The 54,950-nt window shown below is 57.1% G+C and carries 61 protein-coding genes and 2 tRNA genes (1 of these 63 running past the window's edge); 27 read left to right on the forward strand and 36 right to left on the reverse strand.

Annotation, left to right across the window (positions count from 1 at the left end; genetic code table 11):
- Positions 1-509 precede the first annotated feature (509 nt).
- From RUM8411_RS11085 to RUM8411_RS11100, 4 genes are all read left to right on the forward strand, one after another.
- Positions 510-1,265, forward strand: a complete 756-nt coding sequence (locus RUM8411_RS11085) for a 5-oxoprolinase subunit B family protein (protein WP_085822784.1) — start codon at positions 510-512, stop codon at positions 1,263-1,265.
- The gene (locus tag RUM8411_RS11090; protein WP_085822785.1) at positions 1,262-2,260 is read left to right on the forward strand and encodes a 5-oxoprolinase subunit C family protein; all 999 of its coding nucleotides are present in this window, start codon (positions 1,262-1,264) and stop codon (positions 2,258-2,260) included. The genes RUM8411_RS11085 and RUM8411_RS11090 overlap by 4 nt, the downstream gene beginning before the upstream one ends.
- A gap of 12 nt (positions 2,261-2,272) precedes the next feature.
- The gene (locus tag RUM8411_RS11095; RefSeq protein WP_085822786.1) at positions 2,273-3,034 is read left to right on the forward strand and encodes a LamB/YcsF family protein; all 762 of its coding nucleotides are present in this window, start codon (positions 2,273-2,275) and stop codon (positions 3,032-3,034) included.
- A gap of 151 nt (positions 3,035-3,185) precedes the next feature.
- Positions 3,186-4,433 carry a hypothetical protein gene (locus tag RUM8411_RS11100; protein WP_085822787.1) on the forward strand — a complete coding sequence of 416 codons (1,248 nt, stop codon included), beginning with the start codon at positions 3,186-3,188 and terminating at the stop codon, positions 4,431-4,433.
- Between the two features lie 68 nt (positions 4,434-4,501).
- Here the strand turns inward: RUM8411_RS11100 and RUM8411_RS11105 are convergent, their stop codons facing one another.
- Entirely contained in the window at positions 4,502-5,887 is a 1,386-nt protein-coding gene (locus RUM8411_RS11105; protein WP_085822788.1) for a D-alanyl-D-alanine carboxypeptidase family protein, read from the reverse strand.
- Positions 5,888-6,168: 281 nt separating this feature from the next.
- Complete coding sequence (locus RUM8411_RS11110; protein WP_085822789.1) at positions 6,169-6,870, reverse strand: HAD family hydrolase; 702 nt, start codon at positions 6,868-6,870, stop codon at positions 6,169-6,171.
- Between the two features lie 93 nt (positions 6,871-6,963).
- Between RUM8411_RS11110 and clpS the strand changes: the two genes are divergently transcribed.
- The 4 genes from clpS to hemF are packed head-to-tail and all read left to right on the forward strand — an operon-like array spanning position 6,964 to position 10,027.
- Entirely contained in the window at positions 6,964-7,305 is a 342-nt protein-coding gene (clpS, locus tag RUM8411_RS11115; protein WP_085822790.1) for an ATP-dependent Clp protease adapter ClpS, read from the forward strand.
- 28 nt (positions 7,306-7,333) lie between these two features.
- Positions 7,334-8,299, forward strand: coding sequence for a class I SAM-dependent methyltransferase (locus RUM8411_RS11120; RefSeq protein ID WP_085822791.1), 966 nt, complete (start codon positions 7,334-7,336; stop codon positions 8,297-8,299).
- Positions 8,300-8,336: 37 nt separating this feature from the next.
- Positions 8,337-9,137, forward strand: coding sequence for an SDR family NAD(P)-dependent oxidoreductase (locus RUM8411_RS11125; RefSeq protein WP_085822792.1), 801 nt, complete (start codon positions 8,337-8,339; stop codon positions 9,135-9,137).
- Positions 9,138-9,142: 5 nt separating this feature from the next.
- Positions 9,143-10,027, forward strand: coding sequence for an oxygen-dependent coproporphyrinogen oxidase (gene hemF, locus RUM8411_RS11130; protein WP_085822793.1), 885 nt, complete (start codon positions 9,143-9,145; stop codon positions 10,025-10,027).
- Positions 10,028-10,033: 6 nt separating this feature from the next.
- Here the strand turns inward: hemF and RUM8411_RS11135 are convergent, their stop codons facing one another.
- The 4 genes from RUM8411_RS11135 to modA form a co-directional block, all read right to left on the reverse strand.
- Positions 10,034-10,441 carry a hypothetical protein gene (locus tag RUM8411_RS11135; protein ID WP_085822794.1) on the reverse strand — a complete coding sequence of 136 codons (408 nt, stop codon included), beginning with the start codon at positions 10,439-10,441 and terminating at the stop codon, positions 10,034-10,036.
- 196 nt (positions 10,442-10,637) lie between these two features.
- Complete coding sequence (gene modC, locus RUM8411_RS11140; RefSeq protein WP_085822795.1) at positions 10,638-11,735, reverse strand: molybdenum ABC transporter ATP-binding protein; 1,098 nt, start codon at positions 11,733-11,735, stop codon at positions 10,638-10,640.
- Positions 11,732-12,424, reverse strand: a complete 693-nt coding sequence (gene modB, locus RUM8411_RS11145; protein ID WP_085822796.1) for a molybdate ABC transporter permease subunit — start codon at positions 12,422-12,424, stop codon at positions 11,732-11,734. The genes modC and modB overlap by 4 nt, the downstream gene beginning before the upstream one ends.
- A 4-nt stretch (positions 12,425-12,428) precedes the next feature.
- Positions 12,429-13,208 carry a molybdate ABC transporter substrate-binding protein gene (gene modA / locus RUM8411_RS11150; RefSeq protein WP_085822797.1) on the reverse strand — a complete coding sequence of 260 codons (780 nt, stop codon included), beginning with the start codon at positions 13,206-13,208 and terminating at the stop codon, positions 12,429-12,431.
- Between the two features lie 229 nt (positions 13,209-13,437).
- Here modA and RUM8411_RS11155 point away from each other — a divergent pair, with 229 nt between their 5' ends.
- The 3 genes from RUM8411_RS11155 to RUM8411_RS11165 all read left to right on the forward strand — a co-directional run bounded on the left by RUM8411_RS11155 (position 13,438) and on the right by RUM8411_RS11165 (position 15,980).
- Complete coding sequence (locus RUM8411_RS11155) at positions 13,438-14,691, forward strand: aminotransferase class V-fold PLP-dependent enzyme (RefSeq protein WP_085822798.1); 1,254 nt, start codon at positions 13,438-13,440, stop codon at positions 14,689-14,691.
- A gap of 73 nt (positions 14,692-14,764) precedes the next feature.
- A tRNA-Val gene (locus RUM8411_RS11160) sits at positions 14,765-14,840 on the forward strand.
- Positions 14,841-14,981: 141 nt separating this feature from the next.
- Positions 14,982-15,980, forward strand: a complete 999-nt coding sequence (locus RUM8411_RS11165) for a LacI family DNA-binding transcriptional regulator (RefSeq protein WP_085823030.1) — start codon at positions 14,982-14,984, stop codon at positions 15,978-15,980.
- Here RUM8411_RS11165 and RUM8411_RS11170 read toward each other — a convergent pair whose 3' ends face one another.
- Both RUM8411_RS11170 and RUM8411_RS11175 read right to left on the reverse strand, forming a co-directional pair.
- Positions 15,981-17,114, reverse strand: a complete 1,134-nt coding sequence (locus RUM8411_RS11170; RefSeq protein WP_085822799.1) for a Gfo/Idh/MocA family protein — start codon at positions 17,112-17,114, stop codon at positions 15,981-15,983.
- A 34-nt stretch (positions 17,115-17,148) separates the two neighbouring features.
- Complete coding sequence (locus tag RUM8411_RS11175) at positions 17,149-18,252, reverse strand: Gfo/Idh/MocA family protein (protein ID WP_085822800.1); 1,104 nt, start codon at positions 18,250-18,252, stop codon at positions 17,149-17,151.
- Between the two features lie 124 nt (positions 18,253-18,376).
- On the opposite strand from RUM8411_RS11175, the gene RUM8411_RS11180 reads away from it, so the two are divergent.
- Genes RUM8411_RS11180 through RUM8411_RS11190 form a run of 3 tightly spaced genes read left to right on the forward strand, consistent with a single transcriptional unit; the run spans position 18,377 to position 21,030 of the window.
- Positions 18,377-19,345 carry a PfkB family carbohydrate kinase gene (locus RUM8411_RS11180; protein ID WP_085823031.1) on the forward strand — a complete coding sequence of 323 codons (969 nt, stop codon included), beginning with the start codon at positions 18,377-18,379 and terminating at the stop codon, positions 19,343-19,345.
- A 9-nt stretch (positions 19,346-19,354) separates the two neighbouring features.
- Positions 19,355-20,191, forward strand: coding sequence for a 5-deoxy-glucuronate isomerase (locus RUM8411_RS11185; RefSeq protein ID WP_085822801.1), 837 nt, complete (start codon positions 19,355-19,357; stop codon positions 20,189-20,191).
- Positions 20,188-21,030 carry a class II fructose-bisphosphate aldolase gene (locus RUM8411_RS11190; protein ID WP_085822802.1) on the forward strand — a complete coding sequence of 281 codons (843 nt, stop codon included), beginning with the start codon at positions 20,188-20,190 and terminating at the stop codon, positions 21,028-21,030. The genes RUM8411_RS11185 and RUM8411_RS11190 overlap by 4 nt, the downstream gene beginning before the upstream one ends.
- 30 nt (positions 21,031-21,060) lie before the next feature.
- Here the strand turns inward: RUM8411_RS11190 and RUM8411_RS11195 are convergent, their stop codons facing one another.
- From RUM8411_RS11195 to RUM8411_RS11210, 4 genes are all read right to left on the reverse strand, one after another.
- Positions 21,061-22,083, reverse strand: a complete 1,023-nt coding sequence (locus RUM8411_RS11195) for an adenylate/guanylate cyclase domain-containing protein (RefSeq protein WP_085822803.1) — start codon at positions 22,081-22,083, stop codon at positions 21,061-21,063.
- Between the two features lie 3 nt (positions 22,084-22,086).
- A complete protein-coding gene (locus tag RUM8411_RS11200) occupies positions 22,087-22,446 on the reverse strand; it encodes a group I truncated hemoglobin (protein WP_085822804.1) in 360 nt (119 codons plus the stop codon).
- A gap of 159 nt (positions 22,447-22,605) precedes the next feature.
- A complete protein-coding gene (locus tag RUM8411_RS11205) occupies positions 22,606-23,436 on the reverse strand; it encodes a class I SAM-dependent methyltransferase (RefSeq protein ID WP_085822805.1) in 831 nt (276 codons plus the stop codon).
- 78 nt (positions 23,437-23,514) lie between these two features.
- Positions 23,515-24,354 (reverse strand): alpha/beta fold hydrolase, encoded by an 840-nt coding sequence (locus RUM8411_RS11210; RefSeq protein WP_085822806.1) that lies wholly within the window; start codon positions 24,352-24,354, stop codon positions 23,515-23,517.
- Positions 24,355-24,614: 260 nt separating this feature from the next.
- On the opposite strand from RUM8411_RS11210, the gene RUM8411_RS11215 reads away from it, so the two are divergent.
- Genes RUM8411_RS11215 through RUM8411_RS23155 form a run of 3 tightly spaced genes read left to right on the forward strand, consistent with a single transcriptional unit; the run spans position 24,615 to position 27,738 of the window.
- Entirely contained in the window at positions 24,615-26,846 is a 2,232-nt protein-coding gene (locus tag RUM8411_RS11215) for a hybrid sensor histidine kinase/response regulator (protein WP_234995197.1), read from the forward strand.
- The gene (locus RUM8411_RS11220) at positions 26,839-27,552 is read left to right on the forward strand and encodes a response regulator (RefSeq protein WP_085822808.1); all 714 of its coding nucleotides are present in this window, start codon (positions 26,839-26,841) and stop codon (positions 27,550-27,552) included. Before RUM8411_RS11215 ends, RUM8411_RS11220 begins: the two co-directional genes overlap by 8 nt.
- 54 nt (positions 27,553-27,606) lie before the next feature.
- Positions 27,607-27,738, forward strand: coding sequence for a hypothetical protein (locus tag RUM8411_RS23155; RefSeq protein WP_268808354.1), 132 nt, complete (start codon positions 27,607-27,609; stop codon positions 27,736-27,738).
- A gap of 67 nt (positions 27,739-27,805) precedes the next feature.
- On the opposite strand, the gene RUM8411_RS11225 is transcribed toward RUM8411_RS23155, so the two are convergent.
- The 10 genes from RUM8411_RS11225 to iolG form a co-directional block, all read right to left on the reverse strand.
- Positions 27,806-28,585 (reverse strand): TIM barrel protein, encoded by a 780-nt coding sequence (locus tag RUM8411_RS11225; RefSeq protein ID WP_085822809.1) that lies wholly within the window; start codon positions 28,583-28,585, stop codon positions 27,806-27,808.
- Between the two features lie 26 nt (positions 28,586-28,611).
- A complete protein-coding gene (locus RUM8411_RS11230) occupies positions 28,612-29,370 on the reverse strand; it encodes an SDR family NAD(P)-dependent oxidoreductase (RefSeq protein WP_085822810.1) in 759 nt (252 codons plus the stop codon).
- Complete coding sequence (gene iolB, locus RUM8411_RS11235) at positions 29,367-30,173, reverse strand: 5-deoxy-glucuronate isomerase (protein ID WP_085822811.1); 807 nt, start codon at positions 30,171-30,173, stop codon at positions 29,367-29,369. The genes RUM8411_RS11230 and iolB overlap by 4 nt, the downstream gene beginning before the upstream one ends.
- A gap of 42 nt (positions 30,174-30,215) precedes the next feature.
- Entirely contained in the window at positions 30,216-31,397 is a 1,182-nt protein-coding gene (locus RUM8411_RS11240) for a phytanoyl-CoA dioxygenase family protein (protein ID WP_085823032.1), read from the reverse strand.
- A gap of 48 nt (positions 31,398-31,445) precedes the next feature.
- Complete coding sequence (iolE, locus tag RUM8411_RS11245) at positions 31,446-32,345, reverse strand: myo-inosose-2 dehydratase (protein WP_085822812.1); 900 nt, start codon at positions 32,343-32,345, stop codon at positions 31,446-31,448.
- A complete protein-coding gene (gene iolD, locus RUM8411_RS11250; RefSeq protein WP_085822813.1) occupies positions 32,342-34,174 on the reverse strand; it encodes a 3D-(3,5/4)-trihydroxycyclohexane-1,2-dione acylhydrolase (decyclizing) in 1,833 nt (610 codons plus the stop codon). Before iolD ends, iolE begins: the two co-directional genes overlap by 4 nt.
- Positions 34,175-34,275: 101 nt before the next feature.
- Positions 34,276-35,097 (reverse strand): ATP-binding cassette domain-containing protein, encoded by an 822-nt coding sequence (locus RUM8411_RS11255; RefSeq protein ID WP_085822814.1) that lies wholly within the window; start codon positions 35,095-35,097, stop codon positions 34,276-34,278.
- A gap of 1 nt (position 35,098) precedes the next feature.
- Positions 35,099-36,205, reverse strand: a complete 1,107-nt coding sequence (locus RUM8411_RS11260; protein ID WP_085822815.1) for an ABC transporter permease — start codon at positions 36,203-36,205, stop codon at positions 35,099-35,101.
- A 65-nt stretch (positions 36,206-36,270) separates the two neighbouring features.
- Entirely contained in the window at positions 36,271-37,191 is a 921-nt protein-coding gene (locus tag RUM8411_RS11265; protein ID WP_085822816.1) for a sugar ABC transporter substrate-binding protein, read from the reverse strand.
- 122 nt (positions 37,192-37,313) lie between these two features.
- Entirely contained in the window at positions 37,314-38,327 is a 1,014-nt protein-coding gene (gene iolG / locus RUM8411_RS11270; protein WP_085822817.1) for an inositol 2-dehydrogenase, read from the reverse strand.
- Between the two features lie 271 nt (positions 38,328-38,598).
- On the opposite strand from iolG, the gene RUM8411_RS11275 reads away from it, so the two are divergent.
- Positions 38,599-38,952 (forward strand): hypothetical protein, encoded by a 354-nt coding sequence (locus tag RUM8411_RS11275; RefSeq protein WP_143534881.1) that lies wholly within the window; start codon positions 38,599-38,601, stop codon positions 38,950-38,952.
- On the opposite strand, the gene RUM8411_RS11280 is transcribed toward RUM8411_RS11275, so the two are convergent.
- The 3 genes from RUM8411_RS11280 to RUM8411_RS11290 all read right to left on the reverse strand — a co-directional run bounded on the left by RUM8411_RS11280 (position 38,915) and on the right by RUM8411_RS11290 (position 39,815).
- Positions 38,915-38,991, reverse strand: a tRNA-Arg gene (locus RUM8411_RS11280). The genes RUM8411_RS11275 and RUM8411_RS11280 overlap by 38 nt on opposite strands.
- A gap of 21 nt (positions 38,992-39,012) precedes the next feature.
- Positions 39,013-39,489: a GNAT family N-acetyltransferase gene (locus tag RUM8411_RS11285; protein ID WP_085822819.1), complete on the reverse strand. Its 477-nt coding sequence runs from the start codon at positions 39,487-39,489 to the stop codon at positions 39,013-39,015.
- A 14-nt stretch (positions 39,490-39,503) separates the two neighbouring features.
- On the reverse strand, positions 39,504-39,815 hold the full coding sequence (locus RUM8411_RS11290; protein WP_085822820.1) for an ETC complex I subunit: 312 nt from the start codon (positions 39,813-39,815) through the stop codon (positions 39,504-39,506).
- Between the two features lie 152 nt (positions 39,816-39,967).
- On the opposite strand from RUM8411_RS11290, the gene uvrB reads away from it, so the two are divergent.
- The 4 genes from uvrB (at position 39,968) to RUM8411_RS11310 (ending at position 43,986) form a co-directional block, all read left to right on the forward strand.
- Positions 39,968-42,154, forward strand: coding sequence for an excinuclease ABC subunit UvrB (gene uvrB / locus RUM8411_RS11295; RefSeq protein ID WP_085822821.1), 2,187 nt, complete (start codon positions 39,968-39,970; stop codon positions 42,152-42,154).
- Positions 42,151-42,687 (forward strand): hypothetical protein, encoded by a 537-nt coding sequence (locus RUM8411_RS11300; protein WP_143534882.1) that lies wholly within the window; start codon positions 42,151-42,153, stop codon positions 42,685-42,687. The genes uvrB and RUM8411_RS11300 overlap by 4 nt, the downstream gene beginning before the upstream one ends.
- A complete protein-coding gene (locus RUM8411_RS11305) occupies positions 42,656-43,030 on the forward strand; it encodes a hypothetical protein (protein ID WP_085822823.1) in 375 nt (124 codons plus the stop codon). The genes RUM8411_RS11300 and RUM8411_RS11305 overlap by 32 nt, the downstream gene beginning before the upstream one ends.
- A 437-nt stretch (positions 43,031-43,467) precedes the next feature.
- Entirely contained in the window at positions 43,468-43,986 is a 519-nt protein-coding gene (locus RUM8411_RS11310; protein WP_143534884.1) for a hypothetical protein, read from the forward strand.
- A 90-nt stretch (positions 43,987-44,076) separates the two neighbouring features.
- On the opposite strand, the gene RUM8411_RS11315 is transcribed toward RUM8411_RS11310, so the two are convergent.
- Entirely contained in the window at positions 44,077-44,430 is a 354-nt protein-coding gene (locus RUM8411_RS11315) for an MmcQ/YjbR family DNA-binding protein (RefSeq protein ID WP_085823033.1), read from the reverse strand.
- Between the two features lie 121 nt (positions 44,431-44,551).
- Here RUM8411_RS11315 and RUM8411_RS11320 point away from each other — a divergent pair, with 121 nt between their 5' ends.
- Positions 44,552-45,019, forward strand: coding sequence for a TM2 domain-containing protein (locus tag RUM8411_RS11320; RefSeq protein ID WP_234995198.1), 468 nt, complete (start codon positions 44,552-44,554; stop codon positions 45,017-45,019).
- 69 nt (positions 45,020-45,088) lie between these two features.
- Here RUM8411_RS11320 and RUM8411_RS11325 read toward each other — a convergent pair whose 3' ends face one another.
- The 4 genes from RUM8411_RS11325 to RUM8411_RS11340 form a co-directional block, all read right to left on the reverse strand.
- The gene (locus RUM8411_RS11325) at positions 45,089-45,379 is read right to left on the reverse strand and encodes a hypothetical protein (RefSeq protein WP_085822826.1); all 291 of its coding nucleotides are present in this window, start codon (positions 45,377-45,379) and stop codon (positions 45,089-45,091) included.
- A 113-nt stretch (positions 45,380-45,492) separates the two neighbouring features.
- Positions 45,493-45,915: an excalibur calcium-binding domain-containing protein gene (locus RUM8411_RS11330; RefSeq protein ID WP_234995199.1), complete on the reverse strand. Its 423-nt coding sequence runs from the start codon at positions 45,913-45,915 to the stop codon at positions 45,493-45,495.
- 205 nt (positions 45,916-46,120) lie between these two features.
- Positions 46,121-46,528: a universal stress protein gene (locus RUM8411_RS11335; RefSeq protein WP_085822828.1), complete on the reverse strand. Its 408-nt coding sequence runs from the start codon at positions 46,526-46,528 to the stop codon at positions 46,121-46,123.
- 65 nt (positions 46,529-46,593) lie between these two features.
- Positions 46,594-46,920 carry an antibiotic biosynthesis monooxygenase family protein gene (locus tag RUM8411_RS11340; protein WP_085822829.1) on the reverse strand — a complete coding sequence of 109 codons (327 nt, stop codon included), beginning with the start codon at positions 46,918-46,920 and terminating at the stop codon, positions 46,594-46,596.
- A gap of 145 nt (positions 46,921-47,065) precedes the next feature.
- On the opposite strand from RUM8411_RS11340, the gene RUM8411_RS23000 reads away from it, so the two are divergent.
- Positions 47,066-47,395, forward strand: coding sequence for a hypothetical protein (locus tag RUM8411_RS23000; protein ID WP_234995200.1), 330 nt, complete (start codon positions 47,066-47,068; stop codon positions 47,393-47,395).
- Positions 47,396-47,407: 12 nt separating this feature from the next.
- Entirely contained in the window at positions 47,408-47,728 is a 321-nt protein-coding gene (locus RUM8411_RS23005; RefSeq protein WP_234995201.1) for a hypothetical protein, read from the forward strand.
- Positions 47,729-47,770: 42 nt separating this feature from the next.
- On the opposite strand, the gene RUM8411_RS11350 is transcribed toward RUM8411_RS23005, so the two are convergent.
- From RUM8411_RS11350 to phhA, 5 genes are all read right to left on the reverse strand, one after another.
- Entirely contained in the window at positions 47,771-50,059 is a 2,289-nt protein-coding gene (locus RUM8411_RS11350) for a glycosyl hydrolase family 28-related protein (RefSeq protein ID WP_085822830.1), read from the reverse strand.
- A 137-nt stretch (positions 50,060-50,196) separates the two neighbouring features.
- A complete protein-coding gene (locus RUM8411_RS11355; RefSeq protein WP_085822831.1) occupies positions 50,197-50,598 on the reverse strand; it encodes a DUF4864 domain-containing protein in 402 nt (133 codons plus the stop codon).
- A gap of 48 nt (positions 50,599-50,646) precedes the next feature.
- Entirely contained in the window at positions 50,647-52,221 is a 1,575-nt protein-coding gene (locus RUM8411_RS11360; protein WP_085822832.1) for a lysine--tRNA ligase, read from the reverse strand.
- Positions 52,222-52,355: 134 nt separating this feature from the next.
- The gene (locus RUM8411_RS11365; RefSeq protein ID WP_085822833.1) at positions 52,356-52,709 is read right to left on the reverse strand and encodes a 4a-hydroxytetrahydrobiopterin dehydratase; all 354 of its coding nucleotides are present in this window, start codon (positions 52,707-52,709) and stop codon (positions 52,356-52,358) included.
- Between the two features lie 7 nt (positions 52,710-52,716).
- Positions 52,717-53,517, reverse strand: a complete 801-nt coding sequence (gene phhA, locus RUM8411_RS11370) for a phenylalanine 4-monooxygenase (protein WP_085822834.1) — start codon at positions 53,515-53,517, stop codon at positions 52,717-52,719.
- A 108-nt stretch (positions 53,518-53,625) separates the two neighbouring features.
- Here phhA and RUM8411_RS11375 point away from each other — a divergent pair, with 108 nt between their 5' ends.
- Both RUM8411_RS11375 and RUM8411_RS11380 read left to right on the forward strand, forming a co-directional pair.
- On the forward strand, positions 53,626-54,093 hold the full coding sequence (locus tag RUM8411_RS11375; protein ID WP_085822835.1) for an Lrp/AsnC family transcriptional regulator: 468 nt from the start codon (positions 53,626-53,628) through the stop codon (positions 54,091-54,093).
- An 81-nt stretch (positions 54,094-54,174) separates the two neighbouring features.
- Positions 54,175-54,597 carry a tellurite resistance TerB family protein gene (locus tag RUM8411_RS11380; RefSeq protein WP_085822836.1) on the forward strand — a complete coding sequence of 141 codons (423 nt, stop codon included), beginning with the start codon at positions 54,175-54,177 and terminating at the stop codon, positions 54,595-54,597.
- Between the two features lie 2 nt (positions 54,598-54,599).
- On the opposite strand, the gene dacB is transcribed toward RUM8411_RS11380, so the two are convergent.
- Positions 54,600-54,950, reverse strand: partial view of a D-alanyl-D-alanine carboxypeptidase/D-alanyl-D-alanine endopeptidase gene (gene dacB / locus RUM8411_RS11385; RefSeq protein ID WP_085822837.1) — the 3' portion only. It continues 1,128 nt past the right edge of the window; 351 of the gene's 1,479 nt are visible here — the last part of the coding sequence; its start codon lies beyond the right edge, outside the window; its stop codon occupies positions 54,600-54,602.

A 54,950-nucleotide genomic window follows, 5' to 3' on the forward strand; every position in this document is an offset into this window, starting at 1 on the left:
TCAGCGCGCCCGCCTAATCCATTCCCTAAGATGCCCCCAGTCTCTCCCAGGCGTCCAACCGTCTCTCCGGTCCGTCCGGCCGTCTCTCCGACCCGTCAGCACCACCTCAGCAGCGCCGGTGAAGGGGGTTCTAAGTTTAACCGCATAAGACCGCAAGCAGAAAAGTACATCTTGCGCGATTTTTTTGCGTTTTTTGCTTTTATCGTTTTAATTCAACATATTAACCTAAAGTTCACTACAGCATTTCGACCACCGACATCAAACAGATGGGCGGCCACGGCGCGTCAATGACATACGTCCCTTTGCATGCACCCCACATATAGTGAGTCTCTTGTCGACACCCACAAGGAAAGGCCGAGTCGAATTGGTCAAACGATTCAATTTGTGGTCGATTTTCACGACTCATTGTCCCTTAAAACCCAAAATAAACAAATCGAGGCGCATAGGCCTTGCGCATTTCTCCCCGATGCGGTCACCTCGCCTGCACAACACGGCCAAACGTTCTGTACATGACCCATACCCAAGCTGACCCTTTTCCACGCATACGCACCGCTGGTCTGGACGGTCTATTGATATCGTTTGCGGACACGATGGCAGAACCCTCGAACCGCGCGGCGCTGGCTTTTCGCAATGCAATCGATTCCAGTGACTGGGACGGGGTGATCGAAACGTCCGCCTCTTTGGCATCTGCCTATGTCCGGTTCGATCCCACCCGCCTGGAACATTCTGAAATCCGGGCGCGCGTGGAACAGGTGCTACAGCAACGGGATTGGTATCACGCGCCACTGCCCACCGGACGCCACCTATGGCAGGTGCCGACCGTATATGGCGGAGATTTGGCGCCGCAGTTGGATGAGGCCGCCGCGGTCGCAGGCTTGTCCACTGCCGAAGCCATCCGCCGCCTCAGTGAAACGCGTGTACGGGTTTTGACAATTGGCTTTGCGCCGGGGCAGCCCTATCTCGGGCCGCTTGGACCAGAGTTCAACATTCCACGTCTCAAAGAATTGACACCAATGGTGCCCGAAGGCGCGCTGGTGCTGGCGATATCCCAGTTTGTGCTGTTTTCCGGCCCCACGCCGACAGGATGGCGGCATGTAGGCCAAACCGCCTTTCGCTGTTTCCGCCCCGAGGCCGCGCAGAGTTTCGCGCTGCGCCCCGGGGATGAGATGCAGTTCCTGCCGGTCTCGCGGGAAGAATTGGAAGATATCCGCGCGCGCAATACTGACGGCGCAGGTGGCGCCACCTGTCAGGAAATCCCCGGTTGAGCTTGCGCGTACATCAGATCGGCCCGGCTTGCACGGTGCAGGATCAAGGAAGAACCGGGTTACTGGATCAGGGATTGTCTCGGTCCGGGGCGGCAGATCAACTGGCCCTGCACGAAGGAGCGGCCCTTTTGGGTCATAGCCCGGACTGCGCTGCGCTTGAAATGGCGGGGATAGGTGGCACGTTCGAGGCCACGCAACCCATCAATATCGCGCTAACCGGCGCGCCAATGCAGGCCAGCATTGATATCAGCCCGGTCGCCTGGAACGCCTCTCATCCGCTTGAGCCCGGGCAGAAGCTGGTGATCGGAGCGGTAAAGCAAGGAAATTATGGCTATCTACATATTGCGGGCGGGATTGATGCTCCGCTGTTTTTGGGCTCACGCGCGACCCATCTGACGGCCAATGCCGGGCGCGCAGTGCAGGCGGGTGATCTTCTGCCCGCCGGTCAAGCCTCGGGGCGCGCGGGTATGAAACTGCGCCCCGATGATCGGTTTAACGGAGGAGAGTTGCGCGTTGTCGCCAGCTTTCAGACCCCGTTGTTTGACCAAAATACACGTGACCGATTTGCAGGGACCACATTTCGCCGCGGGGCGCGGGCCAACCGGATGGGGGTGCAACTGGATTGCGATGGCGACGGGTTTGCCGCCAAGGGGCAGTTGAACATTTTGTCCGAGGTCATCACACCCGGCGATATCCAGATGACCGGCACAGGGAACCCCTTTATCCTGCTACCCGAATGCCAGACCACCGGAGGGTATCCGCGCATCGCCACCGTCCTGCCCTGTGATTTGCCCCGTGCGGCGCAAACCCCCGCAGGTGCCGAGGTTCGGTTCAAGTTCGTGACCCTGGATGATGCCGTTGCTCTTCATGCCGCCTATCTGGCGGATCTGTCCCGGCTGCGGGCTCGGGTTGAGCCGCTGGTGCGCGACCCCAATGACATTGCTGACCTGTTGTCCTACCAGTTGATCAGCGGAATGATCTCGGCCACCGATTAAGGAGAAATGCCCATGCCCAGCGTCGATCTGAATGCCGATATGGGGGAAAGCTTTGGTCCCTGGAACATGGGCGACGATGAAAGCCTGCTCAAGATCATCACCTCGGCCAATATCGCCTGCGGATTTCACGCAGGTGATCCGGATGTGATGGTCAAGACGATGACATTGGCGGCTGAAAACGGTGTCGGCATCGGCGCCCATCCCGGATTCCCCGATCTTCAGGGCTTTGGCCGGCGCAATATGAAAGTGCCGCATGACAGCCTGCGCAATCTGGTGCGCTATCAATTGGGCGCAGCAAAGGGCATGGCCAGGGCGGTTGGCACCGACGTGCGCCACTTAAAGCTGCACGGAGCGCTGGCCAATATGTGCTCGGCCGATGTCGACATGGCGCGGGCCTGTTATCAGGGCGCGCTGGATGTTGACCCGGATATCATCATCATGGTTCTGGCCGTGACCAAACAGGAAGAGGCCGTGCGCGCGCTTGGCTGTAAGTGGGTCGGCGAAATTTTCGCAGATCGCACCTATAACGACGACGGCACGCTGGTGGACCGCAGCCTGCCCGGCGCCGTCATCCATGACCCCGATGTAGCAGGCCCGCGCATCCTGAACATGGTGCGCGAGGGTGCCATCCTCACCGAAAGCGGCAAGAGGTTGGAGACCTCGATCGACACAATCTGCCTGCATGGCGACGGACCCACGGCGGTGCAGATCGCCCGGTCGGTACGCAAGAACCTGATCGAAGGCGGGGTCGAGGTGACAAAGTTCATCCGGTAACCACCTCGGTGTAAGATCGGCCCCTTACCTTGTTACTGTTGCCCGCACGCGATTCAGCCCCTAGCATGCTTGCAAGTGCATGTTCTGAATACCACAAATCCAAGCACGACCGCGCCCGTTGACTGCCGGTTCTGCGCAAGGAGGTAAGTTAATGTCTTTTGATTTGATGTCTTATGAACCCCGGGGCGACAAGAAGAACTCGGATTTTTTCGCCGAGTATCTACCTAAGATTTATGAACGGCGCACCAGTTCGGGTACTGCTGATCAAGTCGGCGAGATGCGGGCCATCGTTATGCAAGTTGAGCCCACGGCATTGTTCGATACGATGGTCGAGCTTTACGTAATGACGCCGTATCGCCACACGGCAACCTATCTGGGTGCAACCCACAAGTATTCGGTGATGCATTCGCACCCGGACTATCCCGCGCTAATCGTGATGGCCCCGCTAAGTCCAAGTTTCGAGGACTTTATCCCGCGCATCAACCGCATGTACCCGCTGGCGCGGAACACACCCCAGACCCGCTATGTTGGAGAGATCTATGGCGCGACTGATCTGAACACCCTCAGCAAGACGCTGGAGGATCAGAATATCCGCTTTGAATACAGCGGCGATACCGAAAATCCGTTCTACACGTTGGATGGGTTCCGCTTTACCACGCCGTCCGATTTCACCTGCAACCGGGTCGGCTATTCTACTTTGGATTTCAATGATCCTGACAGTCTGGGGCTTGGTGACCGCGTGGTGCTGAACAACACGGAACAGGCACAGCTGGATCGGGCGGCCGCCCTTGGCAGCGAAACCAAAATCGCCCCGCTGATGCTGGGCGTCGACCACCTTGCCACGCGGGTCCTTGCTGGTGAGCGTGAGGATGCAATCCTCGAGTTTCTGACCATGGTGCCCTATTACTTTTGGGGGGCGTATAACATCTTTGACATGAACTCCTCGACCAATGTGAACCGCAATTCCAGCGTCGACGATGACAAGAAATCCCCTGCCAAGGTGTTCACGGCCAACAATACCCCGTCCTTCGTGAATTCCTTTGCCAAACTACCGATGCCAACCGAGGATTTCGTCCGCAATTTCGGACGCCGCCTGCACCACATGGCGATCGAGATCAAGGATGGCGATCATGGCGCCGGGGAAAAGAACGTCGATTTCGTGGTGAACACGCTCAAAGACAAGGGCGTGCCGTTTCTGGCCCATGTGGTGGGCGAATGCAAAGACGACCCAAACCTCAAGCAAATCTTCTCAAAGCATTCCAAGAACACCCTGCTGATCACGGAATACATTGAGCGGTGCCACAAGTATGACGGCTTTTTCACCAAGGATAACGTCGCCGCTTTGACGGCAGCGGCCGGGCAGGACGAGCAGTACCAGCACGGCCACGTCTTCGACTAAAGCGCTGGTAAAAAAATGGCTGCGAGTTTCCTCGCAGCCCAGATCCATCCAGGAGAGTATGTCGGGTCTTATGACGGCCCGATCATGAAACAGGTGACATTCCGGGCCTGAAGCCTGCGGCAGGCCAGATCGGCCTGTTCGCGGGTCATGCCCTGGAACGTTGCATCAAAGCCGCGCGTGTTTTGGTTCACCTTGCGCAGCGTGCCTTCCAGAGTAGTCATTTCCGACAGGGCAGTTTTCAACAGAACTTTTTCTGCCTCGTATCGGGTGGTATAGCGGCCAACATTGACGCCCCACAAATGGCCGCCTGATGTCGATAGCCGGGTGACAATCTCTTGTTCTGGTTCGGGCTGCACTGTCGGGTCGGCCGAGGTCAGAACCAGATCGTTTGGACGGGCCGCGGGCCGGGTGCCGTCGCCATCTGTCGTAGGCTGAACGTCAGCTGCCGCAATGGCCGCGGCGATTCCGTCTTGAATACGTGCGCCGTTCTTGGCAGCCGTGGCGGCTACGGTGCCAGCCACCTGGACGGCAGCAGTACGTCCCGGGCGCAAAACCGGCCGCAGGCTGGAGGTTGGTGCGATTGCGAGGCTTGCGACCGTAGCACCCAAACCGGCATTCCCGGCATAAACCGGGCGCGCAGGCTTTCGAATCGGCGCGCGAGAGGGTGCCCGGCGAAAGCCCATATCCAGCAGCTCGGCCACTTTGGCATTGCGAGATGCGCCGGACTTACCGCCAAAAACGGTGGCAATGATGCGTTCATCCTTGCGCTTGGCCGAAGCAACCAAATTGAAACCCGCCGCGCGGGTATAGCCGGTTTTGATTCCATCTGCGCCTTTGTAAGCTGCCAACAAACGCCGGTTCGTGTTCGGAACCGTCTTGATCCCGGCATGGGTCGATTGGCGCGAAAACAGGTTATAATACTGCGGGTAATCATACAGCAGATGCCGACCCAATTCGGTCATGTCTCGTGCCGTTGACAGGTGACCTGATTCCGTCAGTCCGTGCGCGTTCTTGAAGGTTGTGCGACTCATGCCCATGGCCTTGGCGGTGCGTGTCATGCGGCGGGCAAATGCAGCCTCGGACCCGCTGATCGCAATCCCGATTGCCGTGGCGGCGTCGTTGGCCGATTTCACAGCCGCCGCGCGGATCAGATAACGAAACGCAATAGTCTGCCCGGATCGCAGGCCCAGTTTAGACGGCGGCTCGGATGAGGCTTTTTTGGTGATACGCACGGGTGTATCCAGTGTGATCTCGCCATTTCGCACCGCCTCGAACGCGATGTACAGCGTCATCATCTTGGTCAAAGAGGCCGGGTGCAGCCGAGTGTCAGCATTCCGCGAATGCAGCACCTCGCCGGTGCGCGCATCGATTACCATTGCCGCATAAGGTGCGGCCATCCCTTGCAACGGTGCAAAAGAAAGCAGCCACAAGAATGCCATAAGGAATAAGCCCATTCGGGCCGGAACTGTCCGCCGAACCTGCACGATCTTTGCCTCTGTCTGCCTCGGGCCGCCAGGTTTTCCTGGTCGGCAATTTAATTGTTTTATTACAGGTCAAGCTAGCACAGCAGGCCAATTAAAGAAACCGAAAGCTTGAATTTTCGCTGTTCCGTGTCAGGCGAAGCAGCACACCACATATAGCTGATCACTGCCCCCACCCCACCAAATCCATGAAGATGACAAGATTATGCCGGTGCTCATGGTCGATTTTCGGGAACTGAGGCTAATTGGCAACATCAGCTTAACGCCCGTACAAGGCCTGCCAACTCACCCAGGTCCTGCAGTTCCCGGTACCGCGGATTGTCCGCCGGGGTTTCAGCCTGCTCAATCTCCCACACTAGACCGTGGGGAACATATACACCCCAACACCCGGCTTTAATCGGAGCGACCACGTCCGAGCGCATCGAATTCCCGACCATCATTGCTGATGCGGGTCCCTCATCGTACTGGCCGAATATCGCGTGATAGGTCTCGGGCGACTTTTCAGACACAATCTCGACTGCGTCGAACAACTCTCCCAGCCCTGATTGCGCCAGCTTGCGTTCCTGATCAATCAGGTCGCCCTTGGTGATCAACACCACGCGGTGAGTGGTGGCCACGGTTTCGATGGCTTCGCGTGCATGGGGCAACAGCTCGATCGGATGGGCCAGCATATCTTGCCCGGCTTCAATCAACTGCCGGATGACCGATGCCGGAACGCGGTCCTCTGTTACCTCGATCGCGGTTTCGATCATCGACAAGGTAAAGCCTTTGATTCCATATCCATAATGCCGGATGTTGCGCTTTTCAGCGGCCAGCAAACGTTCCAACAGGTGGTCGCGCCCGGCGTGATCGGCCAGCAGCTCGGCGAAATGTGTCTGGGTCAGCTGGAAAAACCGCTCATTATGCCATAGGGTATCATCAGCGTCGAAGCCGATTGTGGTCAGTTTTTGATCCATGTCGATTACGTCCTGATGGCTCTTTTCTCTGGCCCGTTCGACGTTATATAACCGCACAGATAAACCGAAGCCTGAATCGGACAGTTGATCGCGATGCTTGAACACCAATGGATGATGTCTGACAAACCGGACGACGACGAAGACGCGTCCGTTTTGGTGCAGACGCGCCCCAAGACCAAGCGTCCGCCGCTTTACAAGGTTCTGCTGCTGAACGACGACTACACTCCGATGGAGTTCGTCGTGCACGTGCTGGAACGGTTCTTTGGCATGACCCACGCCGAGGCGTTCGAAATCATGCTGACCGTTCACAAAAAGGGTGTGGCCGTCGTGGGTGTGTTCAGCCATGAAATCGCCGAGACCAAAGTGGGGCAGGTCATGGACTTTGCCCGCCGGCATCAACACCCTTTGCAATGCACCATGGAACGGGAAGAGTAAGGCTCTGCCGCTCTGACCGGAATAAACTATGTCCCCTCGCCTTGATCTTGCCCTGCAAAGCGGCCTTGTGCTGTCGCATCCCCTGACAGTGATCGGGCCAACCGATGCGGCCGACTTGTCTGCCCTACCGTCCCAGACGCAGGTTGTTCAGCCCTTCAAACCTTTCCACGACCATTTTGCCGCGCAGGGGTTTTCAGTTGTGCCCGATGCACATGAGCCCTGTCAGGACGCCATCGTTTTCCTGCCGCGTGCCAAGGCGCTGGCCCACAGCAGGGTGCAACAGGCCTGTGCCCGCGCTGGCGGAGTGGTTGTCGTGGACGGCGCCAAGACCGATGGGGTGGACAGCCTGCTGAAAGACATCCGCAATAGGGTTGCGGTCCAGGGCCCGATTTCGAAAGCCCATGGCAAGATCTTCTGGTTCCAGGCGGACTGCCAGGCTTTCACGGATTGGGCCGCACCGGAACACCAGGCGGTGGATGGGTTCCAAACCGCGCCCGGAGTGTTCTCTGCGGATGGAATCGATCCTGCGTCGGCGCTGTTGCAGGCAGCCCTGCCCGACAAACCGGGTGCGCGCCTTGCCGATCTAGGGGCCGGATGGGGATTTCTGTCGGCCGGGTTACTGCAGGCCGCCGGTTTGAAGACCCTGCATCTGGTCGAGGCGGATCACGCGGCGCTGACCTGCGCGCGCGCAAATGTCACGGACCCCCGCGCGCAATTTCACTGGGCCGATGCCGTCACATGGCGGGCGCCAGAGCCTTTGGATACAGTCGTGATGAACCCGCCCTTTCACACCTCGCGCAGTGCCGATCCAACGCTGGGGCAAGGGTTTATCACATCTGCCGCCAGAAACCTGATCCGCAACGGCACACTGTGGATGGTTGCCAATCGCCACCTGCCCTATGAAACCACCCTGAACGGTACTTTCGCCCAAGTCGAGGAAGTGACCGGCGACAATCGGTTCAAGGTGTTCCGCGCCTCTCGCCCTCGACGGTGATCCCGGCTAACCTGCCCCGCAATCCAGGAGAATACACATGTCCTTTTCCATAGCTGGCAAAACCGCAATCGTGACCGGCGGGGCCAATGGCGTCGGGCTGGCCATCGGTCGCCATTTTGCCGATGCCGGTGCCAATGTGATGTTCGCCGACATGGATGAAAAACGGCTGGCTGAGGAACTGGGTGAACAGGCAGATGACAGCAATATCCGGTTCTTTGCCGGGGACCTGCGCGAAAAGCTGACAATCGCCAACCTGTTATCCGCCACCATCGGCGCGTTTGATCAGGTCGACATCCTGATCAACGGCTCGCGGCAGGTGATCCCGTCTGACCCCCTGGATACCGAGGACGACTCGGTGCGTACCCTGCTGAACCAGAATCTGATGCCTGCCCTACGGCTCAGCCAGCTAGTGGCTAAACGGATGATCAAACAGGCAGGAGACGACGAACAAAACCCGGCGGGGTCGATCATCAACCTGTCTTCGATTGCCGCGCGGCGCACCCATCCCGACCTGATGGCCTATTCGGTGTCGACCGCTGCGCTGGATCAGATGACCCGTTCGCTGGCCGTTGCCTTCGCGCCCAGCCGCATACGCGTCAATTCCATCGCTTTGGGATCAGTAATGAGCGCATCGCTGCAAACCACCCTGAAAGAGAACCGCGATTTCCGGAACGATATCGAAAAACACACCCCACTGGCCCGGATTGCAGCCCCGACCGAGTTGACAGAAACCGCACAGTTTCTGGCCTCGGACGCCGCCGGGTTCATCACCGGACAAATTCTGACAATTGACGGCGGGCGCACTTTGCTGGATCCCGTCGCAGCCCCAGCACATTGAGCCCCATGTTCGAGACTGAAAAAAACACCGCCTCTGCCTGGTTTCGCCAATTGCGCGATGACATCATCACCGCATTCGAAACCCTTGAGGACAACCACGAGGTCGGCCTCTTCTCGGACGCCGCGCCCGGGCGGTTCGAGGTCAAGGAAACCACACGCCAGTCTCAGGACGGGTCGGATGCAGGCGGCGGGCTGATGTCGGTCATGCGCGGCGGGCGTGTGTTTGAAAAGGTCGGTGTCAACGTCTCGACCGTGTACGGCACCTTGGGTGAGCGCGCGCAACAAGCGATGGCCGCGCGCAAGGGTATTCCTGGCATGACCGAGGACCCTCGGTTTTGGGCCTCGGGTATCTCATTGGTGGCCCATATGCAGAACCCGCATGCGCCGGCCGTTCACATGAACACGCGCATGTTCTGGACGCCACACGCCTGGTGGTTTGGCGGCGGATCGGATTTGAACCCGTGCATCGAATATGACGACGACACCACCCATTTCCACGCGACCCAAAAGGCGCATCTGGACCCGCACGGACCGGCGCATTACCCGCGGCTCAAGGATTGGGCGGACGAGTATTTCTATATCCCGCACCGCAAACGCGCCCGCGGTGTTGGTGGCATCTTTATGGATGATTACTGCACCGGCGACTGGTCATCAGATTTCGCCCTGACGCAGGATATCGGCCGCGCCTTTCTGCCGGCTTTTGTACCGCTGGTTGAAAAACGCCGGGTACAGAGTTTTGATGAGGCGGACAAGGACACGCAGCTGGTGCATCGCGGGCTCTACGCCGAGTACAACCTGGTGTACGACCGGGGGACCAAGTTTGGTTTGGAAACCGGCCACGACCCCGATGCTGTTCTCATGAGCCTGCCGCCGCTGGCCAAGTGGGTCTGATCGACCTCAGAACCCAAAATCCATCAGGTTGTCATAGCAATAGCCCTGTGCAGAACCTGCGGACATGTTCGCCCCCACCCGTTTGACGGTAACCGAATAACTGGAGGAAGTATCCGCCCCTTCGGGCGGTGTCAGCGAAAATTGAACGGTCCGGATACCCTTTTGATAGGCCCCGGCGATGTAAATGCGCTGCGTGGCTTTTGTTCTGAGGGTACGAATAGCGTAGTCCCCGATCCCACACCAATAAGCAACCGGCGCCGAGGTTCCGCTGCTCGACACCTCATAAATACCGCCCTTCAATGGCGTCACTGTCGTGCGAAAGCCCGGGTTTATTCCCACGCCAAACCCAACCGCCTGCGCAAGCCCCGGCAGGGCAAACACGGCTGCAACAAGTGACATTCTGAATAACCGCATGGCTGCACATCCCTGGTCAAAATCTGAACCTGCAACATAGCATAGTGGACATATGGGGTGAGTAAAGATCGGGTCACAGTGACCGCTTAGGACCTGGGAGTTTCACAATTTCAGATTTCGGCCCAAGTTGCTATTTTCAGCGCATTAAAGAGCAGCCCTTCAATCTGTAGGAGGGAAGAATCCAAACCGCACTGGCCTACGAGGCATTCAGACGCCCGCCGACATCCTGCGGTGCCAAAGCCACCGTTTTAATGACGGCAAAACACACACACCCTGGCTCCAGCCCCAGCGCCGCGACCGAGCGGCGGGTGACCCGGGCCAGGATGGGCCCGGCGGGGGTTTTTACCGATACAATTGCGCCCGGCCCCTCACCTGCGCGAATTGAGTCGACCACGCCCTCCAGCATATTCAGGGCCGACAGCCCCTCGGGTCTTTTGTTGGATAAAATGACCTCTTGCGCGGGGATACGGATACGCAGGTCTTCTCCGATCTGGTGCGGGATGCGCGGCAAGAACAGACGTGCCCCTCCGGCATCCAGTTCGGTCAATCCGTCGGCGTGGTGTTCGCACACCTTGACCTGCAACACCGCCCCCACGGCCCGTACGCCAGCCGGGGCAACCGAGGGATCGGCCAGCACGTCCGAGGCCGGACCATGCCGAACCACCTTGCCATCCTGCAAGGCAACAACCGAAGTCGCCAAGCGGGCGACTTCGGCCGCAGCATGTGTGACGTAGAGGATGGGTACTGAAACCTCATCCCGCAGACGTTCGAAATAGGGCAGAATCTCGGCCTTGCGCGCGTCATCCAACGCAGCCAAGGGCTCATCCGCCAAGATCAACCGGGGGCTGGCCAGCAGCGCGCGGCCAATGGCAACACGCTGTTTCTCACCGCCGGAAAGACCGGCAGGGCGGCGATTCAGCATATGGCCGATGCCCAGCATCTCAATTACCTTGTCCGGGTTTTCTCGCCGCGCGCCTTTCGGGGCAAACCAACGGCCGTATGACAAGTTCTGACGAACGGTCAGGTGCGGGAACAGGCGGCCTTCCTGAAAGATGTATCCCAATCGCCGGCGATGCGGTGGCAACCACAGGCCCTGTTCAGTGTCAAACAGCTCCCACCCGTCAACAGCGACCCGCCCGGCAGCAGGCCGCAGCAATCCGGCGACCGCATTGACCACGGTGGTTTTCCCAGAACCTGATCGCCCGAACAGAACCGTCACGCCCGGGGGCGCATCAAAGCTGAGGTCCAGCTGCATGTCAGGCAATTCATGTTGCAGACGGACAGACAGGCTCATGATCCGGACACCCGTTCGGCGGCACGGCGGCCGACATATTCCGACAACAACAGCGCGCCCATGGCGATGATGATCGACACCACCACCAACCGCGTCGCAGCGTTTTCGCCTCCCGGCACCTGCAGAAAGGCATAAACAGCTGAGGGCAATGTCTGGGTCTGTCCCGGGATGTTGGACACAAAGGTGATCGTCGCCCCGAACTCTCCCATCGCTTTGGCAAAAGCCAGGATGGCTCCGGCAATCACACCGGGCAGGATCATGGGCAGGGTGACCGTGGCAAATACAAAGAGGCGCGAGGCACCAAGCGTGGCCCCCGCCTGTTCCAGTTTCGGATCAACGGCCTCGATCGACAGCCTGATGGCCCGCACCATCAGCGGAAAGGCCATGATCCCGGCGGCCAGCGCGGCCCCGGTCCAGCGAAAGGCCACGACGATGCCAAGCTCGGCCAACAGCTTGCCTAGGGGTCCCTGAATGCCAAAGGTCAGCAACAGCAGATAGCCCGTTACCACCGGCGGCAGGATCAGTGGCAGATGCACCAACCCATTCAGCAATTGGCGACCGGGAAACCGCCAACGCGCCAGAGCGTAAGCCACAAAGATACCAAATGGCAGGGTCACCAGCGTGGCCCAGAAAGACACACGCAGCGATAACCTCAGCGCCTCAAGCTCTGCAGGACCCAACCACCCCATGCGGTCAGCTGCCCGGCAGGGCAAAGCCCTGATCCGCAAACACTTCACGGGCGGGGCCTGACTGAAGATATGTCAAAAATGCCTGCGCCTCGGGCCTGCCCCAGGTAGTTACGGCCGCCGGGTAAATGATCGGCAGGTGCAGATCGGACGGAAAAGTACCCAGAACCTGAACCCTTTCTTCCACCTGTGCGTCGGACCGATACACAATCCCCAGCGGGGCGGCACCTGTCGCGACAAGCGCCAGCGCTGCGCGGACATTGTCGGTTTGCGCGATCTGACTCTGAACCTCTTCCCACAGCGCAAGATTCTGCAACGCGGCCTTGCCATAGATCCCTGCCGGTACCGCATCAACCAGTGCCATGGCCAGGTGACCCCCGTCCAGCGCAGCGGAAAGGTCCATATCTGCGCGTATCTCTCCAACCCCGGTCTGATCAGGCCCACCAATCAGCACAAGCCTGTTCCCCAGAAGATCAACGCGCGTGTTGGCTTTAATCTGATCTTGATCTTGCAGAACATCCATCCAATCCACATTGGCCGAAATGAACACATCGGCCGGCGCGCCCAATTGAATCTGACGGGCCAGTACGGATGAGGCCGCATAAGACACCGTAACCTCGTGCCCGGTCCGCCGTTCGAAATCCGAACCGATCTTGTCCAGAGCATTCTTCAGGCTGGCAGCGGCGAAAACCAAAACCTCTGACGCACTGGCCCGGATCGGAACCAGTGTCAAAGTGCCCAACACCAAGGCCGCGACCAGAAACCGGCGGGCTAGGGACAGGATCATGTGCTCTCCCGTCTGGAGGATTACAGTTCCTTCGGGGATATCTGAGGCAACAGGTGACACGCAAGCGCCTTTACAAAGCCGACACGTTGCAGAATGCGTAAATCCAAAGGAATATCCCAGCCGCGTGGTCATTTTCGTCAGTTCCCCTCCCGCTCGTGTCGTAAATGTCGTTGAACCTGCGGCGCAGCGGCGCAATTCTGCGCTTAAGCCAAAGGACAGGAAAACCAAAATGCTACACACGACCCCCGGCCTGATCGACGCGATCCGCGCCCGTTTTGCCCATGTCGATACCTGTCCGTTTCAGGGCCCGCGCGTCTTTTTCGAAAACGCAGGCGGAGCGCTGACGCTGAAATCCGTGGTCGAGACCTCGGCCAGATTTGCCGCCATCCCGGACAATCAGGGGCGCGACAACGTGGCCAGTCATGCGTTGATCGATATCATCGACACTGCCAAAGCTGATCTGTCTGTGTTCATGAACGCCCCAACCGGGCAGTTCTTTGCAGGCGAAAGCGGGACAGAGCTGTTGTTTCGCATGATCCGCACCGCCTGCGTGAATGCACCCAAAGGCAGCAAAGTCATCGGCAGCTCGATCGAGCATCCGGCCAGCCGCAGCGCGGCGCGGCGCTGGGCCGATATCGCGGGGCTAGATTATGTTGAGGTGCCGCATAATGACGACACCGGCTTGGTCACCGCCGACGCCTACCGCGCCGCGATGACCCCGGATGTCAGTGTCGCAACAATCCTGCATGCCTCACCCGTGACCGGCATGGGTATGGATGTGGCGGCCATTGCACAGGTGATCCGTAGCGTCTCACCCGATTGTTTCATCATTGTCGACGGCATCCAGCACGCCGCGCATGGTCAGGTAAATATCAACAGTTATGGCGTCGATGGGTATGCGATTTCGCCCTATAAGGTGTTTTCGCGCCACGGATACGGCATTGCATGGATTTCAGACCGGCTGACCGCCCTGCCCCATGATCAGTTGATCGACGCCCCGGCGGATGGGTGGGAGTTCGGCACCCGCGACACCGGATCTTATGCGACCATGTCCGATGTCGTGGGCTATTTCGACTGGCTGGGTGCCCGGGTTTCGGACGTTTCCGACCGCCGCGCCCGGATCGAGGCCGCAGGTCATGCGATTCACACCTATGAGACCCATCTGACAAACGCCATGATCAACGGCACAGGCAACCTGCCCGGGTTGCGCGACATGGACCATGTGCACATTCTGGCCGGGGCGGACAACCCGGCGCGTGAAGGGCTGGTGTCGATCGTCGTGCGCGATGTGCCCTCGGCCGAGGTGGTGAGCCGCCTCAACGAACAGGGCATCCGCACACATATCCGAAAGGCCGACCATTACAGCGGCAATGTGCTGAACCCTTTGGGCCTAAGCGACTGCATCCGAATCTCGTTGTGCCACTATAATACCGAACAGGAAGTCGCCCAGTTGCTGGCAGCCGTGAACGAGATGGCGCCCTGATCCAACTTTGGTTAAAGAAATTGTGCCAGACCCTCTTGCGCCCGCGCGCAGGCTTGGCTACATGCACCGTCACGGGTGATTAGCTCAGTTGGTAGAGCGCTTCGTTTACACCGAAGATGTCGGGAGTTCGAGTCTCTCATCACCCACCATTCCCTTTTCGCGAAACTGTCACGATCGTGGCCTCAGTTGCCGGGAAGTTTTGCAACCGATTGCAAGTTTCATGCAATGATGCATAGTATTTCCGCTATGAAACCGCATATCTGCCCTCCTTTAGATCTTTGGTGCCTGTCATGAGTGTCACTCTGAAAGACGTCGCCGCACTGGCTGGTGTGTCGCGTTCAGCGGTGTCGCGGACCTTTACCGAAGGCGCGTCGGTGTCTGCCAAAACCCGCAGCAAGGTCGAAAAGGCCGCGCAGACACTGGGGTACAGCCCCAATGCGTTGGCGTCTTCGCTGACGACTGGCCGAACCAAGCTGATCGGGTTGATCTCGAACAACTTTCACAACCCGATCTTCCTTGAAGTCTTTGACCAGTTCACCCGTGCCCTGCAGGAACGGGGATTGCGGCCGCTGATCGTCAATCTGACCGATGAGACCGAGCCTGCAAATTCAGTTCGGATGCTCAGGCAGTATTCCGTGGACGCGGTGATCGTGGCCTCTTCGACCTTGCCGCCCAGCTTTGCCAAGGCGTTCCACGATGCGGGCGTGCCTGTGGTCCATACGTTTGGACGCTCGGCCACCTCGCCTGAGGTGCATGTGGTCGGCATCGACAATGTGGAAAGCGGGCGAATGGCGGCGCGGGAATTGCTGGCGCGCGGGTACAAACGCATCGGGTATCTGGGCGGACCCAAAGACGCAACCTCGGCCCGGGACCGGTATCGTGGTTTTATGGAAGAGGTAGAAAAACACCCCAGTATCGCCGTGTCCTATTCCTTCGCGGACAATTATTCTTTCGAGGCCGGGCGCGCCGAAATGCTGCGCTTACTGCAGGGAACCCCTGCCGAAGGGTATTTCTGTGGCGATGACATCCTGTCCATTGGCGCCCTGTCCGCGCTATCTGATCATGGGCTGAAACCGGGTATAGATATCGGCATTATCGGCCTGAATGATATGGAAATGTCACGTTGGGAAAGCGTCGCACTGACAACCATTCATCAGCCGATCAAGCAGATCATTACCTCGTCTGTCGATCTGGTCGAAGAGATGCTGAAAGACCCCAAACGCTATCCCGAGGCCCGGATTTTTCCCTGCCGCGTGATTGAGCGGGGCACGTTGCGGCCCCGCCCCTGATCACCGGAACATCGGCGGACGTGCATCTGTCCACGCACCACCACTCTTTGACGACTCCACCGCCGCATGAACTGCGGCAATCGATCGAACCCCATCGGACGGGGTCGGCAGGCCGTCGCGGGTTTCACCCAGAATGGCATCGGCCAGATCGCAATAGATATTGGCAACGGCCAGCGGGAACCCTTCGGGATGCGCAATGGCCACGCGGGACAGGCGCTGCGCGTCATCGTGCAAACCGTCCTCGCCTTTTTCGATGATCTGCGTACGACCGCCGACGGGCGTATAGATCAGTTGGTTGGGCTGCTCAGATGCCCAGCGCAGACCACCGGTTTCGCCAAAGACCTGAATGTCGAACCCGTGCTGACGCCCAATTGCCACGGACGAGGTCCACAATCGCCCGACCGCGCCGCCTTCCATGCGGAAATTAACCATAGCATCATCTTCAAGCTCGCGGCTTGGGATGGTCGAGGCCATATCGGCCGACAGGGTTTTCACCTCATCATCGCTGATGAAACTGGCCATGTGCAGCGCGTGAATGCCGCAATCGGCGAACTGACCAGACACACCCGCCATCGTGGGATCATAGCGCCAGCGGACGCGTGGATTGTCAGCATCGGTGGCGTCACCATGGTGGCCGTGGCTGAAGTTGGTCACAACCAGCCGGACCTTGCCAATGTCACCGGTCCGCACCATCGCGCGCGCCTGTCGCACCATTGGATAGGCAGAATAACAATAGTTGACCGCGCAGATTTTCCCGGACGCTTCAGCCACGCGGACAATCTCTTGCCCCTCTTCCACGGTCATGGTCATCGGCTTTTCGCAGAGCACATTGAACCCCGCCTCAAGGAACGCCTTGGCGATTTCGAAGTGGGTAGAGTTCGGCGTGGCAATCGTAACCAGATCAATCCGGTCAGCGCAGTCTATTTCACCGGCCAGCATCTCTTGCCAGTCGCCATAGGCGCGGTCAGCGGCGACACCCAGGCTTTGGGCATAGGCGCGGCCCACATCCGGGCGGTGGTCCAGTGCTCCGGCGGTCAGCGCGAACATCCCGTCCGCAAGCGCACCCAAACGGTGCGCGGGCCCGATCTGGCTGCCTTCACCACCACCGATCATGCCCCATTTCAGCTTTGCCATGGTTCTTGTCTCTCTATCGTATCGTTGTGTGTGTTCAGAAATCGCGGATGTCTTGCCATTTCTGCTGGTCAGAGGAGGCCAACGCGGCAGCGACAATGCGATTCACCTCGTGCCCGTCGCGGAACGTGGGCCAGGTGGCTTTGCCCGTATGGATTGCCTGCAGGAAATCCTTAGCCTCGATAATGATCTGATCCTGATAGCCGGTGCCATGGCCCGGACCCTGGCAGAACGACTCGTAATCCGGGTGCGCCGGGCCGGTCAGGATCTTGGTAAAGCCACGCTGCGCTTCGGGGCCCTCGCGGCGATACAGCCACAGGGCATTCTGGTCTTCCTGATCAAATCGAAGCGCGCCCTTGGTTCCAGACACCTCGTAGGCATAGCCCATCTTGCGTCCGGTTGAGATGCGGCTGACATAGATATTGCCCATCGCGCCACTTTCAAATCGGCACATGATCTGAGCATGATCGTCGTTGTCCACGTCACCGCCGGGGCGGGTATGATGAACGGTTTCAACCTCGGCCATAACTTTGGCGATCGGCCCCATCAGAGCCAACGCACCGTTGACCATATGCGGGGCCAGATCGCCCATGGTGCCATTCGCCATTCCGGACGTGCGCCAGGTGGCCGGGGCCTCGGGGTCGGCATAGAAATCCTCGGTATGTTCGCCGCGAAACCAGGTAATGTCGCCCAGCTCTCCGGCTTCTATAAGCTGACGCGCATACTGTGTGGCGGGGGTTCGGGCATAGTTGAAGCCAACCATGTTGGTGACGCCTGCCGCCTCAGCCGCGGTCACCATAGCCTGGCCGTCCTGCAGCGAAGCGCCCAGTGGTTTTTCACACAACACGGGCTTGCCCAAGGCAAAAGCAGCTTCGGCGATCTGGCGGTGGGTTGTTTGCGGCGAGGCGATAACAACCGCCTGCACCGAAGGATCACTAACCAGTACCCGCCAGTCCTCGGTCGCGCGCTGGAAACCATAGGCCATCCGATACCGCTCTGCGCTGTCCGGGCTCGAGGCGCAGATCATCTCAAGCCGTGGTCGCAGCGCCGTGTTGAACACCGCACCCACCGCTGACATGGCAACGGAATGGGCCTTACCCATATAGCCGCCACCTACAATTCCAATTCCGATTTCAGGCATCTGCCGCGGCTCCGAACATACTATTTGCAACCGGTTGCAAAATCAGTATCGTGTGAATCGATTCAACGCAAGGTCCAAACTTTGCCAACCCCATTCTGCCGGAGGACATGATGTGAACGCCCTGATGGACGGTATCAAAGGAAACCGGTTCGCCGTGTTCGGTCGTGCAGGCATGGACATGTTTGCCGATCCGGTTGGGGTCAAAAGCGAGGATGCCGAAACGTTTCGTGCCGATCTTGGCGGGTCCTCTGCCAATATTTGCGCGGGTTTGGTCAAGCTGGGTAGTCAGGCCACGCTGATCACGTCGGTCTCGGACGATGCGGTGGGTCGGTTCTGCCTGAACCGGCTGCAGCATTATGGCGTGGACACACAGTACATCCGCGTTCTGGGCGGAGAATACCGCATGTCACTGGCGGTCTATGAAAGTCGGATTGAGAACTTCCAGAACGTCATTTATCGCAACGGCGCCGTTGATTTTCAGGTCACCGAAGAAGACATGGACAAGATTGACTATTCCGCCTTCACAGCTGCGATTTCGGCCGGAACTGTCTTTGCTGCAGAGCCATCGCGCAGCGCTACGTTCCGGGCGTTTGACAACGCCCGCGCAGCAGGATTGCCGGTGATTTTCGACATCGATTATCGCCCCTATAGCTGGCCCTCACCTGAAGTTGCAGCCGATGTTCTGTCACGCGCGGGCGAAGCAAGCGACCTGATTGTCGGCAATGACGAGGAATTCGGGTTCATGGCCGGCGGGATCGAAAAAGGCTTTGAAAAGGCCAAAGAACTGGCTAAGGCACCGGGCCGCATCGTCATTTACAAGATGGGCGAACAGGGTGCTGTGACCCTGATGGATGGTGAGGAAATTCGTACCGGCATCTACCCGGTCACCGCCGTCAAACCCAACGGTGCAGGCGACAGTTTCATGGCCGGTCTACTGGCCTCGATCGCGGCGGGTCATTCGCTGCGCGATGCGGTCATGCGCGGCTCAGCCTGTGCCTCAATCGTCGTCTCTCAACCCGGCTGCGCACCCGCCATGCCAACAACACCTGAACTGGATGCTTTTCTGGCGTCCCATCCCGGCCCGACGACATAGGAGAAACCCATGCATATCGCGCCCTATGACAATCAAAACAAACCCATCGTCGATGTCGAAGATTCGACGGTGCCGCTGAATTATTTTAACATCGTCAAGCTGAAGAGGGGCGAGGCGTTTGAATACCAGGTACCGGGGTATGAAACCTGCATCGTCCCCGCGACCGGTAGCATCGATGTCGATATCGAAGGGGTGCCGTTCCCCAAGCTCGGCAAGCGGGGCGAGGACGTGTGGGATGGCGACCCCGAAGGGGTCTATGTCCCTGTTGGCAGCAAGGCTCAATTGATCTGCGTCTCGGACGAGACCGAAGTGTTCATCGCCGGTGCGAGATATGACAAGGTGCTCGACCCGTTTGACGTGCGCCAACACGATCTGGTTCAATACGGCAGCGACGACACCAAAACCCATCGCAAAATCAAGCACATCCTAGGTCAAAAACAGCATGACAAGGTCGGTCGTCTGCTGGTCAGCGAGCTGTTCACGGTTGGGCAAGGCGGCTGGTCGGGCTTTCCCAGCCACAAGCACGACACCAATCGCCTGCCGGATGAGACCCGGCATGATGAGACCTATAATTTCCGGTTCAAACCCAACTGGGGCTCGGGCTTGCAGATGCTGCAGCGTGAGGACAACGAACCGGGTGACGCCTATCACATCGTCGATGGCTCAACGATCTGCATCGACACAGGCTATCACCCCTGCTGCGTATTGCCGGGATATGAGATGTATTATTTCACCATCCTCGGCGGTCTGAGCCAGCGCTCTCTGGTGCAGTATTTCCAGCCGACACATGCCTATCAGATCGAGACGATTCCGGGCATCAAAGACATGATCGCGAAATTCAAATGACCCTCGTTACACTTTCTGACGTCTTGAGGCCCGCTTATACGCAGGGTTACGCCGTGGGCGGGCTGGTCACACTGGGTTGGGAGGACATGCGCGCCTATGTGGCCGCCGCCGAGGCTGAAAACGCGCCGGTCATCCTGCAGGCGGGACCCAGCTGTCGCGAGCACACACCGCTGCCGGTTTTGGGCAATATGTTCCGGCATCTTGCCGAGAACGCATCGGTCCCGGTTGTTGCCCATCTGGACCACGGATATACGTTCGAGGACTGCAAGATCGCGCTGGACAGCGGGTTTACCTCGTTGATGTTCGACGGCTCGCGCAAGCCACTGCAGCAGAACATCGACGAAACCGCCGCGATTGCAGAGATGGCCCATGCGGCCAGGATTTCGTGCGAGGGCGAGATCGGATTTGTCGGCTATTCCGGGGGCGAAGGTTCCAATGGAACCGACCCGGAAGAGGCAGCTTTGTTTGCCCGCGACAGTGGAGTGGACGCGATGGCCATTTCGGTCGGCAATGTCCATCTGCAACAAAACAAAGAAGGGGGTCTGGACGAAGAGCGCATTCGCCGGATCGACGCGGTGACGGATGTGCCTTTGGTGATCCACGGCGGCTCGGGCGTTCCGGTCGAACAGCGAAAACGATTGGCGCGCCAGACGTCCATCTGCAAGTTCAATATCGGAACAGAACTGCGCATGGCATTCGGCAACGCCCTGCGCTCCGCGGTCAACAGCGACCCGGACCGGTTCGATCGCGTGACAATCCTGAAAGAGACGCACGACCCGGTCGAGGCTGCCGCACGCACTGTACTTCGCGCCTTTGGTGCGCCGCCGCAATCCCGCTGAACTCATGATCCCAGGGCGCAGCTTTATGCCTTAGTCGCTGTCGGACAGCCGCCAGACATCCTGTTCCCCGAACCCTCGGATAGCCCTTTGGCCGATATTCTGAAGATCAAACTGATCTTTCAGAACATGTGCGACATCGTCCTGAACGGTGATGTTCATCGGTTCAGAAAACTCCTGCAACCGAGACGCAAGGTTCACGGCTGGCCCGAAGATATCGTAGACATATTTCTGGATACCCACGACCGATCCCACGACGGAGCCCGTGGACAGACCGATCCGACACTGCCACTGATGCGGATGACTTAGGTTACGGCGTGCCAGATAACGCACAAACCGAATGGCGGTATTAGCAATCGCCTTGGCGTGATCCGGGGTCGGATCAGGCAGACCTGCTACGGTGATATAGGCATCACCTATGGTCTTGATACGCTCACATCCAAACTGCTCGCCGATCCGGTCAAACGCGCTGTAGATATCGTTCAGCTCGGTGACGGTCACGCTGGGATCCTGTGAGGCAACCATGTCGGTGAACCCGACAAAGTCGAGCATAAGAACGGACACGGGATCATAAAGCTGCGGCGTGACAACGCCGAAGGTCTTGTATTCCTCATAGACAGACCGGGGCATGATATTGAGCAAGAGCTTCTCTACCTGCTCTTTCTCGCGCTTAATCTCACGCGTGTTCCTTTCAACCATCATCGAGTAGGAATCGATCATGGATTCCAGTTCTTTGATACGGGTGATATTCTGGCAAACAAGCACAAGAACCCCGTCATTTGTCGCGGTGAAATCCATCGCGATCACCAGCGTTCTGCGTTTCTTCTTGAACCTGATTTCCGAGGTATATCGCCCGCTTTCAGCCAGACCGGTCTGCATTGCGGTGACATCCAGATCAGGAAACAGCTGCTGCAATTGCCCGGGTTGATCTTCGTTACTGAACCACTCGTCGAAGGTGTCATTGCGGAACCCGAACCGGAACGTTTTCCGGTCCAGCAGAGCAACCCCGACCCCAATTGCGCGCAGTAGCTGTTCATTGATGGCTTCTATGGTCATGGATCACCTGACAATCAAAGGGCGGCGTTTACCGAATTCCGCAACAACCGCCTCAACGTCGTCGGCGGCAATACCGTGGTCCAGCAATGCGCCGCGCAGGACGGTTTCAAGTTCGTCGAAATGGGCGTCGGTTATTTCGAGATGCGAATGCAACTGGCGCAATTGTTTGTCCGTATAAGACGCCGGACCACCCAGCAAAGAGGCGATGAATTTTGTCTGGTGATCGACGATCCGCGACATGTCGACTTCGTCAAAGAACGGACCGATCTCATCATTGTCCAGCAGGGTGTCGTAAAACGACAGCACGATCTTACTGACTTGGGAAAAGCCTCCGTACTTCTCATACAGCGTACGTTCAGTCATCAATAAACCCTCTCAAACTAAGCAAGATCACAAAGGCGTCCCGTCAGTCGCAGACTACAAACTCTGGTTAGTTCAGTTCAAGCCCATCTGCTGTCGGTGAAATTGTGCGACGCACTTCGAACCCAGTGGCGAAAGGCGTCGCGGCCATATCACACGCGGTTATCGACGTGCGACAATGATCTCAGCATATTCGGAAGAAATACACAGAGAGTCGTTAGTCGAGACATCGAACTTCTCGATCAGCGCCAGAATATCGCCCCGCAACGCGGCCTGCCCGTCCGCGTCAAGCGCCTCAAATGCTTTTTGCATCGGCCCATAGAAGGTCCGGAAGTACTCCAGAAAATGTTCCGCAGACCGGTAGCGAAACATGAAGTTCTTGCGTCGGAAGGATGAGACGTCGCAGTTGGTACCGAAGGTTTCATCGACCCACGCCCGGCTTCCCCACAACGCCGGAGAATTGACGCCGGCGGGTGGCGGGACATGCTTGCCAATAGTTTTGAAAAGCTGACCGATAAAGCTTTCGGGTGTCCAGTTGGCCATGCCGATCTTGCCGCCAGGTTTCACAACGCGTTGAAGTTCTGCGGCGGATTGCTGTTGATTGGGCGTGAACATCACCCCAAAAGTGGACACGACCGCATCAAACATTTGATCCTCAAAAGGCAGGTCCTCGGCGTCGGCCACCTTGTAGGTCACGAACAGGCCTTCTGCCTGGGCACGTTGGCCGCTGGATTTCAGCAGAGCCTCGACATAGTCCGTCGAGGTGACGTCACAAAAGCGTCTGGCAAAGGCCAATGTTGCGTTGCCATTCCCGGCCGCCACGTCCAGAACCTTGGCGTCTGGTGTCATGTCCATTGCTTCGGCAAGCTCTTCACCGGTGATTTGCAGGGTTACGCCTACTTTGGCGTAGTCCCCTGCCCCCCAGGCGACATTTTGTTTCGCTTTGATCGCGGTAAAGTCGGCGGTTTGGTTGATAGATGATTGAATGCCCATGTTTCATATCCTTTGGGTGTTGCGCTGGAATGTTCCCAGCAGTTTCGAAAAAAGTCGCAGTCTTTGGATGCGTGCAGGTCAGGCCGCCTTGCGGGTGGGCCAGCTGCAGTTCACGATTGGCCGTTCAACACTGGCCACGTGTTCGAAGATCCGGGAATTGACCCACTCGGGTTGAATAACCGGTGCCATGTGGCCAAGTTCCGGCAGAAGCGCTATACGCGAATTCGGCAACGCCTTGGCAATGGCCACGGACACGTGCTGCGCAATCTCTGGAGAGTCCAGACCGGTCATAACCAGGGTTGGTATCTCAAGCGCGGACAGATCCTTTAAGTCCCAGGTTTCCGCGAACACGTTGGCGAAATCCGTCATGACCGAAGAGATCATGCCTGCAAACCGCTGTCGGGCTGCGGTGGGCAAGTTGTCCCAAAACCCCTCGCCGTTCCAGAAGTCCAGAAACCGCCCCATCCCAGCCGCTGCATCTCCTTCGGCAGCTGCACTGGTTACCATACCCGAGAGGAATTGGATCTGCTGGAACAGGCGCCGACCGGTGTGATCGGCGTGTTTGAGAAAGTGAAAGGCCGCCGGTTCATAAACTGTCAGACTTTTGACCAGATCGGGCCGCATCAGGGCGATTTTGATCGCAACGCCGCCTCCGTTCGAGTGGCCGACCAGGTGAACCGCGCGACCGAAGTCTTCGATCTCCCGGATGACGGCAGCCGCCGAGACCGCCGCCCCCTGCTGAGACGGGTCACCGGTCAAAGGCGTGCGACCATAGCCCGGAAGATCGAACGCAAATACAGAAAACCTGCCGTCGAGATCGGCTGCCAGTTGGGTCCATTGACCGCTGTTTGATGCAGAAGAATGCAATGCAACAACTGGCGCATTGGTATGTTCTTTTGGTTGAAATGAAATAGTCATTACTCTTAACCCACTTGCGTTTGTGATGAGCAATAACTGTAGCCCCAATGTTTCAGTGTAATTGCTGAAAGGCGGGCAAAGTGTTTCAGTTGTAGCTATGTGAAGTGCTTCACACAGCCTGCTATCTGCTTTCAAAACATGGGAATTTACCGCGGGGCCTAGTGCGAGATCGATCCTTATGAAACAATTGAAACACACGAGGCCGGTTTTGAAATGGCACTGAAACAATGATGCCCTAGAAAATCAGGATGACGATGGGAATGGCAAACGATTTAAAAGAAATCGAAAGGGCGCGGGATCTTCTGCGCGACGCCATCGAGTCTCTTAAAGAAGGCTTTGCCCTTTATGATGATGACCGTCGCCTGGTGATGTTCAACCCGCGCTATGCCGAGATGAACAAGGGCGTTGCCGATCTGCTGAAACCCGGTCTGGATTGGGAAATCCTGATGCGCGAGACCGCGCGCAGGGGTATCTATGCCGATGCTATCGGCAATGAGGAACAATGGGTTTCCGACAGGCTGGCCAGCGGCATCGAGTTTATTCAGGATTATGAGCTGACCGAAACAGACGGGCGTACCTACCTGGTGTCTGTCCACCCCACCCAACTGGGTGGCTTTGTCGTCACGCGTGAGGATATCACCGACAGAAAACAGGCCGAAATCGAAGAGCGCGACGGCGATCTTTTGATCCGTAAGGTGCTGGATGCCAGCTCGGCCGTAGTGACTATGGCGCGGATTGGGGATGGTCAGATTCTGTACCGTACACCCGCCGCCCTACAGTTGTTCGGACCCTCTAAGTCGGCGCGGGAGCATTATGTCAATCCGGAAGAGCGCGCCGATTTTGTAACCGATCTTTTGGCCGACGGACGGGTTGATGATTACAAGCTTGATCTGCGCAATGCCCAAGGCAAAACCTTTCCTGCAACGATATCTTCGCAGCTGATCGACTACAAAGGCGAAGAGGTCATTGTAACCAGTATTATCGACCTCACCGCCCAGAAAGAAGCGGATGCTCTGATCCGCCATGTGATGGAGGCCTATCCTGTCGCTATTAACATGACGCATGCCGAAACAGGAGAAGTCCTGTTCGCAACACCTGAAATTAACGCGCTGTTTGGCCCGTCCCCAAGTTCAAAGTCCTATTACGCCGATCCTGCAGAGCGCGCGCGTTACTTAAAGGACCTGCGCCAGGCGGGTTCGCTCAAGGATCGGCGGATTGAATTCATCGGCGCAAATGGGCGGAAATTCTGGGGCGCGGATTCTTCGCGCCTCATCGAGTTCAATGGCGAAGAAGTCATCGTTTCCAATACCCGCGATCTGACGGATGAACTGGCGCTGGAAGACGAACTTTCAAAACAACGGGACATGCTGTTCCAGAATGAAAAGATGTCTGCGCTAGGCGAGCTGCTTGCCGGTGTGGCCCATGAGTTGAACAACCCCCTTTCGGTGGTCGTGGGCCATTCGCTTATGTTGAAAGAGGAAATCACCGATCCAGACCTGACCGTGAGGATTGAGAAGATCAGCAATGCGGCTGAACGCTGCGCCAAGATCGTCAAGACATTCCTTGCGATGGCCCGCCAGCAACCCAGCAGGATTGAACAGGTCGATGTGTCCGGTGTCATTGAAACGGCCGCTGATGTCGTGGGGTATGGCAGCACGTCGGGGGATATCAGCATCAGACAGGTGCTTCCGGCTGATTTGCCGCAAATTGCTGCCGATGCGGATCAGATCACGCAAGTCATCATCAACCTTATCATAAACGCCGAACAGGCCATGACTGCGTCCGGGCAGGGTGACTTTATTGAGCTGTCCGCCGAAGCAAAGCTGGACAATAGCATGGTCCAGGTAACGATCCGAGACAACGGACCCGGAATACCCAAGGCCATTCGCGATCGGATTTTTGAGCCGTTTTTTACAACCAAAGAGGTTGGCGAGGGAACCGGTATAGGACTGGCTTTCTGTCACAGGATCATTCTCTCTCATGGCGGGCAGATACGGCTGGATCAGACCGACAATTCCGGCACGTGCTTTCGCATTACGTTGCCAGCCGCCGACACGCAGCAACCCGAAGCACACGATCCGGTTGAGCCGATCTCGACCTCGGCAAACCTGAAAGCGCTGGTCGTGGATGACGAGGTCGAAGTCGGCGAGTTGAACGCCGAAATACTCCGAAAAGAAGGGTTCGAAGTTGATTTCGTCTCCTCAGGTGAAGAGGCGGTGAACCGTCTTCATGCAGGGAAATACGACATATTCCTGAGCGATTTGAACATGCCAGGTGTCGATGGGCGCAAGATTTACGACGCTTTGGTGGCCCATTTCCCGGACATGTTGGCACGGACGGCCTATATCACAGGCGACACGATGGGGCTGAAATCTCTGGGATTGTTAGAGGAATCCGGCCTGCCCTATCTGGAAAAACCTGTTTCGCCTTTGGAACTCAGAACCCTTGTCCAAGAGTTGCTTGCCCGCCAGAAGGACCCAAAAGATGGATAATCAGAAAACCCACATTCTGGTGTGTGATGATGAGGTGGACGTGCGCGAAATGCTGCAGGAATACCTGGGCAAACGCGGGTTCAAGGTGTCGGCGGCCTCTGGCGGAGAACAGCTGCGGGACATCCTCTCTGTCAGCGCAGTGGATGTCATGATCATGGACATCAACATGCCCAAGGAAGATGGCCTTTCCATTCTACGGTCTCTGCGTCCTGAAAACACAACTCCGATCATCATGCTGACCGCTGCCGGTGACGTGATTGATCGTGTGATTGGGCTTGAAATGGGCGCGGATGATTATCTTGGCAAACCCGTAGACCTGCGCGAGCTCGAAGCCCGGATAAAGGCCATTCTGCGCCGTGAAGCGATCAAAGGGACAACGGCCACCGACAACGCCGGTGAGTCCCGCACAGCCTTTGGCAGCTTCACCCTGGACAAAGACGCAGCCAAACTGCTTGCCGCTGACGGCTCCGAAGTCCCGTTAACCGCAATGGAATACAGCTTGCTCAAGGTTTTTTCGGAAAACAAAGGGCGGGTTTTGAACAGGGACCAACTGTTGGAGCAAGCACATGACCGGTCGTGGGACCCTTTCGACCGCAGCATCGACATCCGGATATCCCGATTGCGCCGAAAGCTGGAAAGCAACCCGGAAAAGCCCGAGATCATCAGAACCGTGCGGGGCATCGGGTATGTTTATGATCCAAAGTAAGGTCAGAAACCGTGCTGCGTTTCAGTCGAACACAGCGCGTGATTGGGGTGCGAGATGCCAATCTGCAAATTCAACATCGACACTGTACTGCGCATGGCCTTAGGCGACGCAATGCGTGAAACCGTCAATCGCGATCCCGAACGGTTTGACCGCGGCACTCTCCTGTGGGACGCACGGCTCGATTAAGGCCGCTACTCACACCGTGATCCATCTACTTGGCGCCCCACTGCAACGGCAGGGCACCGATACACCCTTAGATCGCAAAGGCAGTCCGGAAGGCCTCGAGCGCCGTTTCCGAGTCGCTCACCGCAAACGCTTCCATACCGACAGGTCCACGGTATCCCATTTCATTTAGTGCCCGTGCAATGGCAGCAAAGTTTATCTCTCCGGTTCCCGGCTCACAACGGCCAGGATTGTCGGCCAACTGAACTTCTCCAATCCACGGCAGGCATTTCTCGCACCAGCGGATCAGGTCACCCTCTCCGATCTGCGTGTGATAAAGGTCCAGATTGATGCGCAGACGCGGGTGATTAACCGAGGAAACAAGTGCCAGAGCATCTTCGGTTGATCCAAAGGGGCAACCGGGATGATCCACCAGGTTCAAGTTTTCCAGCGTGAAGACGACTTTTTCTTCGTCAGCCAGTTCACAGATACGATGCAGCGTATCCCGTGCCTTCAACCACATGTTGCCGGTCACGACATCATGCTGCCAGATCGGAATTCCTCCATCGCCCAAACCGGTGCCGTGGAGGTTCAGACGATCTACTCCCAGACGCTTGCCGATCTGCGCTGTTTCACGCGCAGATTGCAGCAGCATGTCAGCCCCTTCATCATCCGCAAGACGGCCCTGAAGATAGCCATTCATGATCGTGTAGTTCGCGCCAACGCGCTCAAGCTTGACCAGATCCCAGGCTGGCCAGTTCCATAGGCCAACACCAAATCCCATTTCAGTCAGTCGCGCAGCGCGCCAGTCAATTGGTTTGTCGAGCCACAACATCTCGGCACATGCTGCAAGTTGGAAGGGTTGCGGCATTTCAGCCCTCGATTTGTTCAATTGGATCAGATCGACCCGCCTTCGACCATGAAGTTCCCTGCGCTGCACATCGCGGAATCGTCAGAGGCCAGAAACAGCACCATCCGTGCCACATAGACCGGGTCGATAGGATCGGGCAGACATTGCCGATCCACCTGTTTGGCCAGCGCATCAGGCGTCACCCACAGGTCTTTTTGGCGGTCTGTCATGATCCAGCCGGGGACAACCGTATTCACCCGGATGCGGTGGTCGCCCAATTCCCGCGCCATAGTTCGGGTCAGACCGTGAACCGCTGATTTGGCGGTGGCGTAGGCCGGAAAGCCAGCCCCGCATTCCCACCAGGAATTTGAGCCGAGGTTGACGATCGAGCCGCCGCCCCGCGCGATCATGCCCGGTGCGACATGCTGAATGGTAAAGAACATATGGCGGAGATTGGTGGCCATACGCTCATCCCAGTATTCCGGCGTGACCTCGCGCCAGTCATGGCGGTCGTCATGGGCTGCGTTGTTGACCAGAACATGGGCCGGGCCCAGCTCTTCGGTCATTTGGTCCAGCGCGTCCCGCACGGCATCGATGTCGCGCAGGTCGCAGGGCGCAAAGACGTGCTCTCCTTCCAAATCGGTCAACAGCGCTGTGCCCGCATCGGCGTTGAGGTCCAGGAACCCGACTTTTGCACCCTGCGCAGCAAACGCGCGCACCGTCAGGGCACCAATGCCACCGGCCCCACCGGTTACGAAAACGGTTTTACCCGCCAGGCTTGGGTAGTTGGCGAAATCCTGGGTCAATTGTCACGCTCCATGATCCATTCGACCTCGGGGGCCGGGACAAAACGCCATTTCCGCAAGGGGCCTGCCATGACATTCAGGTAGTACATCTCAAACCCGTAAGGAGCTCCGCAAGGGTGATGGCCGCGCGGGACGGTCACAACATCGCCATCTGACACCGCCATGGTCTCATCCAGCTGCCCGTCATCGGTATAGACTCGCTGAATGCCAAACCCGCTGGCCGGGTTCAGACGGTGGTAATAGGTCTCTTCCAGATAGGTGATACGCGGGTAGTCATCCTCGTCATGGCGATGGCTGGGGTAAGACGACCAATGACCGTTTGGCGTAAACACCTCGGTCACCAGCAGGCTGTCGGCGTAGTCTTCATTCTCCATCGCAATGTTGTTGATATGACGCGTGTTGGTGCCCTTGCCGCGTTCGGTCAGGGTGATGCCGTCCGGGCCGATTTTGCGAGCGGTATGCCCACCCTGGCCGGGGGCGGAACATACGGCGACGACGCAATCTGTTTCGGCCACCGCCTCCCAATTGGTGCCGTTGGGCAGGTAAAGGCAATGGGGTGGCGTCTTTTCAAACACGTTCATCCGGTCGCCCAGCACGCCCCAATCCTGACCCGCACCCGAGATACGCGCTTTGCCTTCGACCATGACCAGAATGACCTCTCGGTCGCCTGTGGCCTCGGCGGCCGTGTCACCGGCGCGCAGGTGGTACAGGCCGAACCCTACATACCGCCAACCGGCACTTGTTGGCGTTATGTCGTGCACTTTGCCGCGCGCGCCGAATGGTTTCTTGAGCAGATCTGCCATGGGGTGTCCTCCTTCACGGGCAGAACTGCCCAAGATATAGCATCAAGCCAGTTGTTTGGTTTTCAGCGCTGACAGAGCCTGTCTCAGCTGCGCCTCGGACCATCCCTCACCGACCGCCCGGTGCAGGATATCGGCCTGGCTTTCCGGTGCGTTGCCACCACTTGGCGGGTCAGTGTCCAGGTTGGTCGGGAACGGATAGCCCTCGGCTGTTGCGGCAATTGCTGCATCCAGCTCGGCTACGCTTAGCCCGCCACCCTGTTTCAAAGACGCCAACGCGGGCAAAACCGTCTGCGACATAGTCTGCCGGTCAATCGCCTCCATCGCACGCCCAAAGGCCGAGGATATCTGCAACAGATTTGCCATCCGGTGGATATCCGCACTGCTGTTCTCACCAGCGGCATGAAACAGCGCCGGGTTGAAGAACACCGCGTCCCCTTTTGAAAGAGGCAGCTGGATATAGGCCTGCTCAAAATACGCCCGATGCGCCGGATCATGGAACGCCACATATCCCGGCCCGTAGAGCTGGGAAAACGGCAACAGCTTGGTTGGCCCGCTTTCCACCGGCATATCGCAATGGGCGACCGCCCCCTGCAAGGTCAGCGTTTCCGTGACCATATGCGCGTGGATGGGATAACGGGCGGCGTTTTCTGCGCTTTGGAACCCCAGATGGTAATCCCGATGTGCTTGTTGCGCCTGACCGCCGGGACGCACCTGATTGACCTGAGCGGTCATCTGATAGTTGGGGCCCAGCCACGCCTCACAGGCGGCGGCAATTGCGATGTTTCCGTAGTAAAGCGCAAAACCTTCGGGATCGCGCAGACAGTGTTTCTGCAGTGCGTTCCAGATGCGGTCATTGGCGCCCGAAGCCGCAAAATGATCGCCTTCGCCGGACACGCTTTGACGTTCATCGTCAATGATCTGACGAAAGACATCGGTGGCCCGGTCAATCACCGATGTATCGGCATATGCCCCTTTGAGGGCAATCACACCCGCTGAGGCGTTCATCACATGAGCCCATTCCGCCATCAATGCCCGCCGCTGGTCCGGGTCGTCCAGAACCGGCCGCAGCGCTTGCATGTCGTACACGGGAACGTTGTTTTCAATCGCCGCGGCATGGGGGACAACCACGGCAGTCAAGCTCTGCGAGGTCAACACCTTAAACTCATCCAGATCACAGGATTCTCGGTCAAAATATCCGACATATCCAAGCTGTTGATGTACCATGATATTCTCCTTTTTCATGGCTTCGGTGCTGCCCCGTGGGGCGGTTCTTTAACTGATGATCTCCAATCCCGCCTGCTCGCAGATATCGACGATATGTTCATAGCCCATATTTGAATACTCATAGGGCGGTGCCTTGGCCGGGTCTTGCTCGGCCTCGACCACGATCCAGCCGTCATATTCCATCGCCTTAAGTGCATTCGCCACGGCCTGGAAATCGATACACCCATCGCTGGGGACCGTGAACGCCCCCGCAATCACCGCATCCAGAAAGCTGAGATTGTTTTCACGCGTGTTCTGTACCACCGCAGGGCGGATATCCTTGAAGTGCACGTGATGCACCCGGTCGCCCCAGCGGTTCAGGGTTGCCATCACATCGCCGCCACCAAACAGCAGGTGGCCGGTGTCAAAGCACAGTTTGACCTCGGGGGTCGAGCCCTCCATCAGCCAATTCACGTCATCTTCGCTTTCGATGATCGTGCCCATGTGATGGTGATAGGCCATCGGCATGCCCTGATCCGCCATCCATTTGGCCAATTCGCTGATCTTGGCCGCATAGGCCAGAACCTCATCTTTCGACAATTTGGGGCGGTCGTTCACAGGCGTTCCTGCCTGTGTTTGAATGGTGTTTGAGCATTCGGCATAAACGATACAAGGGCTGTTCAGGGCCACGAACTGCTCAACCTGTTCTCGCACTGCGTCGCGCTCGGTCGCAAAGTCGTTGACCAGCGACGCACCGGAACACCAGCCACCGCACAGCGCAATGTCGTTGCCGTCGAGATAAGCCCGCAGACCTTCGGTATCGCCAGGCATCCGCTGCCCACGCTCAACGCCGGTATAGCCAATTTCGCGCGCCTCTTTCAGCGCTTGCTCCATGGTGTACGCCGCCGTCAGGTCCGGCAGATCATCATTCTGCCAGGCGATCGGAGAGATCCCGATTTTCACGCTCATTTCGTGTTTCTTTCCTTGATGGCGACTTCATAGGCCGCGCGCTTTTCATTCACTGCGGGGCGAGTGCTGACTTCGGGGACGGCCACTTCCCACCATGTGCCGCCATATTCTGTTGACGGGTAGGGATCGGTGTCGATGACCACCACGTAAGGCCCTTTGATATCGTTGCGTTTGGCCAGCGCGCCCTCAAGCTCGGCAATTGAGGCTACCTTGACCGAAGTCGCCCCCATCGCAGCCGCATGGGCGGCAAAATCTATGGCCGAGGGCGTTTCATGCACCGCGTGGTCCAGCAGGTTGTTAAACTCGGCCCCACCGGTGCCCATCTGCAGTCGGTTGATGCAGCCAAAGCCTCGGTTGTCGGTAATCACAACGGTGAAGGAAATACCCATCATCGCGGCTGACGCCATTTCCGAGTTCGCCATCATGTAGGTGCCGTCACCGGTAAAGCAGATCACATCGCGATCAGGCTGGGCCATCTTGATGCCCATAGCGCCTGCGATCTCATACCCCATACAGCTGAACCCGTATTCCATGTGATAGGCACCCGGACGCGGCGCCTTCCACAGTTTGTGCAGTTCGCCGGGCATGGTGCCTGCTGCACACATCACGACCGTGTTGTCATTCGAGATCCGCTGAACCGCGCCCACCACCTGCATATCAGTAGGCAACGCATTGCCGTCACTGGGTGCATTGGTCAGCTTATCGACCTTGCCGTACCAGTCAGACTTGAGCGTGTCGGCCACAGCACCGGCGCGATATCCTGCCAAAGATGCGCCCAGTTCCTGCAAACCGACTTGCGCATCCGATTGCAACGGCATCGCGCCGTGTTTCTCGGTGTCATAGGCGGCGGTGTTCAGGCACACCATCTCGCGTTCGGGGTTGGAAAACAGGCCCCAGGACCCGGTGGTGAAGTCCTGCAGACGTGTACCAACCGCCAGCACCAGATCGGCCTCGGCGCAAATGGCGTTGGCTGGCTCGCCACCGGTCACCCCGACAGGACCAAGGTTCAGCGGGTGGTCCCAGGCCAAAGCCGATTTCCCGGCCTGCGTTTCAACAATCGGTATGTTATGCGTTTCAACAAAGCTCTGCAGCGCATCGGTTGCACCCGAGTAGTGGACCCCGCCGCCCGCCACGATAACAGGGCGCTTTGCAACCTTGATGGCCGCTACAGCACGGGCCAGCTCGCCCTCATCCGGACGAATGCGGCGCTGATACCAGACGCGCGGCTCAAAAAAGCTTTCGGGGTAATCATATGCCTCGGCCTGCACGTCCTGACAAAAGGCCAGAGTCGCCGGGCCGCAATCGGCCGGATCCGTCATGGTTCGAAACGCGCGCGGCAGCGCCGTCAACAGGTGTTCAGGCCGTGAGATACGGTCGAAATACCGACTGACAGGTTTGAAACAGTCATTGGCGCTGACGGTGCCGTCTCCAAAGCTCTCGATCTGCTGAAGCACCGGGTCCGGGCCGCGCGTGGCGAACACGTCTCCGGGAATGATTAGAACCGGCAGCCGGTTCACATGCGCAAGCGCAGCCGCCGTGACCATGTTGGTCGCGCCCGGCCCGATCGAGGACGTCACTGCCATCGCACGGGTGCGGCACATCTGTTTGGCATAGGCAATCGCACAATGCGCCATGGTCTGTTCGTTATGGCCGCGATAGGTTGGCAGGCTGTCTTTAACGCCGTGCAGCGCCTCGCCCAGACCAGCTACATTACCGTGGCCGAATATGGCCCAGACACCTGCGATAAAGGGCTCTCCGGCCTCATTCATCTGCGCGCCAAGATAGCGGACCAGAGCTTGCGCTGCGGTCAGTCGGATAGTCTTACCCATTGTGATCCCTTTCAACTCAAGGCCAGAACGGCCAGTACGTCGATTTTGAGTTTTTTAAGATTCAGGCCTGCCTGGTGGTCGTCACACAGGACAGAACGGTTTTAAACCGTTCCGCCCAGCGATCCTTCGAGCTGGGCCATTTCCTGCCCCCCGGCCATCAGGTCCTGCAGTTCTTCAGGTGTGATTTCACCACGTGTGGCCGTGCCCAAGGTCTTGCCCCGGTTCAGAACGGTAAAGCGGTCGCCCACAGCAAGTGCATGGCGCACGTTGTGGCTGATAAAAACCACGCCGATGCCCTGATTGCGCACACGGTCAATCGTGGCCAGAACGTTCGATGTCTGGCGTACACCCAGGGCCGAGGTCGGTTCGTCCAAGATCAGGATTTTCGCGCCGAAATAGACGGCCCGCGCGATGGCCACAGTCTGCCGTTCACCACCCGACAACGTTCCAACAGCCTGATCCGGGCCACGCAGGTTGATGCCCATCTTGCGCATCTCTTCCATGCAGACATCGTTGGCCTGTTCCACATCGAACCGTTTAAACAGGCTTTTCCCTTTGGTGGGTTCACGGCCCATGAAAAAGTTGCGCGTGACGCTCATCAGCGGGATCATCGCAAGGTCCTGAAACACGGTCGCAATGCCCGCCTCCATCGCATCCCGAGGGGTGTCGAAATGCAGCGGCTTCCCTTCGAAATAGATCTCACCCTTGGTAGGTTTATGCACACCGGACATGGTTTTGATGAAGGTCGATTTGCCAGCGCCGTTATCGCCCAGAAGGCAATGGCATTCACCCGGTTTCACGTCAAAGCTGACACCGGCCAAAGCGATGATGTTGCCAAAGTGTTTTTCGATATCCTTCATCTGAACGATTGGCGCCAGGTCATTGGCAGTGTCGCCATGATGGAATTTGGTGTCATCAGACATATCAGCGCTCCCCGGTTACGCGTTTGCGGATTGCGTTGTTGAACAAAACAGCGATCAGAAGCATGCCGCCCAGGAAGACCTGAAACCAATCCTGATCGAAGTCGGTGTAAGTCAGGCCGATCACCACCATTCCGAAGATGATCGAGCCGAAGAACGCACCGATGGCCGAGCCATATCCACCCGTCAGCAAACAGCCGCCGATCACAGCGGCGATGATTGCCTCAAACTCTTTCTGGAAGCCCCGGCGCGCGTCGGTTGAACCCGCATCCATCACCGTGATGATCGCCACCAGAGCGGCGCAGCAGGCCGTCAGCATGAACAGCGAGACCTTGACGCGGTTGACCGGCACACCCGAATTCGACGCTGCAGTCTTGTCACCGCCCGAGGCAAAAATCCAGTTCCCTGCCGGTGTCCGCAGCAACACATATGTCGCGGCCAGTGCCATGACGATGAACCACAGGATCTCAACCGGGATGCCCGGCACTTTGGGCGCACCGTTCTTGAATGTGTCGATGATACCGACCTCGGCCATCCACGCGAAGAGACCTCCGAACGCCTCGCCGGAAAAGAACGGGGCAAGCCAGTCATTTTCAACCACATCACGCACCCCGCGCAGTTGGGTCGAGCCCCCGGTCGCCATTTTTAAACCAACCAGCGACAGCCCGCGCAGAATAAACAGAAACGCCAGCGTCACGATGAAAGACGGCAGACCCGACCGGATCACGATATTGCCGTTTATCCCACCAACCATGGCCGCAAAAACAAATGTCATCGGGATCGCGACGATCAGCGGCAATTGCCACGTCACCACGCAGACGCCGAAGAACAGGCCGGAAAACGCCACCATCGAACCAATCGACAGATCAAACTCTCCGCCGATCATCAACAGCGCGGCCCCAATGGCCAGAATGCCCAGCTGTGCTGCAGGTGTCATAAAGTTCATGACCCCGGCAAGGGTGAACATTGAGCTGTCCGCAGTGATCGCAAAGAAAATGAAAACCAGAACGACACCGGCCATGGCACCAAGTTCGGGGCGTTTCATTAGTTTGGTCAGAAACGGTTCGCTCTTGACCCTTTCGTCCGCTGTAACGGGCGCTGACTCACTCATGTTTCCCTCCCTGTTCGGTAGAAACGGCGCAAGTCGCGCCGTTTCGTTTTTCTTTTGCCGTTAGATTAACGGATGCCCTGCGAGGACAGGTCGATCACCTGAGTGGCCTTGTCCTGGGTAACCAGGTTCGGGCCCGAAGGCACATCGCCGCCTGGCATCAGGCCGTATTTGGCGTGCAGGCCCATGAAGTTCACCGCCAGGTAACCCTGCAAGTACTGCTGTTGGTCGATGGCAAAGGCTGCATCGCCATCCGCGATCGACTGCAGGAAGTTGGCCGACAGGTCGAAGGACGCAACATTCACGTCGCGACCAGACGCCTTGGCGGCGGCAACAGTCGGCTCACCGGCCGAGCTGGCACCCAACGCCATCACCGTGTCCACGGACTCATCCGACGACAGCGCGGCTGAGACCTTGGATTCGATCTCGGTCGGGTCGTTCGACGTTGGCAAAACGGTCACTTTACCGCCAAAGCCTTCGGCAAACCCTTCGCAGCGCAGGTCAAGCGAGACGTTGCCCACTTCGTGGTTCACGCAGATCGCGTTGGTCCCGCCCATGGATGCCAGCCGCTCACCAGCAGCCTTGCCGGCATCGTATTCGTCCTGACCGACATGCAGCAGGGCACCCAGTTCTTTCGCGACCTCAGCACCCGAGTTGATCGAGATCACCGGGATACCGGCTGCGACAGCGCGTTCAATTGACGGGCCAAGCGCATCCGCATCGGGGATCGAAACGATCAGCCCGTCCGGTTCCTGGTTCACAGCGGCATCGATCAACTGAGACATGGCGACCATGTCAAAGGTCTCGGGTGCGCGATATTCCACGTTTACGCCGACATCCTTGCCCGCTTGCTCAACGCCGTTTTTGACCACGTTCCAGAACGCGTCATTGGCCTGACCATGCGACACGACCACAATTTCCTGAGCAAAAGCGGGCGTGGCCAGTGCCAGTGCGCCAGCCGCCAGTGCGCCTTTAACAAAGTTCTTCATTTGGTTTCCTCCCATTGGAATAGTTCGTCTTATTGTTGAGGGTTCACCCCCTGTATTCGGATGAACCGAATCTCCTCCGCTCCGGAGACTAACGGAGCTGCCCCCAGTTTCCGGATATCCAATCATTTTGCAACCGGTTTCAAAACTTCGTCCATCCCAACCGGCCGTCCGGACTGTGCGGACCGCGTTGCTGCCTCGGCCATGGCCAGAGCGGCCACACCGTCATCCAACGTCACCGGCATCGCCGCACCGGACAGTGCCGCCTGTACAAACGCATCCCATTCGGCGCGGTAGGCGGGCAGGTATCTTTCCAGGAAAAAGTAGGTTGGCTTTGCCCCGGTCACGCCATCCGCCGTCGATTTCACTACTGCGTTTTCCAGGATGTTTTTGGCCTGCAACAAGCCACCCGACCCCAGCAGTTCGATCCGCTGATCATAACCATAGGTCGCCCGTCTCGAATTCTTGATTACCGCAATCCGTCCATCCGCATAAGTCATTGTAACAACAGCTGTGTCGACGTCGCCAGCCGCTCCTATCGCGGGATCGACAAGCGACGAACCAACGGCCGAAATCTGCTGTGGCAGCTGCCCCATAAGATAGTTGGCCATGTCAAAATCATGGATCATCATGTCCCGAAACAAACCACCGGACACCTTGATATAGCTGACCGGTGGTGGCGCGGGATCAAAGGATGTTAATGCCAGCATTTCCGGCGCGCCGATCTCACCGTTATCGACGGCGGATTTGAGGGATGAAAAGCTGGGATCAAAGCGGCGATTGAAACCCACCATGACCGGCTGCCCGCTTGCCTCGGCCACAGATTTGCATGCAAGTGCCCGTTCCAGGCTAAGATCAACCGGCTTTTCGCACAGAACCGCCTTACCTGCTTGAGTGGCTGTCTCGATCAGATCCGAATGGGTGTCGGTCGGGGTGGCAATCAGAATCGCGTCAATCGACGGATCAGCGATGATTTCACCGGAACTGCGCACCGCGGCGCCATACTCGGAGGCAAGGCTTTCGGCTGCATCGGCAACCGCATCAGACACAGCGCAAAGCTGGCTTTTGGGATGTGCGGCTATGGCCTGTGCATGCACGCGGCCAATACGCCCAGCGCCAAGCAATCCTACTCTTAGCATGCGGTCCTCCCGATTCCCTAAATTGGGGACACAATGATTCTCTTTGCAACCGGTTGCAAGATATTTTTCACGGATAGGCGCATGGCGCTGCACAAGCCCTCAACCAAGCGTCACAAAACCAATTGAGAAAGCGGTGATTGGCTATTCTATCAGCTCAACCAAGGCAGACATGTATGAGGTGGGTTTTGGCACGCACGACGTTTTTTAGCCTGGCCGCTTCGGCCCATGCGGAATACAAAACTGCCCTGTCAGCGTGCTTTATGTCGTCACGATGGACAAGGCAGAGTTGCAAGCGAAACAGCATACGCTGTCGGGGGTGAGTTCAAAGGCTATCTGGCTCACCGACCGACCCAAGCAAGAATCTGGTTTGGCCAATTCCAGCATTTTCATCGCCAACTGGCCGATGGGCGACAACAGCTTTGAGGTTGATCCACCAAATGCCGTGCTAAAGGATGAAACCGCCGATGGTGAAGAAGTCGAAATCGCGATGGCGCAATTGGAGCCCGGCTGGGATGACAAAACCCCGGTCATGCCAGTAAAAACCTTATGCAATCCAATGCACGTGCAATCCCGGCATAGCTGCAAACTGGCGATCCCTGAAGGACTCGAACCCTCAACCTGCTGATTAGAAGTCAGCTGCTCTATCCAGTTGAGCTAAGGGACCGCTGCGCCCTTCTTGCTGCTTTTACGGGCGGGGTTCAAGAGCCAAGCGCATGAAGGCGCTGTTGGGATCGTCGTCATAGCCGAAGATCGGTCCACAATAGGAATACCCCAGCGCCTCATAGAGTTTGCGCGCGGCTTCATATTCGGAAAGATGGGCGGCACCTGTCTCGAGCACAAGGGCCGAAACCCCTTCAGCCCGCGCCAGATCAGCCAGATAGGTCATGATGACCTGCGCCAGGCCACGGCCACGGGCAGCGGCCACGACATGCACGGACTTCACCTCGGCGGTACCATCCGGCAGTGTCTTGAGCGCGCCGCACCCCATTGCCTTGCCGGCCTCGTACAATGCCCAAAAGCGAATGCCCGGCTCTCGCAGCGCGTCAACATCCAAAGTGTGGTTCGAGGTCTGCGGCGTTGCACCCCAGCTATGAGCCAGATGCGCCTGAATGATCGGGCGCAGATCCTCTGCTCCGGGGTCAGCTGCGCGGATGTCGATCATTCAGAGGGTCTCGGTCAATGGGTCCATGGTACCCGGCGTCCCGTGGCGAAGTTTTCGCCATATCCACCCGCACGCACATTGGCCTTACGCTTGTGTGGCTCGCTGACCATCGCGTCGATGCCATTGTCCTTGGCGTAATCCAGCGCCTCTTCTTTGGTGTCGAACTTCAGCCGCACTTGCGTCTGCGTGTCGTTTGAAGAGGTCCAGCCCATCAACGGATCAACCTCACGCGTCGACGCGGGGGCGTATTCCAGAACCCACTTGCGGGTCTTGGCCATACCCGAGGTCATCGCATTCCTAGAAGGCTGGTAAATCCGTGCGCGCATGTCGCCTCTCCGTACTCACTTGGCTGGGGATGTTTATGCGCCAGGCGCGCCGCGCCGACAAGCCTGCAATTGTCGCATTGCCTGGGATTTGAATTGCCTCTTGAACAAGAACAAAAACAGATCAAAATCAGCCACGAAAGGAATCTCCCCCAATGGCTTATGCTCATTCCGACAAGACCCAGCTGTCCGCCGAGGATGTCCGTGCCCGCCTGAAGCTGGAAGGCGGCAAACAATTTGTCATGCATACGGAATTCTCGCCGGCCGGGGATCAACCGACCGCGATCAAGGAATTGACCGGCGGCGTGCAGGACGGCGAGCGGGATCAGGTTCTGCTGGGGGCGACTGGCACAGGTAAGACGTTCACCATGGCCAAAGTGATCGAGGAAACCCAGCGCCCGGCGATCATCCTGGCCCCCAATAAGACGTTGGCAGCCCAGCTATATGGTGAGTTCAAAGGATTCTTCCCCGAAAATTCGGTCGAGTATTTCGTGTCCTATTACGATTACTACCAGCCCGAGGCCTACGTGGCGCGGTCTGACACCTACATAGAAAAAGAGAGCCAGATCAACGAACAGATCGATCGGATGCGCCACTCGGCCACGCGGTCGTTGCTGGAGCGCGATGACGTGATCATCGTGGCCTCGGTGTCCTGTATCTATGGTATCGGTTCGGTCGAAACCTACGGTGCGATGACACAGGACCTGAAGGTGGGGAACGAATATGACCAGCGGCAGGTGATGGCCGACCTGGTGGCCCAGCAATACCGCCGCAACGATCAGGCGTTTCAGCGCGGATCCTTCCGTGTGCGCGGCGATTCCCTGGAAATCTGGCCTGCCCACCTTGAAGACCGGGCCTGGAAGTTCTCGTTCTTCGGCGAAGAACTGGAAACCATCACTGAATTTGACCCGCTGACCGGCGAACGTGCCGCGAATATGGAGCAGGTGCGGGTCTATGCGAATTCCCACTACGTGACGCCGAAACCCACCATGCAACAGGCTATCATCGGCATCAAAAAAGAGCTGCGGATGCGCCTCGACCAGTTGGTCGGTGAGGGCAAGCTGCTGGAGGCCCAACGGCTGGAACAGCGCTGCAACTTCGACCTGGAAATGCTCGAAGCCACCGGCGTGTGCAACGGGATCGAGAACTACTCGCGCTATCTGACCGGTCGCGCGCCGGGTGAGCCGCCCCCGACCCTGTTCGAGTTCATCCCCGACAACGCAATCGTATTCGCCGATGAATCCCACGTCAGCGTGCCGCAGATCGGTGGCATGTATCGGGGTGACTATCGGCGCAAATTCACCCTAGCCGAGCACGGCTTCCGCTTGCCGTCCTGCATGGACAACCGCCCCCTCAAGTTCGAGGAATGGGATGCAATGCGCCCACAATCCGTCTTTGTTTCGGCCACCCCCGCCAAGTGGGAGATCGAACAGACCGGCGGCGTATTCACAGAACAGGTGATCCGCCCCACCGGGCTCTTGGATCCCGAGGTCGAAATCCGCCCCGTCGGCATGCAGGTCGACGATCTGCTGGACGAGGTGCGCAAGGTCGCCGCCGATGGATACCGCACGCTGGTCACCACGCTGACCAAACGTATGGCCGAGGATCTGACCGAATACATGCACGAACAGGGCATCAAAGTCCGCTATATGCATTCCGACATCGACACGCTGGAACGCATCGAAATTCTGCGCGACCTGCGGTTGGGGGCCTTCGACGTGCTGATCGGCATCAACCTGCTGCGCGAGGGGCTCGACATCCCGGAATGCGGGCTGGTGGCCATTCTGGACGCCGACAAAGAAGGCTTCCTGCGGTCCGAGACCTCTCTGGTTCAAACCATCGGCCGCGCCGCGCGGAACGCTGACGGGCGGGTGATCATGTATGCCGACAAGATCACTGGTTCCATGGAGCGCGCCCTGAACGAGACCAACCGCCGCCGCGCCAAGCAGATGGCCTATAACGAGGAACACGGCATCACACCCGCAACGGTGAAGAAAAATGTCGAGGACGTTCTGGCCGGTCTCTATAAAGGCGACGTCGACATGAACCGCGTCACCGCTACCATTGACAAACCGATGCACGGCGCGAACCTCGAGGCCCATCTGGACGGGCTGCGCGACAAGATGCGCAAAGCCGCCGAGAACCTTGAATTCGAAGAGGCCGCCAATGTCCGGGATGAGATCAAACGTCTGGAAGCGGTCGATCTGGCCATCGCCGACGACCCCATGGCGCGGCAATGGGCGGTCGAGAAAGCCTCGGAAGACGCGGTGAAATCGCGCGGAAGGTCAACGGCTGGCAGACCGGGGCAGCGGGGTGGAAATGTGAAACGGCGGAAGCGATGACTATGCTTAAGAATTTCATATTGTTTACTTTGATGAGCGTTTTAATGACCTCGGCAAATGGAGCATCAAATTCCGAAACTGAAAACCGCTCGACCGAACTGGGACGTCCTTTGAAGGTACTTACCGACGGAATGTCTGGTGTGCTTTTAAGACAAATTTTGGATTTAGGTGGTCTTGGCGAAATTGATTTCACCCATAAATCGGACAAGCTGTCAGATTTTGATATGCTTGTTGTTTTTGTTGATGAATTCGAAGAGGCTACCGCGCTGGGGATAGTCGAACAACTTGGTTTGGGCGACAGGTTTGCGCCTGAACCGGGTTCAAATCCATTTATGATCACTGTTTCCATCCAATTCGCTGAAATCGAAAATCGTTTCCCGATAATTGCAATTGATCGAAGGCAATTTTACGCAAGAGATATCTCGTGCCATGCGCCATTTTTGAGGGACATTATTCTTCATTTTGACCCCGATACAATTGTCAAAAACGAAACCAGTTATCGTGCTGCATCTGATTGCGGTGGCAGCATTTAGCCTGCGTAGGACGGATGCTCGCACCCGCTTGTTTACAATTGGTCGATATCACAATGCGGAAGGCCTGATAGTTGAATGTCTCTTCTTTCATAAGTCTTTTTCAAAAAAGGCTGACACCTATTTGCGAAAGTTTGAAGGCGTCCGCTTCGGTAGCGTCTTCGACAAGGGCACCAAGGGGAAGCTGTTCTTCCTGCTCTTTTCGCTGCTACTGACATTCTTCGAACCCGGCTATTGGGCTCATCCACGCGCCCCATATGTATTAGTTGGCTTTCTCCTGTTGCTTTTCGCACGAGAACTAATGAACCTGATCTCCATTGCTGTCGCCCGGTTCCTTTTCCGCTAGCAATAAGCAAGAGCAGGAAAGGATGTCCCACACTCCACCCTTGCAGCCCAGCGCCCTCTCCTCCACGTCTGAAGTCACAAAATGTGATTCCAAACGGTTGCCATGACAAACCCGAACACCCTGCCCAGTACGCATGAGGTCCAAAGCGCCATTCACCGGGTGCGTTGTATCCGCAGGGTGCTGGCCGAAGGTCTGGCGCGAATCTCAGGAAGATCCGTCAGCGTCTTCCATCAAACCCCATCACGCAACACCAACCTTTTTGACGACTACTCGAACCCTGCAATGCGATAACGGGGTAGAAGGGTCGCAACCCAGTACCACTGAAATCGTCTGATCAATCAAAAAGCAACACGCGTTCAAAAAACTATCGCAAGAGTTGTAATCTGCAATTATGCAAGAAACTATCACCTTCGAAATATTTCTCGGAGTAGATTGATTTGCCTATACTAATACTCATCCTGACCGCAGTTGGCGGCGCAATTTGGTGGTGGGTTCGCAACAACCCAAGAGAAGCAATAAATACCGCTCAGGACGTGGCGACCACGCTGAAAAACGCCCCCAGAAAGCTCGCGTTTCGCAGCGTTGCCAATGCGCATCCGGTCGAAGGCATCGATGATGAGCGGATTGCGATATGCGCAATTGCACAGTCCTTTATCGAGCTTGATGACCTGCCCACCTCGGACCAACGTCAACAACTGCATGTCCTTTTGCGGTCAAAGCTGCGGTGTTCCGAAGAAGAAGCGCACGAGATGGAGGTCCTTGGACGATGGCTGATGACGCAATGCAACGGCTCTGGCGGTGCAGTTTCCAGGTTGGGTCGCCGGCTGCAGAAGATCGATGGCGGGGCCTCTTGGAATCGCCTTCAAGAGATATTGATGCCGCTGGCGGGGGATGCATTGTCTCGTGCACAGATCGAAGCCATCGCAGATCTGAAAACCGCGCTCAGGGTGAAATGAAAGAAGGGGCAATGCCCCGTCTCAGGCTGCTGCTTCACGGAAATCTACTGCCCTTTCTCTTCTGACTCGAAGGACAGGGCAAGCTGCATCCTACATCCCCAACTCCGCCCGTTTTTTCCTGGTCATTTTGGCTACGACCAGATCATAAGACGTCACAATATGTTCACGCAGTGAGCTGTCGCTCATCCCTCGGTCCTCATAGACCTGCAGCCACTTCATCCCCCGCGACGCCAGATAGGGGGCGGGGCGGATGCCAGGCTCGTGCTGCAACACCTCATACGCCAGGTCGGTGGCTTTGAAGGTGAAAGCATCCTTGCCGTCATTCCAGCCGCAAATTGCAAACACTTTATCGCCCACCTTCCACACATCCGAATTGCCCCATTGCACCACATGACTGGTGGCTTTGAGGCTTGCGCAGAAAGAGTTGAATTCATCGCGGATCATATCAACCAATGTGACGAGAACCCCGATCCGGGGCAAGCCCGGCGAACACCGGACGCATCAAAAGGAAGTCTCATTTCTTAACAATTTGTGAACAATTTTTTGCCCTATCTTCTGTAGTTCTGTGACTGCGAACTGGCGCAACAGAAACCAAGTGATACGGGGGCAGGCGTATTCGGGCCAACCTTCTACAATTTCAATCACTTGCAAACATTCCAGAGAACAAGATCGCGCCACAAAAACAGAGCGCACTGATTATGAAGGGACGAACATGACGCTTTCAACAGACAAGCAGCAACTCATCGAACAGCGGATCGCCAACGATTCAAAGAACATTTTTGTAGCCTACTTGCTTTGGTTTTTCGTGGGGATGTTTGGCGGACATCGTTTCTATCTGGGTGAAAGCAAATCCGCGATCATCATGCTGGTCCTGACCATTTTGGGTTTCGTGTCCGCCATTCTTATTGTGGGTTACTTCATTTTGCTGGGCGTTTGCATCTGGGTGCTGGTTGACGCCTTCCTCATCCCTGGCAAAATCACCACCCAAAAGAACATAATGCGTCAGCAACTGACCGCTGAGATGTCGGCATAACCGACTAGTGCGGTTGGCCGAACTTTCGAACAACAAATTTGGGGCGGAAATCTCCCGCCCCTTATGCGCTTAGCCCTTGTCCCAATGGGCGATCACATCAAACCCGACGGGGTTTGGCGGGCTTTCCATGAATTCGGCGAAATGGCCCCACAGCTCGGCCACTTTGGGTGCGTTCGCGTTCGAAGTCTCTTCGGATTCCACCACCGAAATTACATAACCCGAGCCATCTTCGTTCATCACATTGGTAAAGCTATGAATTCCTGGCATCGCCATGATCTGATCTTTTAGTTGATTCATTTTGTCCGTCGCTGCCGCGCGGGTGCCGGGCTTCATTTTGAACTGGGTAATACGTGCAAACATGTCTTGTTTCCTTTCCAGGTAGAATCCCCAATATCGGCGTAAAACGCGCCTCGGTCAGTGTAGCACAAAAGAGAAACTGCGCCGGAATTGACCAATCGGGGCAAAACTGCCGCTTAGGGTCGCAGGAATTTGGCGTTGCCGACCGTGCGTGATGCCGGTACCTCGGCCTGTTTTGGTGGTGTGTCCTGAACTGGTGAGGGCACCGGCGCGCCACATGCAATACCGTCGCCATCCGGGTCGTTGCGCCGGTGGTATCCCGGCTGCCCTTCGTAAAATGGGCCGCGTACAAATGACTCTACCGCTGAACATCCAGCCAGGGCGATCAGATGTACCGTCGCCTCTTCACGTTCAAATTCGGACGTACGCAGATAGACGCCCACCGCGATCCCGATGGTCGTCACCGGCAACATAAGGACCATGGTCAAAATCCGCAGCGGCGACAACGCGCGTTTTCGCAGGGTTTCGGCCCGTTTGCGCCGCCTTGCGGCTGCGGGTTCACCGGAAAACGCTGTGGACAAAAGGTTCCTTGGAGACATGCAAACCCGATACACGTGATTTGTGGCGAAACCGAGACTGAGCATTGATCTTGTCGTCTGAATGGAACTGTAAACAGCGACTATCTCTGCCTCATGCCGCAGGTATGATGGCGGCAACGTACCCACTCCTCAAGCATTCGTGAGCTGCCGCGCACTATGCCAGAGACCGATCCGCTGACGCATCCCCGGCAGACATCTGGCCTGATCAGCGCACCACATGAACTGCGCAGGCGGCGTGGCGCACCACGTGGTTCGCGGTTGAGCCCAACAGCAAGTCCTGCATGCCCGGCCGATGCGAAGCGATGACAATTAAATCCGGCTTATGCGCCTCGGCCCAATCCAGAATTGTACGGCCCGAATGCCCTTCGACCACAATGCCAACGGCCTTTGGAAGCTTCGCGGCAAGCGCATCCAATTCCAACTGAATCGCCTTGCGGGCTTCGATCAGATATTCGGGCGGCATGTAGGAAATCGCATAGTTTGGAATATGCTCAACTACGTGAAGCAACGTGACCTGAGCGTCCGGTGTCGCCAAAATCTCGGCCAGTTTAAGCGGCCCGGATATATCCCGTTCAGAATCAAATGAAATGGGAACAAGAATGTTGTGATACATGACGCGCACCTCCGTTTTCACACGGGCAGTTTGCGATACCAGTCGCCACAAGGCTTTGATCCAGGTCAGGAACTGCCAAATGTTTCGGCGACGTCATACATTACCGGCTCAAAGCTTTTGCACAGCTCGTTGATCTTTCGGTTGCGATCGCGCATTTCGGGCGTGCGCAGCATCGCCAGGAAATCCTCACGACGTTCCCATTGCGAGTAATTGGCGATCCGGGTCTGGGCGTCGTTCACATGCAGCCCGGCCGCAACAAACCCCGGCTGTTTTGAGATGAATTCGGCATAGGCATCAGTCAGCGCCTCAAGAAGGTCCTGGCAAGTGCCAGGGGTCATTTCAAAGGTGGTGATAACTGTCTGGACGCTCGCATTCTTGGAAATTTTCGGCATCTGGATTCTCCCTTGTCTTTCGCAAGCCTAACACAGGATTTCGAAAGGTCTTGTGTTTCCTTAATGTCTGATCAGACTGCCCTGGCGTCCAGAAAATGAACAAAATCCTAACCATCCGTTAACCAAGCTGGCGGATGCTGCGCCCATGAAAGGGGTTATCCTTCATATTGCCCTGTTGTTGATCGCAACACCTGCCTGGTCCGGTGCCTGGCTGCGGGAAAAGGACTCAGCCTTTGTTGCAGCCGCCGTGACTGCGTTCAAAGATCCTGACGGTCGGTATGATTACAAATCATCGCTTTATGCTGAATGGGGATATCGGCCAAACCTGACCATCGGATTCGATTTTGAGGAACACCGCGACGTTTACGGTCATGCCCTTCTGTTCGCCCGTGCTCCGGTTGCGGATTTTGGCAAATGGGGGCGTTTTACCGCCGAGTTCGGAGCAGGCGCCCACCACCGGCACAAACGCGCCTAGGCGCTTTACAAGATGACGCTGTCATACGGGAAAGGCTTCGAAACCAGCTGGGGCAACGGCTGGATCGCGGTTGATACCGCTCTAGAGTATCGCACCCATGACGCGATGTTCCGCAAACTGGATTTTACCGCCGGGCTGTCGTCGCAACGGCTCTTGAACCCTCTGCTGCAGATCGAAACGTCTTACACCCCGGACAAGTCCTTGTTCTGGAGAGCCCGTCCCTCAGTGATGATCCGACGTCCCAACAGTCCTACAACCTGGGTTCTGGGTCTGGAACGCAACGATGCGCGCAGCGATACCGGTATAAAGTTCGCGATCTGGAACGAGTTCTGAATTGCAAAGAGGCCGCCCTGATCCGGGCGGCCACAGTTACGTTCAGCGTTCCATCCGCATAATGACCGACACTTCTCCACGAACGGCCTGCGGCCAGCGCAAGCCGATTTCATTTTTGTTCGTGCCCTGCTCCAAATCTACATACGGAGCGGCATAAGTGACGGAGCCAAAACTGTTTCTCAGCGGCCCCAAGGTCGTGACGGAATCACAACTGCGCGTCTTGCCGCCAAATGGCAATCTGACCTGCGATGGAATTGTCCAGACCTGAGACACAGAGGCCTGACTATGACGGAGCCGCGACGGGTTTGAAACTTTGAAATTCACCCCATGAAAGGTGTTATCATGGAACATCACATCCCGGTGCGCATCCTTGTTCAAAATGGCGAAAGTTGAATCCACCCTTTCTACCCGATTAATGCTGCCACTCGACGACCGGAATTTGTTGCCAGTGACGACCACGCCGTTCAGAAAATGCCCCGCCCCATGTGGACGAATTACAATATAACTGAACCAAGGCGGGACTTCGCTGGAATAAAAGATATTGTCGGTAATCGTCATTGAACTGAACGAATACCCGGCCGTATAAACCGGATTGGCATCCCGTTCGTTGGTCCATTCTACAAAGCAATTGTCGACATAGTTTTCAGAGATAGTCGAACTGTTATAGGTGCCGATCATGATCAGGCCCGCGCTGCGAACACCTTGCGAGATGCTATCACCCTGAAAGAAGTGGTTGCCCAGAACCATGTTGTTGGTGCCGCCCAGGACAGCAAAATGCAAAAAACGCACAGCCCTGTTGTGGCGCAGCTTGATGTCATTGGACGTCGCGTTCAGACCGATCGACTTGCGGTTTGAGACGTTGAAGGATTCCTCGCTCGACAGGAACTGACAATTGTCGATCAGCATTCCCTGACACCCGGTCCCGATCGACGTGATCCCGCGGTCCTTTGGGCGGCTTATGAAACAATTGGCAACCGCAAACGTGCTGCCCGACGGGGCCAGACGGATGGCACTGCAGCGGCCATTGCACTGGAACTCGATCTCTTCCATGCCGAATTTTCGCAACGTGCTGAAGCCGCTGAAATCCAACAGATATTTGAACGCTTTAAAGTTAAATACCTGTGTCCCGGCAGCGTCATAGATCGGTGCGCTTAGGGTAATCTCACCGGCGCCAACGTTTTTCGAACGGACATAGACTTCGCGACCAACGCCATTGCCCTGCACTAGCGCACCCACCGGAATGTTCGCAACCTTCGCGACGTTGCTCAGACGGGTTCGATTGTTCGGGTTGTAGGTCGCATGGGAACTAAAGGTCTCGGTATCCCAAGCGGCGCTGCTTTGGACATCAAACTGGCCAATGCGCAGCACCCGGCGCGTTGAAAACCCGCTTTGTTTGTTTGGAACGGCGGCCGCCATGTCAATGGGTTGACTGACTGCAATCTTGCGTCCCCCCATATCAAGAGATTCATGATCGGAATTGTTCAGCAGGGCCTGAAAGGCTTTTTTAAAGGCCAGCATTTCGTCGCCAAAGGCCGTAATGTAAGCAGGCAAATCAAAGTTCTTGGTCAGCAGCAACATCTTGTCATCAGGCATCGTGACAGTGCCTTCGAACTCAATCTCGGACGAGATCGAGGTGTTTTGTGCCAACAGGTAAGTTCCTTCGGGTACAAATACACGACGCCCGCTTGCGGCCTGATCCGCCGATTCAAAAGCTGCTGAATCGTCCACGACGCCGTCTCCGACGGCCCCAAAGTCACGGACATCGACCAGGCTGATCAGGTCACGCAGAAACACACCAGTGACGTCGGTGATTTTGATGTCGTCGACCCGAATGACGGCTCTGTTTGCGCCATCGATATCCAGGCCGAAATGCCCATAAAGAGCATCGACGCCCCAAGGCATATCCACGCCCGGACGCTGACCCGTGCCAACAATGGCGGTGATCTCATGGACCGCGCCATAGCTGGACAGTTGGGTCGCCGGGCCTTGCTCGGTCACGCCTGTCACCTGAACGTCCCCGGCACCACCGGCCCAGCCGGCAATGCGTACTTGCGGCAACGGACCACTAATCGCCTTAACCCGCGCCTTGATCTGCAAATAGCACCCCGGAAACAAGGGTGTCTGACCCATGTAGCGCAGTTGCTGGGTTGTGTTGACTTTCAATATTTCAAGACAGCCGCCGAAATTCGGATCTGCGGGTACAAACGCTCCGGTGCCAGACCCGTCATAAGTAGGTGAGCCGGGGGTCCCGTTGCCGCTGGACCACACATTCAGTCCGTTGGTGAAAGCAGGCGGTGTAAACACGATGCCATCAGTGATTGCCTTGTTCATAGAAATCCCTTTCCCAATCGCGCTGCAGCAGATCACTGCGCGCATAAACCCAGTGTCCGGGCAGGACCCGAACGCAAAAGCCTGAGTATCGAAAAGGGATTAACCGCCGCTCATGTCACCGTGACGGTGGTGTTGCGTCACGCTGCTGGGTCCGAGGCTCCCAGAAGCTGTACGCCATTGATCTTCCATCTGTTTTCTAGCTGCACCATCTGGTAATCTAGGATATGTACGCGGCCGTCGCCATCTACGATCATAACCTTCTGCCACAGCATTCCAGCCACTTCGCGCAGTTCCAGAAAACGTACATCCGCCGGGCGCCAGACCATCGGGTAACCGTTGCGCACCATTGCTCCAAAGTTCTCGGGGCTTTGGAACATGCGCTGGATATTGGGGCTAGCAAATGTAAAGGCCGTGACGAAGTCATCCGCCTCAAACGCTTGTATCTGTGCGGCAATGTTCGCCTCAATCTCGGCGTTCTGGGCAAATGCACCTGTGCCCAGCCCGGCACTAAGACATACAGCAAGTAGTAAACGACGCATGGGGCCACCTCCTGATGAAAGAGTAGCCCCACACGGTTTCAGGTCAAATCAGACCAGCTCTTCAGCCAGCGCCTTTTCGATCAGCGCGACTGTTTCTGGAACACCGTAAAGCGCGATAAAACCGCCAAAACGCGGTCCTTGCGACGCGCCCAGCAGCACTTCGTACAGCGCGGTGAACCACCCGCGCATGGGATCGAACCGCTCTCGACCGATGGAATAAACCACCGATTGCAGTGCCTCGTCCTCTACCGGTCCATCATAGGCCTCAAGCGCCGACTTCAGCGCCTCCAGCGCCTCACGCTCTTGATCGGTCGGTGCGCGATGCTGACGGGTCGGTTTGACAAAATCGTTGAAGTAACGCACCGCGAAACCCGCCGCCTGATCCAGATCAGGATGGGTTTCGGCTGTGGCCTCTGGCGCATAGCGGCGGATAAAGCCCCACAGCGCCTCTTTGTCCTCGGCCCCGGAAACAGACGCCAGATTCAGCAGCATTGCAAACGGCACCATCAGCGTGGATTCCGGAACGTCACCACCATGGATATGCCAAACCGGGTTATTCAGCTGCGCCTTCAACTCCTGCCCCGGGTAGGCGCGCAACTGCTGATGATACTCATCATAGGCTTTCGGAATCACATCGAAATGCATCCGTTTGGCCGTTTTGGGCTTTTGATACATGAAATACGCCAGCGACTCGGTCGGGGCATAGGTCAGCCATTCGTCGATCGACACACCGTTGCCCGAAGACTTGGAGATCTTCTGCCCGTTCTCATCCAGAAACAGCTCATACGAGAAATGCTCGGGCGCGCGGCCACCCAGCGCCCGACAGATCGCGTCATAAATCTTTTCGTTAGTGGCGTGTTCCTTGCCGTACATCTCAAAATCAACCCCCAGCGCCGCCCAGCGCGCGCCGAAATCGGGCTTCCACTGCAGCTTAACGTTGCCACCCGTGACAGGCAGCGTCCATTCCTTGCCAGCTTCATCATCGAAGGTAATGGCATACGTCTCGGCACAGACCTTTTTCATTGGCACATATAACACGCGGCCGGTTTCGGGATGGATCGGCAGAAAGATCGAATAGGTCTGCTGGCGTTCTTCCCGCAAGCTTTTCAGCATGATCGCCATCACGTCATCATACCGCTCAACCGCTCGCTTCAGAATCTCGTCGAACTGGCCCGAGCGATAAAACTCGCGCGCCGAATAGAACTCATATTCGAACCCAAAGGTATCCAGGAACCGGCGCAGCATTGCGTTGTTGTATTCGCCAAAACTGGGGTATTCGCCGAACGGATCCGGTACCGAGGTCAGCGGGCGCTGCAGATGCTCGGACAGCGCTTCTGGGTTCGGCACGTTGCTTGGCACTTTGCGCATACCGTCCAGATCGTCCGAAAAACAGATCAACTTGGTCGGGATGTCCGACAGCGATTCGAACGCGCGCTTGACCATCGTGGTTCGCGCGACCTCACCAAAGGTTCCGATATGCGGCAGGCCTGATGGGCCATAACCCGTTTCAAACAGCACATATCCCTTTTCCGGAGCCCCTTTCTGATAGCGTTTGAGCAACCGGCGCGCCTCTTCAAAAGGCCAGGCCTTGGACGTCAGAGCGGTTTCACGCAATTCAGACATTTGATTATGAGCTCCATCAGGAAAAACAGTGCCGATCGCCCCATGCTACCGACCGATCCCTCCTATTGTGCCCATGCAGCATGAGTCAATAAAGCGCGCGGTTTTTCCTGACGGAATACCCGTTTCTGACCCGCTTAGGCCGTCAGTTGATCCAGCTTGGCTGCCCAGATAAAGTCATTCTCGCTCAGCCCGCCGATTTCATGTGTGGTCAGCTTGACGTCCACATACCCCCAGCCAAATGAGATATCCGGGTGGTGACCCTGCTGATCGGCCAACCAGGCGCAGAGGTTTGCCAGATAGGTCGCTTTGGCAAACCCTTTGAACGTGTAATGCCGACCCAACACCTTGGCGTCTGCGTCCAAATTCCAATCCGGGCGCAGCTCGGTCATATGGGCGTTTGCCTCGTCTCGGGTCAGCGCCGGTATGCCGCCGGAACAGGGAACGCAGGTTCGGTCCGACAGGCTGCAAGTTTGTCCTGATGTGGTCATGATCCGTTTACTCCGCTGCTGTTGCTTTTGACGGGAATTTGTTGGGCAACAGCCCCATGGATTGCGCCCGATGCACATCCGCCAGCAAATCGCGATCAGCGGCGGCAAACAATTCCTCGGGGTTATTTAACACGAAATACCCCATCTGGTGCATATCGATCCGGTAAGGCGTGCGCAGGATCGCCAGGATGTCGAACGGTTCCCGATCGGGTATGTCACTTTCCACAGCATACACAAGCTCGGTCGGCGAGGACGCAAGCCCCGATCCCAGCGCCTTAATCTGTCCGTCCTGACGCCGCAGACCGAACTCGATCGAGAACCAATACAGCCGGATCAACCAGGCATAGTCTTTGTCATTGGCCCGCGCCCCGGCCAGCCCAATGGCATGACTAAAGGCGGCAAAGCGCGGATCACTCAACAAGGGCGTATGGCCGAAAATCTCATGAAAAATGTCCGGTTCTTCAATATAGTCGAAATCCTCGCGCGACCGAATGAAGGACGCCGCCGGAAAAACTCGGTCAGCCAGCATACCGAAAAAGGTCTTGAACCCGATCAACGCAGGCACGGGTTGCACCCGCCAACCGGTTAAATCCAGCAACCGTTCTGAGATATCAACACAGGATGGCACACGAGTTTTTGGCAGATCCAAACGCTCCAGCCCCGCAAGGTAGTCGCGCGCCATGTAACGCCGCACGTTGTCCTGCTGTGCGGCGTAAAGATCGGCCCAGACGGCATCCTCTTCGGCTGTGTACGCAATATGGCCGCGCGCGTCGGCGACCTTGGCAACATATTTGGTTGAATTCGGCATCTGCGGGTCCTCCTAAGAGAAGTTTACCGGCAAGGTCTGAAAAAATTGGTTGGAAATGCCACGCCCTTTTGAGTAAGTTGGCATATATATTTCGCAAGGTTGTATTTCATGAACCAAACCCTTCAACCTGCCGACATTGCCATCCTGCAAGAGCTGCAGGCAGATGGTCGGTTATCCATGCAAGACCTGGCGGATCGAACCGGTCTTTCCGCCTCGCAATGCTGGCGACGGGTTCGGGACCTTGAGGCGGCTCAGGTGATCTCTGGCTATACCGCGCAGGTCCGGGCCAAAGCCGTCAGCCTGGATGCCATTGCCTATGTCCACGTGGCCCTGCGCGATCACCAAGAGGATAGCATCACCGCATTCCTGCGCCTGATCGAGACCGAGCCCCAAATCGTCGAATGTGCGTCAATCACCGGGGATCATGACTTCATCCTGAAGGTCTACGCCAAGACACCCGAAGCCCTTGAGCATTTCATCATGCAGCGCTTGCTGAAATCCGGCCTGGTGCGCGACACGCGCAGCAATTTCGTGCTGCGTCAGACCAAAACGCGGGGACCATTGCCAATTCTGTGACCGAAACAGGCAATATTCGTTGAACCTGTTCGCCAGCCCACCTATCGTGCGCGTTCAGTACAGCCCAATCAGGACAACACCATGAACGATCAAGTACCTCACCCGATGTCCCCTCAGGATTGCCTTGTTGCGATCATGGTTGCGGTCTCTGCGTCGGATGAAACCATCCGGACTGCCGAACTGGTCAAGATCGAAGGGGCAGTCAACATGCTGCCAGTTTTCGCGAATTACGACATCGACCGTACGCGTCGCGTCTCGCAAACTGTTTTTGACCTTTTCGAACAGGTAGAAGGGCTGGATGCGTTGTTTGGTCTGATCCGGGACAATCTGCCCGAGCGGTTGAACGAAACAGCCTATGCACTGGCCTGCGATGTGGCTGCCGCAGACGGGTCACTGGCCGAAAGCGAGCTGCGCCTGCTTGAGGAAATCCGGTACGAGTTGAATATCGACCGTCTGCATGCGGCTGCGATCGAACGCGGCGCACGGGCCCGCCATACGACCTGAGATTAACTGCCTTTCAGCGTTCCCCACCGCTCAATCAGAGCGCGCTGCAGTTTGCGTGATCTGTTGTTCCAGCTTCGTGCACCCTCCGGTCTCTCTCGTAGCGCACGCGGGATCGTGGCCCGATGATCGACGTCAGCGGTAAAGATGGCAAAAGCCAGTTCCGAGCCATCCGGCGCAGTAATAAACCCGCCCAAACCGGATACAAAATTCAATGTTCCGGTTTTGGCGTTCACCTTAATCGGGTGATCTTTGACTGGACGTCCCTGGCTGTCCAACAGATTGTACGACTTCAGCAAGGGTCGCAATGCGCCAGTCTTGCGCGCCGCAACCAGCGCTGTCACCAGATCGTGGGG

It is taken from the genome of Ruegeria meonggei, assembly GCF_900172215.1.
GTDB lineage: Bacteria > Pseudomonadota > Alphaproteobacteria > Rhodobacterales > Rhodobacteraceae > Ruegeria > Ruegeria meonggei.

What these genes read in the sequence shown, in the direction of transcription:
- RUM8411_RS11085 (WP_085822784.1), top strand. Translation starts at nt 510, where the DNA reads ATGACCCATACCCAAGCTGACCCTTTTCCACGCATACGCACCGCTGGT.
- RUM8411_RS11095 (WP_085822786.1), top strand. Translation starts at nt 2,273, where the DNA reads ATGCCCAGCGTCGATCTGAATGCCGATATGGGGGAAAGCTTTGGTCCC.
- RUM8411_RS11100 (WP_085822787.1), top strand. Translation starts at nt 3,186, where the DNA reads ATGTCTTTTGATTTGATGTCTTATGAACCCCGGGGCGACAAGAAGAAC.
- RUM8411_RS11105 (WP_085822788.1), bottom strand. Translation starts at nt 5,887, where the DNA reads ATGGGCTTATTCCTTATGGCATTCTTGTGGCTGCTTTCTTTTGCACCG.
- RUM8411_RS11110 (WP_085822789.1), bottom strand. Translation starts at nt 6,870, where the DNA reads ATGGATCAAAAACTGACCACAATCGGCTTCGACGCTGATGATACCCTA.
- clpS (WP_085822790.1), top strand. Translation starts at nt 6,964, where the DNA reads ATGCTTGAACACCAATGGATGATGTCTGACAAACCGGACGACGACGAA.
- RUM8411_RS11120 (WP_085822791.1), top strand. Translation starts at nt 7,334, where the DNA reads ATGTCCCCTCGCCTTGATCTTGCCCTGCAAAGCGGCCTTGTGCTGTCG.
- RUM8411_RS11125 (WP_085822792.1), top strand. Translation starts at nt 8,337, where the DNA reads ATGTCCTTTTCCATAGCTGGCAAAACCGCAATCGTGACCGGCGGGGCC.
- hemF (WP_085822793.1), top strand. Translation starts at nt 9,143, where the DNA reads ATGTTCGAGACTGAAAAAAACACCGCCTCTGCCTGGTTTCGCCAATTG.
- RUM8411_RS11135 (WP_085822794.1), bottom strand. Translation starts at nt 10,441, where the DNA reads ATGCGGTTATTCAGAATGTCACTTGTTGCAGCCGTGTTTGCCCTGCCG.
- modC (WP_085822795.1), bottom strand. Translation starts at nt 11,735, where the DNA reads ATGAGCCTGTCTGTCCGTCTGCAACATGAATTGCCTGACATGCAGCTG.
- modB (WP_085822796.1), bottom strand. Translation starts at nt 12,424, where the DNA reads ATGGGGTGGTTGGGTCCTGCAGAGCTTGAGGCGCTGAGGTTATCGCTG.
- modA (WP_085822797.1), bottom strand. Translation starts at nt 13,208, where the DNA reads ATGATCCTGTCCCTAGCCCGCCGGTTTCTGGTCGCGGCCTTGGTGTTG.
- RUM8411_RS11155 (WP_085822798.1), top strand. Translation starts at nt 13,438, where the DNA reads ATGCTACACACGACCCCCGGCCTGATCGACGCGATCCGCGCCCGTTTT.
- RUM8411_RS11165 (WP_085823030.1), top strand. Translation starts at nt 14,982, where the DNA reads ATGAGTGTCACTCTGAAAGACGTCGCCGCACTGGCTGGTGTGTCGCGT.
- RUM8411_RS11170 (WP_085822799.1), bottom strand. Translation starts at nt 17,114, where the DNA reads ATGGCAAAGCTGAAATGGGGCATGATCGGTGGTGGTGAAGGCAGCCAG.
- RUM8411_RS11175 (WP_085822800.1), bottom strand. Translation starts at nt 18,252, where the DNA reads ATGCCTGAAATCGGAATTGGAATTGTAGGTGGCGGCTATATGGGTAAG.
- RUM8411_RS11180 (WP_085823031.1), top strand. Translation starts at nt 18,377, where the DNA reads ATGGACGGTATCAAAGGAAACCGGTTCGCCGTGTTCGGTCGTGCAGGC.
- RUM8411_RS11185 (WP_085822801.1), top strand. Translation starts at nt 19,355, where the DNA reads ATGCATATCGCGCCCTATGACAATCAAAACAAACCCATCGTCGATGTC.
- RUM8411_RS11190 (WP_085822802.1), top strand. Translation starts at nt 20,188, where the DNA reads ATGACCCTCGTTACACTTTCTGACGTCTTGAGGCCCGCTTATACGCAG.
- RUM8411_RS11195 (WP_085822803.1), bottom strand. Translation starts at nt 22,083, where the DNA reads ATGACCATAGAAGCCATCAATGAACAGCTACTGCGCGCAATTGGGGTC.
- RUM8411_RS11200 (WP_085822804.1), bottom strand. Translation starts at nt 22,446, where the DNA reads ATGACTGAACGTACGCTGTATGAGAAGTACGGAGGCTTTTCCCAAGTC.
- RUM8411_RS11205 (WP_085822805.1), bottom strand. Translation starts at nt 23,436, where the DNA reads ATGGGCATTCAATCATCTATCAACCAAACCGCCGACTTTACCGCGATC.
- RUM8411_RS11210 (WP_085822806.1), bottom strand. Translation starts at nt 24,354, where the DNA reads ATGACTATTTCATTTCAACCAAAAGAACATACCAATGCGCCAGTTGTT.
- RUM8411_RS11215 (WP_234995197.1), top strand. Translation starts at nt 24,615, where the DNA reads ATGGCAAACGATTTAAAAGAAATCGAAAGGGCGCGGGATCTTCTGCGC.
- RUM8411_RS11220 (WP_085822808.1), top strand. Translation starts at nt 26,839, where the DNA reads ATGGATAATCAGAAAACCCACATTCTGGTGTGTGATGATGAGGTGGAC.
- RUM8411_RS23155 (WP_268808354.1), top strand. Translation starts at nt 27,607, where the DNA reads ATGCCAATCTGCAAATTCAACATCGACACTGTACTGCGCATGGCCTTA.
- RUM8411_RS11225 (WP_085822809.1), bottom strand. Translation starts at nt 28,585, where the DNA reads ATGCCGCAACCCTTCCAACTTGCAGCATGTGCCGAGATGTTGTGGCTC.
- iolB (WP_085822811.1), bottom strand. Translation starts at nt 30,173, where the DNA reads ATGGCAGATCTGCTCAAGAAACCATTCGGCGCGCGCGGCAAAGTGCAC.
- RUM8411_RS11240 (WP_085823032.1), bottom strand. Translation starts at nt 31,397, where the DNA reads ATGGTACATCAACAGCTTGGATATGTCGGATATTTTGACCGAGAATCC.
- iolE (WP_085822812.1), bottom strand. Translation starts at nt 32,345, where the DNA reads ATGAGCGTGAAAATCGGGATCTCTCCGATCGCCTGGCAGAATGATGAT.
- iolD (WP_085822813.1), bottom strand. Translation starts at nt 34,174, where the DNA reads ATGGGTAAGACTATCCGACTGACCGCAGCGCAAGCTCTGGTCCGCTAT.
- RUM8411_RS11255 (WP_085822814.1), bottom strand. Translation starts at nt 35,097, where the DNA reads ATGTCTGATGACACCAAATTCCATCATGGCGACACTGCCAATGACCTG.
- RUM8411_RS11260 (WP_085822815.1), bottom strand. Translation starts at nt 36,205, where the DNA reads ATGAGTGAGTCAGCGCCCGTTACAGCGGACGAAAGGGTCAAGAGCGAA.
- RUM8411_RS11265 (WP_085822816.1), bottom strand. Translation starts at nt 37,191, where the DNA reads ATGAAGAACTTTGTTAAAGGCGCACTGGCGGCTGGCGCACTGGCACTG.
- iolG (WP_085822817.1), bottom strand. Translation starts at nt 38,327, where the DNA reads ATGCTAAGAGTAGGATTGCTTGGCGCTGGGCGTATTGGCCGCGTGCAT.
- RUM8411_RS11275 (WP_143534881.1), top strand. Translation starts at nt 38,599, where the DNA reads ATGGACAAGGCAGAGTTGCAAGCGAAACAGCATACGCTGTCGGGGGTG.
- RUM8411_RS11285 (WP_085822819.1), bottom strand. Translation starts at nt 39,489, where the DNA reads ATGATCGACATCCGCGCAGCTGACCCCGGAGCAGAGGATCTGCGCCCG.
- RUM8411_RS11290 (WP_085822820.1), bottom strand. Translation starts at nt 39,815, where the DNA reads ATGCGCGCACGGATTTACCAGCCTTCTAGGAATGCGATGACCTCGGGT.
- uvrB (WP_085822821.1), top strand. Translation starts at nt 39,968, where the DNA reads ATGGCTTATGCTCATTCCGACAAGACCCAGCTGTCCGCCGAGGATGTC.
- RUM8411_RS11300 (WP_143534882.1), top strand. Translation starts at nt 42,151, where the DNA reads ATGACTATGCTTAAGAATTTCATATTGTTTACTTTGATGAGCGTTTTA.
- RUM8411_RS11315 (WP_085823033.1), bottom strand. Translation starts at nt 44,430, where the DNA reads ATGATCCGCGATGAATTCAACTCTTTCTGCGCAAGCCTCAAAGCCACC.
- RUM8411_RS11325 (WP_085822826.1), bottom strand. Translation starts at nt 45,379, where the DNA reads ATGTTTGCACGTATTACCCAGTTCAAAATGAAGCCCGGCACCCGCGCG.
- RUM8411_RS11330 (WP_234995199.1), bottom strand. Translation starts at nt 45,915, where the DNA reads ATGTCTCCAAGGAACCTTTTGTCCACAGCGTTTTCCGGTGAACCCGCA.
- RUM8411_RS11335 (WP_085822828.1), bottom strand. Translation starts at nt 46,528, where the DNA reads ATGTATCACAACATTCTTGTTCCCATTTCATTTGATTCTGAACGGGAT.
- RUM8411_RS11340 (WP_085822829.1), bottom strand. Translation starts at nt 46,920, where the DNA reads ATGCCGAAAATTTCCAAGAATGCGAGCGTCCAGACAGTTATCACCACC.
- RUM8411_RS23000 (WP_234995200.1), top strand. Translation starts at nt 47,066, where the DNA reads ATGAAAGGGGTTATCCTTCATATTGCCCTGTTGTTGATCGCAACACCT.
- RUM8411_RS23005 (WP_234995201.1), top strand. Translation starts at nt 47,408, where the DNA reads ATGACGCTGTCATACGGGAAAGGCTTCGAAACCAGCTGGGGCAACGGC.
- RUM8411_RS11350 (WP_085822830.1), bottom strand. Translation starts at nt 50,059, where the DNA reads ATGAACAAGGCAATCACTGATGGCATCGTGTTTACACCGCCTGCTTTC.
- RUM8411_RS11355 (WP_085822831.1), bottom strand. Translation starts at nt 50,598, where the DNA reads ATGCGTCGTTTACTACTTGCTGTATGTCTTAGTGCCGGGCTGGGCACA.
- RUM8411_RS11360 (WP_085822832.1), bottom strand. Translation starts at nt 52,221, where the DNA reads ATGTCTGAATTGCGTGAAACCGCTCTGACGTCCAAGGCCTGGCCTTTT.
- RUM8411_RS11365 (WP_085822833.1), bottom strand. Translation starts at nt 52,709, where the DNA reads ATGACCACATCAGGACAAACTTGCAGCCTGTCGGACCGAACCTGCGTT.
- phhA (WP_085822834.1), bottom strand. Translation starts at nt 53,517, where the DNA reads ATGCCGAATTCAACCAAATATGTTGCCAAGGTCGCCGACGCGCGCGGC.
- RUM8411_RS11375 (WP_085822835.1), top strand. Translation starts at nt 53,626, where the DNA reads ATGAACCAAACCCTTCAACCTGCCGACATTGCCATCCTGCAAGAGCTG.
- RUM8411_RS11380 (WP_085822836.1), top strand. Translation starts at nt 54,175, where the DNA reads ATGAACGATCAAGTACCTCACCCGATGTCCCCTCAGGATTGCCTTGTT.